Raw genomic sequence first — 46,537 nt, 5'->3', positions numbered from 1 at the left:
AATTGTCTGCTGATTTCGCTGAATTGATCTTTTACTCATGCCTCGCTTTAGCCAATCATAAAAGCGAGAAACGGATACACGAAGTAATCGAGCCATTAAAATAATCGGAAATAAGTGGCTTTGCGATTTCATATAGGCGTACCTCACTGACTTTCTTTGGCAAAGTACGCTGCTGCCTTTTTTAAAAATTCACGTTCCATTTCAGCTGTTTTGAGCTGTTGTTTAAGCTTCTTATTTTCTTCGAGTAAGGCGTTTAGATCGGGCGAATACTGTTTTGTGCCTGCTAAAGTTCCAGCCTTTGCTTTGTTATTCCAGTTCGAAAGGGTTTGCATTGAAATGCCAAGTTGTCTAGCGGATTCCGATACATTACCTTGGTTCTCTTCAATGGCTTTTATGGCTTCAGCTTTAAATTCTGCGGTGTAAGTCTTCTGTTTCTTGCTCATGGTAAACTCCTAATGAGTATGTATAGTTTACCAAGTTAAACCCTCCTGTTTTTTAAGCACACATCAGAATGCTATTTGGGATCAGACTTATTATATAAAAAATGGATGCGTAATGGTGAGGCTCAAAAAGACGATATTGCTTTCACAATGGAAGCACCTTTAGGAAATGTTGCGTTAATACCAGATCATTCTAAATATATATTGAGCCAACGTACGATTTTATTACAAGTTAATAAGCAAGAATTTGATCCTCATTTTATTTTTCATGTACTCATGTCAAATGAGTTTGAAAAGTATATTTCAGATCAAGCAACAGGTTCTACTGCTCAAGGAATCAAAAGAAGTTTATTTGAAAAACTTAAATTAGTTTTACCTATAGAACTTTCAGAGCAAAAAAGTATTTCACAGATTTTAGATGATTTTGATTTTGAAATAGAAAAGCTAAATCAAAAATTGAAAAAATTGCAACTTATTAAACAAGGCATGATGCAAGAGCTTTTAACGGGTAAAACGCGTTTAGTTTAAGTACGGTTAAAAAATATTTGGGGGTAAATATGAAAATTGATGCACAAGTAAAATCGATTGAAAAATTAAAGGACTATTTTTTTCTCGTACCTGACTATCAACGTGAATACGTATGGAAAGCAGATGATCAGGTCGAGCAGTTTTTAACAGATATAGATAATGAATACGATGAAAATGCTGAGCAACAAGAAAGCTATTTCATTGGTTCAATTATCATTGTTAAAAACAAGAATAAATACGATGTGATTGATGGTCAGCAACGTCTGACCACTATTACACTGACCTTGTGCGCAATTCGAGATTTACTCTCAACTCAAGAAGCAAGCTTAAATGAAATACAAAAAGAGCATTTAAGTACCGTTAAGAAGTTATTGTATAGTTTTGATTTGGATACTGAAAAGCATTTATTGCGTCTTGAACTTCAATATGAAGAAAGTCGAAATTTTCTAGATAAGCTCATTTTAAAAGAAGCATACGAGGGTGAAAACACGGCATCTATTCAGAAAATGCGTGCTGCTTATAATCAAATTTATAACTATCTTGAAAATATTTTACAAAAAGGTGTGCCTGCTTTAACCAAATTTGCACGCTATTTCATGAGCAAAATTGATTTGGTGCTCATTGAATCAGAAGATATCGGTAGTGCACTCAAAATCTTTGAAACCATTAACCAACGTGGTGCAAGTTTAAATGCCATGGACTTGGTCAAAAACCTATTGTTTAGACAAGCCAACGAAAGTCAATTTAATACAATTAAGGAAAAATGGAAAAATATTAATGAGGCTTTACTACGTTGTGGAGAACATGAAAATCCACTACGTTTTTTACGTTATTTCATGATGGCACGTTATCACAACGGCATTTTGCGTGAAGATGATATCTACAATTGGATTATTACCAAAGCGGGTAAAGCCATTCTGAAATATGAGACCCATCCAATTGAATTGGTCAAAGAAATTGAGTCTATGGCACTGCGCTATGCGGATTTAGTCAATGCAACCAAAAAATTAAGCGATGGCAGCGATTACCCACATGTGACGCATATTGGCTTTATTAACAAATATAAAGCTCGACAACATTTAATTATGCTGTTGGCATTATCTGAACATGCGGATAAATCAGCGATTGATTATTTGGCTCAGCAAATCGAAAGTTTCTACTTTGTGACCAATACAGTAGGTATTTTAGGTAAAAGTAATGAACACTCATTTGCCAACTGGGTGGTCTCCTTCCGTGGTAAGAAAACCATCGAAGAAATTCAACAAGCTGTTGAAAAAACCATTGTGCCGTATGTACTAGAGCGCTTAGAAACACTGAAATTTAAGTTTTTAAATATCCGTCACGACGGTTATAACCCACAATATCGTCAGCGTTTTATTTTGGGCTTGTTAGAAAATCAGGCACGTAAACAAGCTGGGTTATCTGAACTCAACTTTAAACAAATTGGTGAGTTGCAAATAGAACATATTTTCCCACAAACACCAAAAGATGATGTATTGCCAGCAGAGTTTGTAGATAAAGCCGAATATAACAATACTATCTATAAGTTAGGTAACGTGACTTTACTCGAAGGTGTGATTAATCAAGCGATGAATAAGATGAATGATCTTACAATCAACTGGTTTAAACAGAAGCAAGATGAGTATAAAAAATCAATATTGCTGACGGTGAATCTGCTTGATCATGAATATAACATCGGTAAAAACACAGCAATCAACAGATTTAAAGATGATAAAAACTATATATTTGACAACTGGTCAAAACAAGCAATTACGGATCGTCAGCACATCCTGCTAGATCTTGCTTTGGATGTATGGCGTTTTAATGATCAACGATTAGATCAATACCAAGTTACAGTAAATGATACAGCTAGCGCTTAACTATACAACATTAGGGGCAGGGAATGAGTAAAGTTGGGCAATTAGAAAGAGTCACACAAAACCGTGTTATCCAACTGTTTAAAAATGAATTGGATTATCGCTACCTTGGTGATCTACATGAAGAAAATAATAAAAATATTCGTGAGCACGATTTAAAGGCGTGGCTGAAAAAGCGTGGTATTAGTGATGTTCTGATTCAAAAAGCTTTTCGACAATTAGATACAGCATCAGCTTTAGGTGAAGGGCGAAAGCTCTACTACTCCAATAAAGATGTCTATCAGTTATTGCGTTACGGTGTAAAAGACAAAGAAGGGGCAGGCGAACAAAACCAAACCATTTGGCTCATTGATTGGGAAAATCCTGAAACCAATGATTTTGCCATTGCTGAAGAAGTCTCTGTACAGGGTGAAAATAAGAAGCGTCCTGATGTTGTACTTTATGTCAACGGTATTGCCTTGGGTGTGATTGAACTTAAACGCTCTACAGTTGGCTTAACTGAAGGAATTCGACAAAATCTGGATAACCAAAAGAAAGATTTTATTCGTGATTTCTTTACCACTATGCAATTGGTTATGGCTGGTAATGATTCACAAGGTCTACGTTATGGAACGATTGAAACTCCAGAAAAACACTATCTGGAATGGAAAGAAGAGCTAGAAAATCCCTACACAAACAAGTTAGATTTTCATCTAAGCCTGATGTGCAATAAAAGAAGGTTTTTACAGCTTATTCATGATCTTATTGTTTTTGATGCAGGCGTTAAAAAGACCTGTCGTCATAATCAGTTCTTTGGTATTGAAGCTGCAAAAGTACGAATTGCTCAACGAGAAGGCGGTATTATTTGGCATACCCAGGGTTCGGGTAAAAGTCTGACCATGGTTTGGTTAGCCAAGTGGATTCGTGAAAATGTGACAAATAGCCGTGTTCTTATCGTGACAGACAGGACTGAGTTGGATGAACAAATCGAAAAAGTCTTTAGCGGCGTTGAGGAAAAAATTTATCGCACTAAAAGTGGTGCAGATCTAATTCATACGCTCAATATAGTCAATCCATCCTTGATTTGTTCATTGGTACATAAATTTGGTCGTCATGTGGAAGATGAAGAAGACGATGAAGAGTCATCGGCTGATTTTATTGCTGAAATGAAAAGAGCGTTGCCTCACAACTTTAATGCGAAAGGCGATCTTTTTGTTTTTGTTGATGAATGTCATCGAACGCAGTCTGGTAAGCTTCATGAAGCCATGAAGCAGATATTACCTGAAGCCTTATTTATTGGTTTTACAGGTACGCCATTGATGAAAAAGGATAAGAAAAAATCCATTGAGGTGTTTGGGTCTTATATTCATACCTATAAGTTTAATGAAGCGGTCGAAGATGGCGTTGTACTCGATATACGCTATGAAGCAAGAGATATCGATCAGCGTGTAAAATCCCCTAAAAAAGTAGATGAATGGTTTGAAGCAAAAACACGGAAGCTTTCTGATTTAGGTAAAACTTTACTTAAGCAAAAGTGGGGCACCATGCAAAAGGTGCTTTCAAGCCGTTCAAGACAGGAACAAATCGTTGCCGATATTTTAATGGATATGGACACACGTCCACGCCTGATGGATGGACGAGGCAATGCGATGCTTGTTTGTTCGAGTGTCTACCAAGCCTGTACTGCTTATAAGCTATTTAACGAAACAGACTTAAAAGGCAAAGTAGCGATTGTCACAAGTTATCAGCCGACTGCTGCAAGTATTAAAGGTGAAGAGTCAGGTGCTGGTTTAACCGAAAAACTTGCGAAATATGATATTTATCGACAAATGCTCGCAGACTATTTTGAGAAACCCGCAGATCAAGTAGGTGGGTTGGTTGAAGAGTTTGAAATACAAGTCAAAAAAAAATTTGTTGATGAACCTGGTCAAATGCGTCTATTGATTGTAGTCGATAAATTGCTTACAGGTTTTGATGCGCCTTCAGCGACTTATTTGTATATTGATAAAACGATGGCAGATCATAACTTGTTCCAAGCGATTTGTCGGGTCAATCGATTAGATTCTGATGATAAGGAATATGGTTATATTATTGATTATAAAGATCTCTTTAAATCTATTGATAAGACCATTAAAGACTATACCTCAGAAGCTTTAGATGGCTATGATAAAGAAGATGTAGATGGACTTTTAAAAGATCGTATTAAAGCAGCACGTTTAGATTTAGATACGGCTTTAGAGATGGTAAAAGCACTTTGTGAACCTGTGCCTGCACCAAGATTGAGCCAAGACTTTCAGCATTATTTCTGTGGAGAATCAGGTTTAAATTCTGATGAAATTAAAGAGAAAGAAGCTCTGCGTTTAAGCTTTTATAAGGCGATTAATAAACTTTTACGTAGTTATGCCAATGTTGCAAGTGAGATGGTTGAAGCGGGTTATACAGATGCTGAGATAGCCTCGATAGAGCAAGATGTTAAGTTTTATGAAAATCTGAGTAAGGAAATTAAAGCTTATAGTGGTGATGCTGTAGACATGAAAGTGTACGAGCCAGCGATGCGTCAACTACTGGATATGTATATTGAAGCTGAAAGCAGTGAGGAAGTCGTTAAATTTGAAGAGTTAGGTTTAATTGATTTGATTTTACGAGAAGATAGTGACTTTAAGGGTATCCCCGAAAGTATTCGTAGAAATCCTGAATCGATGGCGGAAGCAATAGAAAACAACGTCAGGAAAAAAATTGTAGAGGAGAATCCCGTAAATCCTGCGTATTATGATCAGATGTCGGTATTGCTTGATGAACTTATTGAAATGAGACGTCAAAAAGCAATTGAGTATAAAGAGTATTTAGAAAAGATTCGTGAAGTCGCTCAAAAAGTGACTCAACCTACAGGTAGAAGCAATTATCCAAAAGAAATGAATACTGTTGGTAAACAAGCGCTATATGACAACTTTGGTAAGGATGTGGAGCTTACCTTAAAAATTGATCAAACAATTCAGTCTAATAAGTTGGCGGCATGGGTTGGTGATCATGCAAAAGAAAAGATTTTGCTTAGAGAACTTAGTCAAGCCTTGGGAACCCGAGACAGGGATGTTTTAATAGCGTACATAGAGTTGGCTAAACAACATCAGGAATACCATTGAGCGAAACGCTAAAAATAGGTTCTATTGATATAGAAATTCATCGTAAAGATGTGAAAAATTTAAATATTACCGTACATCCTCCATTGGGGGATGTACGTGTTTCTGCACCTTTAAGTATGTCTGAAAAATCAGTGCGAATGGCAATTATTGGGCGTTTAGCATGGATAAAAAAACAACAGGCTGATTTTAAGGAGCAGAGAAGGCAATCTAAGCGTGAAATGATAAGTGGTGAAAGTCACTATTTATGGGGTAAGCACTACCGCTTGAATGTGATAGAGCGTAATGGAAAGCATGTTATTCAAAAGCATGGAAAATGGCTAGACCTTTATGTAAGCCCTAATGCCACAGAGGATAATCGTCGTAAAGTTATAGAAGCATTTTACCGTATCGAGTTAAAGACAGCATTAGATGATTTGCTGGTTGAATGGCAAAAAAGGCTACACGTTAAATTGAATGCTTATGGTATCCGCAAGATGAAAACGAAATGGGGAAGTTGTAATACAGGTGCTGCTAGAACCTTATTTAATCTTGAGTTGGCAAAGAAACCTTATGAGTGCTTAGAATATATTGTGGTACATGAGTTAGTCCACTTATTGGTTCGTACCCATAATGACGAGTTTAAAGCTTTAATGGATGTGCATGTACCAGATTGGAAGCAACGTAAAGCACTATTGAAAGATCAATTGCTTACTGATTTTTAAATTAAATTTCGAATAAGAAAAAATGACCTATTTAAGCTGTAAAGAAATTTATCAGATTATGAGTGATTTGGGCTGTGAACAAACAACTACTCGTAAATATGCATACGAATTTAAGTTGAAAAATGGGCATTATCTATATGTTAAGCGGTTAATGGATACGAAAAAAATTACCCCAGAGCCATCTAGATTGATGATCCATCCAGCACTTGTTGAACTCAAAGAAGATCTGCAAAAAGTGGAAAATGTAGTATTCAATTTTGAGGAAAAAGGGAATATGAATTCTGCATTTGTCCAATTTCCTAAATGTAGGCAATCTGAGTGCGAAGATAATCAGACAGAATATGGGATAGGTGTGAACTTCAGTAATAAGAATGGGTTAATAGGTTTTTTAAAATTTATTGAAAGTTTGTAATTTGGATGTGCTTTTAATTCCCATTTTATTTTGTGGGTAATGCATGGGTAAAATTAAATAAAAAACTCTATGTATTTCAGAATGTAAAAGCTCCAGTTCAACTGCCACCACCACTTTCACACTAAAATTAAGATCATTTAGACTAAATTGCAAATGCGACAATTGGATAAGGAGTAAATCTCATTTGTTTAAAAATTGTTAAAAAATATTTAATTATTGTTAAGTTTAACTTAAGTATTTAATTTTATTAAAAAAAAATCAAATAAATGGTTTGAAAGTGAAAAAAAATGTCTAGAATGTTGCAAAAGAAATTCAAAATATGGGGTGTGTCTTGGTTCATGATCACGATAAGACAGTGTGGAACTTAGCATCTGGTACTTGGATGCGAGATGAGACAGTGGGTTATATTTTAAAAAGTACGCCAAATTCAAATGTTGAAAATCATGTGAATCCTCACTTTGTTCAGCAGATGCTGAACTTGCCAACTTTGGCTGGAAAAGTGTATCCACCTGAGTTTTTATACGATCCCGAAACAGGTACCCCTTTAGAAAAAAAGCAGGTTGATTCAGAAGCATATTGGCTTCCGCCTTATGGACAGGGACGACATTATGATGATAATCGTCAATACATGGATAGCCATGGCTTACAGTTAAGTCATCAACTTAAAAAATTAAAGAATGAGCCACAGATTGATGCTGATACAGAACAGAAAATAAAAATGCCACCAAGAGGTATTTTTGAATTTGTGTCGATCAAAGCCAGTACAGATATTCCTCAACTCGTGGCATACAATAAAGTTAATGGCAATCTCTTGATTTGGAGTCAAGACAATCAGGAATGGTTGGAATTAAAAGCAGTTGAACGTCGTTTAGAGCGTTGTCCAGAAAAATTGGAAGAATATTTGCAACTTTTAGGCGTTGTAAATGATGCTGGTATTCAGTGCTTATATATTCCAACCAAAGCAGGTTTAGCACGAGTCACCATTGAAGGTTTGTCATTGACCTATCGTGCTGAGTATATCACCCCACTTAATAGTCCATGTTTAGGTACACCGGTTTATTGGAATAAAAAGATTTTAATACCAATTTTAATTGATGATCAGGTTAAAATTTTTGATGTCACGAATCAGATAGAGATTTTGTTGAATGAACAAACCTCTGAAATTTATTTTGAAAAAGTTGTTTATGACACTAGACGTATTATTTGGGTCGGTACGTCAGGGCAATTGATTTTAAAATATAAAATCTCTGATGATGAAGCACTCAATATCGTCTATAAAATGTGGCTACCAAGCTACACGCCTGATTTCCGTTTTGGTGCACCGTATGATGATCAAAAAGGGAGTTTTTATCAATTTGGTAAAACTCAAAGTAATGAAAAAGGTCCTTTATGTTATATCGAATTAGATTCTGAAGACCAACTCGAAAAAACGCCATCATTCCGTTTTACCACAGGTATATCAAAGTTCGGCCTAGATGGTAAATTGGAAATCAAACAAGATATTTGGAAAGAAGCAAGTGTAGTCGAATCAACTCATCGTTTTACAGTTCCAATGATTGAAGATGAGAAAAAAGAGTTAATTTTAGGATTCAGCTTCGATACAGATACCAATATCGGTATTGAACAAAAACTTGCAGATGACACAAAGCAAGACATTAAATTATTTATAGATACACATGATGGGCTAATTGATTTTCATCGTGTTCAAGTAGAAAAGCCATTACATTCAAAATTTTTTATTCATCAGAATGTTTTGTATTTCTATAACCCGAGCTTAAATGACATCTTAGGTTGGGAGTTGGTTGCATGAAACACATTGGTTTAATGGTTGCTGTGAGTTTAGCTTCAACGCTCACTTGTGCGGGTCAGCATGCATTTTTAGTCCAAAACTCTGGTTGGATGGAGCCATTTTACCAGGATCAAAACTCTCAATTAAAACCGCTGGTTAATGCAGTGGTTCAAACGGTAACGCAGCCCAATGATACGGTTGCGGTTTCCATGTTTAACCAAAGTAACACAACTGCCCAATCACCTGTGTTGATTTATCAAGGGGCAGGTAAACAAAATGTCAGTCAGCAACTCAGCCAACAGGGGATTGCCAAAAAATCTGATAAAGCCTATGCAGACACAGATTTTAAAGAAGCTGTCGTTGCCACGATTACAGGTCCATTTGCGAAAAAGTCAGGCATTATCTGGATTTTTACTAACAATAAAAATAGTCCTAATAATGATGAGGCAACGGCTGAACGCAATAAAGAGTTTTATGAGTTAGTTCACTTAGATCCAGCTATAAATAAAGTAATGGCTTATCCATTAAGAATGCCTGTACAAGGGACACATTTTAATGCATCAGGACTAATGGTTTATGTATTGGCTTATGGTGAGCAGGCAGAAGCTGAGTTAAACCATTTGGTAAAATCAGGTCAGATGGAAAAAGTGTTTACCCAACAGCCTGCATTATTAAAGCCTTTAGATAAAGAACCTGTTCAGCTCATTCCGACAGGTGTAAAAAACTCATCAACGATTCAGGCCTCTTTGGCAGCAGATCAGAAAACTTTGGTCTTTAATTTAGAGCCTAAAGATGTCATTCCTGAGTTAAAACTCACAGCAGATCTGAAAAACAAATTTTATCCTTACAATATTGCAGCAACTCGTGTTGAAGCAAAATTAAGATTAGCAAATGGAATGCAAGCACCGATTCAGATTTCTGAAACGGATATCCGTTTGATGACTAAGGATAATACCAAGCTCGAGTTTCAGGTGCCAATTCCTTCGCATTTAATTGTGTCCCCATGGTCTTGGGAAGTGTTTAAGGCAATGGGTAAGGCAGTTACGATTCCTGCAAATATTGACGTGACGCTGTATGAGCAAAAATTAAGTTTATCGGAAGAGTTTAAACAGAATCTTCAGTCTTTATTTCCTGGGGATCCTTTGTCTGATGTTTTTGTTGCACCACAAAGCATTCAATCTTCTACGGCAACTATTCCTGTTCAATTCCGCTTGCAATATCCATTATGGCCTGTCGTGGTCATGATCACTGGACTCTTATTGGCTATTGTGCTGAGTCTTTTGGCTTTGGCACTTGGTTCTAAACGTAAAAAATATGATGTTTGGGTGAATGGGTTAAAGAAACAGACAATCCAATTAAAACCATTTTCAAAAATGAGCGTGTATGGAGAAGCAGGTAAAGAAATTGCCATTGTGAAACGTGGTATTTCGGATGCATCCGTACATGTAATCGATAAAGAATTTAGTGTAACACTTCGTTAAATATCAAAGATTAATCTAAAAAAACATCCAGGGGGATATATGTCAGAGTCAAATGCAAATAACGGTTTTGTATTACCAACAGCAGATGAGCAAACACAAAATGAAGCAAGTGGTGTTGCGCAGACTGTACAAGAAGTCAGTGTACCGACAATACAAGAAGAAACAGGTTCACGTGATTTGATGATTGCAGGTGCAATTATCGCAGTACTTTTAATTGCCTTCTTTTTTGCAAAACGTGGTTTCAGCAATAGTTTGGTGAAAAAACGTATTTCTCCGAGCAAAGCAAGTATGGCGGGATGGTGGTTATTTATCTTCCTTGCAGCTGTGGCTATTGGGGCAGTGTTGGCTGCAGTGAATCCAGTTAAATTTTTATCTTTACTGATCTTAGGTCCATTGGGTGTGGTTGCTTTGGTGAGTGGTGTACTGACCTTTACAACAAGCCGTGCTTAATTAATAACATTAAAAAGAATTAGAGAGATCAATATGACAGACGCACAAAGTGTCAATACAAACACGGCTACCAAATCTGCAGAGCAGACGGTAAAACTCCGACCAACCCTTTACATTGGTGTGGGTGGTACAGGTATGGAAGTGATGATGCGTGTGCGTCGTCGTATTCTCAATGCAAGTTGGGGCAGTGATAATGTTCGCTTAGAAAACTTATCACAATTCCCCATCGCGCAATTCATGCACTTTGACTTAGATCAAGGTGCAATTATTGATAGTGGTCGTGCACAAACTGAAGATTTGCAATACAACTTGGTGAAATTTACCGATGATGAAAAGATTGTTGAATCTTTTGATATCGAAAAATATAGCCGTGATGATGCATCATTAAGTCGTTATCCGCATATTCAAAATTGGTTGCCGTTAACTCCTAAAAAAATTCGTGAATTAGGGATTGATCCTGCCAAAGGTGCAGGTCAGATTCGTTCTGTTTCACGTCTATATTTCTTTGATAAATATCCAAAAACACGTGATAAAATTCGATCAAAGTTAAATACTTTAAAAGCAGGCCTGTCTCGTGATGACATGCTGCGTAAGCTCAATCTTCAACTCGATACCAGTAAATTCCGTATCGTGGTATTAGGTTCTGTTGCTGGTGGTACAGGCTCAGGTTCATTCTTGGATATGGGCTGGTTATCTAAGTGGGTGGCAAGTAATGAAGTTGAAGCAGCTGATGTTGAATTGATGCTATTTTTGCCTACAGGCTATTCAAGTGCAAACAAGGCACGTACTGAAGCCAATGCTTATGCGGCATTGATGGAAGTTGAATCTGCGATGGTGGGTCATTCGAAGTATGTGGAAAAATGGGATGATTATGATCGTCCTCAGCTTGCCTCTAAGCCTTATGATGAAGTGCATCTGATTGATTCCGGTAACTTAGCTCGTCAACATACAGACAATATGAATGATGTGTATTCGATGATTGCGGACACATTATTTGAGGACTACCGTTCTGCTGACTTCGCCAATCGTAAACGTTCAGTTGCAGTCAACCAACGGCAGCATAAAATTCATATGTTTGCGCCACCTGTACCGACAGGTCGTTTCGGTGACATGAAACTAAACTATTCATGTGCTTATTCAGCATTTGGGCAAGCAACTTTAGATACGCTTGGTCGAGCGCGCTATGATGAGTATGCCTATAGTTTGGCTTCCGATATGCTGAAAGCATTCTTCGGTGTCGCAAGTGCCAATCCTGCTACAAACCGTGCGAGTGAAAAAAAGCGTGATACATTCATGGCTGAGAACATGAATCTTAGTCTAGTGCCATTCAACAATCTTCCTGAATTTTCTGCTACAACACTGAAAAATCCAGAAATTCGTGAACTCAATACAGAATTCATGGATTTAGAAGTTGTAGATACTTTACTTCGTTCAGGACAGAACGGCGTGGAAGTGGATATTGCTGAAGAAACCCGTCAGCGTGTCAGTCAACGCATTAGTGAAATCAGTAATATTGATCGTGATCAGTGGGCAAATGAAGTCCGGAAAGCGATGCAAGGTTTAATGCGTGATGTGATTCGTAATCCAGATGCGATGGCAGATACTGCTGAAGATCGTGTCATGCGCCGTCGTAAAGCACTCTTTGAAAGTCTCAAGAAAGATATCGAAAGTCGTTTATATCTGTATTTAGATAATCATGAGCAAGGCGGTTTTGAATATGTGATTTCTTTAGTTGAGCAAATTAAAGATCGTATTGAAAATGCGAACTCTGGGATTGCATTACAACTGAAAAATTCAGCAAATCGTTATACTGCAATTAAAGACGCTTTGTTGACCTATGAGTATGAAAAGCAACTAAAAGATTTGGAAGAGACCAAAGGTAGAGGTCTACTGAGTATCTTTAGTGGTGGCAATAAAGAAGAACAAGCGCGTTCAGTATTAGATAATTTACGTAAAGATATTGCTAATGTACTTTCCTTCCATCTACGTGCCAAAGCTGCTTTAGAAGCGATTGAGCTGATGCAAGATATCTCAAGCTGGTTAGGTAACAGTTTAGGGGTAGATGAAAGCGGTCGCACTATTTGGAATGGGGTGATGGGTGATCTACAAAATGGTCAAGAGTCAGTTATCGATATGATGAACCGTCTTGATCATGATCGTGAAGTAATTCATCAACAAATTCGTACCAAGCACGCCACTTTGCAAATTATCGAAACTGAAGATGTAAAAGAACGGAATATTGATCCTCGTTTACTCTGTGAATGGGCAGCAGAAGCATTTAAAGACTTCGGCGGTTCAAAAGAGCTCTTTAAAGTTCTTGTTGATCCAGATCAGCAAACACCATTATTGATCAAAATCATTCGTATGGCAGAACGCCGTTTGGTTGCTTTTGAACAGAATGATCAAGAGGAAGATCCACTTTACAAAGCACTTGAAAATATGAGTGTAGTGGAGCGTCAAAATGTCTTTACCGAGTGGCTACAGCGTGCCATGCCTTGGGTCGACGCTAAAATGGGAGGTGATTTCACACCACCACCAGACCGTTTCAAATGTTTTATTGGTGTAAATGGTGCAGATCAATTCAGTAAAAAATATAAACATGAATTGACGGGAGCTATTCCGAGCGGTCTAGGCTTAAATGCACAAGCATTGTCGATTGTGGAAACAGGTGAACCTGGTCGTGCAGTGTGTTATGTAGAGCTTTCAGGTATTCCACTGACCATTTTACGTGGTATTGAGACGTGGCGTACGAGCTATCGTAAAGAGAGTGAAAGAACACCATTACATACACATATCGATTCAACACGCTTTAAACATCCATATGCGCCTACACCTGATGAATTAAATAATTTAGCGGATGACTTTAAGTGTTACTTGAAAGCAGTGATGTTGGGCGTCTTAAAACGTTGTGATGTTCCAGGCTTGATACCAAGTGGTCAATATGAATTTGCGGTTGCACGTGGTGATGTACGTCGTTTAGGAAATGAGCGTGGCTTCCGTTTAAATGGTTTGCCTCAGACCTATCGCGATAATATTTATGATCAAGTTCAACACAAATTTAAGTCACTCAGTGATGCGAATTTAACCATGTTAATTGCATTGGTTGATCATTATGAGCGTGAAGTCTATACCCCACGTCTTGTTCAAAATGAAACGGGTGCACAAGTTGAACATGTCGGTTTTGCATGTGCAATTGCAAAAGAATTGAAGCGAGAGCTACTTGAACTTGCTCAACGTAAGGAAATTCCTCAGGACCTTATTGATCGTGCATACGAGTTAACTGAATATCGCGAAGAAATGGAAAAATGGGCTGAAGTGCTCAAAGATTCGGACGAGGATGCATATCAGGATGAAATTCGTGAGCCAAATAAAGGTCGACGTCTGAAATGGGTGATGAATATGTCACCAAGTATCTTACAAACACATGAACAACTTCTTGTGAAAAAAAGTGTGGCAGAAGTAGTTTCGCCAATAGAGACTTTTGCAATGCCTGGCATGACTCCACCGCCACCTCCAGGCGCGATGCCACCACCCATTCTGCAGCAACCTCAGTATCAATATCATATAGCGATTAATGGGCAAAACTTTGGACCATACTCACATTCTAAAGTGGTTGAAATGTTGCAGCAGCAACAAATTAACACTGCAACGATGGTATGGCGTGAAGGTTTAGCTAATTGGATCGCAATTGCCCAATGCCCTGAGCTTGCAATGCCTGTGCCACCACCAATTCCAGGCATGCCGCCAATTTTACAATAATGCCCATCGCAGTATTGTTCTCGAAGGAGGGCAATACTGCTCATGCTCAACACAAAAAGAAGTAATAGGTTAAATGAAATGGTTAAGCAGCAAGAATATACAGCTTGTATTGGATGTAAGCAGGAGCTACAGCTCAAAGTAAAGTTTTGTCCTTTTTGTAGTGTTGCACAAAGCGTTCAAGCTCAAACTCTGCCTGTAGAGCCAGAAGAAACATCGACTATTCCACAAGAAATAGTCAGTGACTTACCAGAATCGACGGTTAGTGAAACACTAAGTGAAGCTCAAAATAATGAGGCTGCTGATACATCGGTTGTGGTCAAACATATTACGAAAAAGGGTAAAGAATTAGTCGGGATCATTGTCGTAGGTGCATCTCTTGAGTTAATGCGGACTTATGATCGATATGCTTTTAAAAAGGAAGAAGGTGTTTTTGTCCGTTTAAAACATTTAGCAAGAATCCCAAATGAATTTTTAAGCTCAGAACAATATAAACTAAAGTCTCAAAAAGATTTATTAATTCAAGACAATGAACCAGATGAGTATTTTGAACAGACGTCATCTGTGGCAAGTGTTGAAAGTCCTTTACCATCAAAAAGCATGAATCAGCAAACACCTTTAGATTCACCACAGCCCAAAAACTCTATTTTTAAATATATCGCGATTTCTTTTGCCGTATTTTTTATTGGTATTGTCATTATGTTTAGTGGTAATAAGGATACAGATCAAGCGATTTCTGTAGATGAAGAGCCTTTGGTAGATTCATGTGAAAATGTAAATGCAGAAGTTAGTAGTTTATTGAGCGAAAAGATGCCAATGCGTGCGTTGAGTATTATTAAACTTAATCAAGAAGAATGTAAAACCAATGCAAGTTTTGTTCAATTGGTTGTATCTGCTGAAGCACAAGCAACTTCTGCAAAAGAAAAGCTCACTTTAGCGAAAGAATATTTACAAGCTGGGAACTTGGAGCTAGCACATCAGACATTGCTTGCTGCATTAGAGCTTGATTCAGAACTTGTGGGGGGCGTAGAGTTGCTGCCACAAATTGAATCGATGATTGAAGAATATAATCTTCAGCAAGAACAAGAAGTAGAGGAAGTTCCATTAGAAAGTGAGGCTGTACAAGATGCTATTCAAAACATACCTCAACAAAATACCAATCATCAGGTTGAGCAAGCACAGCGTTTAGCACAAGCAGAACGTGAACGAGTAGAACTACAACGTCAAGCAGAACAGGCTCAACGACAAGTTGAACAAGCACAAAGAGAACGTCAACAAGCTTTAGAAAAAGAGCGTCAAAAAGCTGAAGAAGCGGCACGGCGTCAAAATGAAGCACGTTTTGATTCTCAGCTCAGTCGTGCAGAGCGTGCATTAAATGCGAATAACTACGGTTTGGCTAAATCTTTGGCTCGAGAAGTATTGTCTGCTTCCCCGAGTAATGGTCAAGCAAAACGTATTTTACGTCAGGCTGAAGCAGGTGAGTCAGCGGCCTTTGACGATATGGTAATTCAATAATCATTTGAAATGTGAAGAGGGGTAATAAAATGAAAAAATCTATGTCTATTGCTATGCTGAGTTCAGCCTTAGCCGTTTCAGGTTGTGCAAGTACTGGTGGATTGGCAACGTCAGCCAATGGTGGATGTAATACTGGAATGTCTACAGCAGTAGGTGCATTACTTGGTGCGGCAATCGGGGCATCTGTGGGTGATAGTACTTATGCTGCAACAGGTGCTGCCATTGGTGGTGCAGTTTTTGCAGCAGGGTGCGTAATGATTAATGCACACACTATTCAAAAAAAGTCCGCTGCTGAAGTTGAAATGGCATATAAACAAGCCAATAAAGGACAATTGCCACAACAAACACGGATACAACAATACTCAACAGTTGTTCTTCCTAATCAGACTATTCAAGCAAATCAAAGTATTACAGTGAAATCCGATTTAACTGTAGTTGAAGGGGTCGCAGAGCCATTACAGCGTGTACAAGAAAAGCTGGTGCTTAAAGATGCAAATGGTAAAGTGATTCGTGAATTAGTTAAGGATGTACAAATGACCAATAAGCAAGATTTTGGCTCAGGGGCATTTGAAAACTCATTTAGCTGGAAATTCCCTATGAGTGTATCAAAAGGAAGATATGTCTTAGATACAGAAGTTCTTGTGAATGGCGTGAAAGTTGCAAACAACACACGTGTGATTACATTAACTTAAATCAAAATAGACCTTCAATGGGTTATGGGGAGTTGAAGGTCTTTGAATAAAAAACAAAACATTTGAGGGTGAAATGAAGTTACAAATGGTGTGGTTGGCAAGTGTTGTCATGTTAAATGGCTGTGCTATTATGTCTAAAAATGAATGTCTTTCAGCAAACTGGTCGTTGATTGGGCAGAATGATGGTTATAATGGTAATGGTTCATTCATGCAAAAGCGTGCTCAAGCATGTATGAAGCACAACGCGATTTTAGATACAGAAGCCTATACTACTGGTTATAAGAAAGGTCTAAAAAATTATTGTAATCCACAAACGATTTTTGATTATGCGTTGCAAGGTAGAGGAACATATCAAAGTTGTCCAATGGAAATGCAAAATAATTTAAGACCCTATTACAATGTGGCAAATAAGTTTTATCACGCGAATAAAAATTTAAAATCGATTGAAGATACAATTGCTACAGCAAAATCTAATATGTATAGCTCTGATCTTAAAGAAGAGTCGCGCAAGTATTATCGCGAAAGATATAACGAAGCTAGTAATAAACTGGGACAAGTTCAGCGAGAATATAATCTAGCAGAGCGAGAAATACAGCAATTTAAGCGAACAGCGAGTTTTGAATACTAAGTGTGAGTTATAACTTTGAAAAATGCAGTTTCTGATTCAAAAACAGAGACTGCATTTTTTATTTTAGATCATAAAGAATCTTCAAATTATTGGTTTATTTATATGAAATATTTAAAGGCAAAATTACTTTTCTCATCACTCGTATTAACTTTCCCTTCTTATGTGACAGCTAATACAAAAAGCGAAGAAATTCATTCCAGAGTTGTAGGTGGTATTGATAAGGCTGGTGAAATGGCTACCCTTGGAATTGAAAAAATGTTTTCACCATTACATAAAGGGGTTGAAAAAGTTGTCAAGCCGCGTGTTGATAAAATTAATGGTGAGTATTATTTTAATCTCGGTAATGCTTACTATAAGGGAAATGTCTCGTTTAATAATCAATATATCCAAAAAGATGATGTTAAAGCATTGGAAGCATGGACGAGTGCTGCATATCACAACCATAAGTTTGCGCCATTTAATTTAGGAATCATGTATTACAAAGGTGAAGGAACGCCTGTTAACAAACAAAAAGCCTGTGAATGGTTTCTGCGCGGAGCTTTATTAGGTGATACTGGGGCACAAGCAAATGTGGGTACTTGTTATTATACTGGTCAGGGAATGCAACAAGATTTACCTGAAGCATTAAAATGGTTCTCATTAGCTGCAACAGATGGAAACAGAGTAGCTCAATTCTTACTTGGTGAAATGTATTATGACGGTCAAGGTACAGAATTAAATTTAACTTTAGCTAAAGAATGGTATGAAAAAAGTGCAGCACAAGGTCATGAAGGTGCTCAAAAAAAACTAGATAAACTTAAAAGTTCATGGGATATGCCATATAAGCAACTGACAGTGGCAAATACAGCAGGAAAAGTTATCGATGGTGATGCATTTTTTATATCTGCTGCAAATCATGCAAAAAATGGTGATGCAAAAGCACAATTTGATCTTGGCATCATGTACTTTAGAGGAATCGGTGTACCTCAAGATTATATAAAAGCTTTAGAGTTTTTTGAAAAAGCTTCTGTTCAAGGTCATGAAAGAGCAAAAGACTATATTTCACGGACCTATTTTGCCTTGGGATCAGATTATTTCAGCGAAGATGCCGGGGAGCGTCAAGATGATCAAGAAGCATTTAAATGGTTTTCAAAAGCTGCTGAACTTGGTCATGCTCAAGCACAATATATAATAGGTATCATGTATTATTTTGGTGAAGGTATTCCAAAAAATGAATCTAAAGGGGTTCAGTTGATAAAGCAGTCTGCTCAAAACGGTTTTAAAGAAGCCCAAAAGGTGATTGATGAATATAAGCTTTAAACTAAACATTTAAAAATGGTATTTTGTTTTGAATTGAGGAGGATGAATTAGCATAAAATGCTGTTTCATCTTCTAGATAATTCTCCAATAAATAATCGAAGTAAAAGTAAAAGTAAACGTTAAGTGGCCATTAACGGTCGTTTGTTACCATTGGCTTTGTATGATTTTTCATGTTTATAGAATAACAATCAATTTGTTGTATGGTCTTGTACTTATTCAAATGTATCGAACAAATATTTGCATACCAAACTGTAAGGGATCTTGCGATCTTAACCTGTGATATACACATTTTGTTATGGCCTCCCAGGCTGAAGTACGATACGTTTGTCATGCAACTTTGCCCAGTTAACCAATCAAACACTAATAAATTCAGATCCAATGTCATAGTGAATTGCAAGTGGTTTATCTCGCCATTCAAGCAACTAATTCAGTGTACGAATGACTCGTAGTACAGGCATTGATAGCCCTATTTAAATCACCAATCCTATATGCCGATAATCATCAATCATGTTCAACAAGCGTTTACTTCGTCCATCACTCAGCTGGTCAGGCATGTAATCTAATGATCATACTTACTCAGGCCGAATAGGTTCTTTCAGTCGTGTAATTAATGAGGCATACATACCACTATATTTAGCACGCCATTTCTAAAAACTCGCCTTACACATGCTATGTTCTCGGCAAAAAATGGTAACAAGGGGGTACTAGATTCAGCTTGCTTCAAGATGGACGTGATATGACTGTCAGGATATTAAGATGTTTTCATGAAGAATCTCCAGCTTGTATCTTAAGAGAAAATTCTACTTTTAGATCCTATTATTTTTAGGGGGATTACCGTAGCACCTGAAATTAAAATGTTTTGCTGACGATAACCTCCTACATTGCCATCATCAATATTTTTAGGATGCTGAATTTTAGCGGTATTTTTCGCGGTACAATGACATTGGTTGGTTATAAATGTTTATTATAAACAATTATTTAAATTGTAAAGATGGTGCGCGCTGAGTGCACTATCCCATCCAAATAAATTAAAATGTAAGTTAGATAGCTCTAAATACCTAAAACAACCTGATACGGCTTAAACCCTTCCAATACAGCCTCAGAAAACAACTGAATAAAAGCTTCAGTCTTTCCATAAGCCAACCATTGATCTAAAGCTTCATAGTAAGCCAAACGATTTTCTACTGTAATCACACAAGGCAGATATCCAGCTTTAAGTAATTCGAGATTCATCAATAAGCGTGATGTACGACCATTCCCATCAATAAATGGATGAATGCCTACAAAGTCTGCATGTACTTTAGCTGCACGTTCAATAGGATGTAGCTTATGTGCCTCAGTATTGTACCAATCGACAAGCTGAGCCATTTTATCATTCAACAATGTATAGTCGGGTGGGTTAGTCGTAGCACCTGAAATCAACACGTTTTGTTGGCGATAACGTCCTGCATTGTCATCATCGATATTTTTTAGAATGAGTTGATGGATATTACGAATCTGCCATTCAGAAAAAGGTTCTTCTTTACGAATAATATCTTCAACATAATAGATCGCATTTCTATGGTTAATTGCCTCGAAATGTTCTCGTAATGCTTTTCCACCAACGGTAATGCCTTCCAAAACCACTTTTGTTTCTAGCAATGTCAGTGTATTGCCTTCAATTGCATTTGAATGATATGTCCAGCGAACAATAAGATCTTCTTGTAGATTTTTTACAATTGCAGGAGAAAGAGGACGATGCTGATCTAATATTGTTTTTAAAGCATCTATATTGTCAAACATAACTTTCACCCTGAAGTTGTACTCTTGAATGATACATGAAAAAAACAAATATAAAAAAGGAAGGTTATAACATATCTTTTAATGTTAAATGCATACGTGTTAAAATCAGTAACCATTTCAAATCCTGTTCATGAATTTGAACAAAATAAATTTTGTGATTCAATGCGCTAAATCTAATTTGGGTAAAAAATGGGTACAGGTAAAACGCTATTGACTTTATGGTTCACTAAATCAATAGCTTAGGAGTTGAGTTCAATTGACGCCATCTCCACCAAAATTCAAAAAAGTCGAACCTTCGGGTTCGGCTTTTTTTATGATTAATTAAAAACATTTTTTGGTACAACAATGACTCAAGTCCAGCTTCAAGAACTGCAAAAACAACTCTGGAATATTGCCAATACTTTGCGTGGTAAAATGGGGGCAGATGAATTCCGTGATTACATTTTGGGCTTGATCTTCTACAAATATTTGTCTGAAAAAATTCAAAATAATGCCAACGAAATTTTATCACCTGATCAAATTAAGTTTGCAGAATTGGTTGAAGATACTGAAATTAATCAAGCATATTTGAGTGCTGTTCGTGAAGAATGTCTTGCCAGTATGGGCTATTTCTTAGCGCCACAAGAATTGTTCCATAGTATGGCAACATTGGCTCGAGCAAAAAAATACATTTTGGATGATGTAATTAAAACCCTTAAGGCAATTGAGCAAAGTACGCTGCGTACAGATGCGGCAGATGATTTTTCGCATTTGTTTGAAGACATGGATTTAAGTTCGACCAAGTTAGGAAATACGCCTGATGACCGCAATGAGCTGATTAGCCGTGTGATCGTACATTTGGACGATATTAATTTTGATCTATCGAATACTGAGTCTGATATTTTAGGCGATGCTTATGAGTTTCTCATTGGTGAATTTGCTTCAGGTGCTGGTAAAAAAGCAGGTGAGTTTTATACACCGCAAATGGTTTCGACTTTGCTTGCAAAACTTGTCACCTTAGGTAAAGAACGTCTACGCAGTGTATATGACCCGACTTGTGGTTCAGGATCTTTATTGCTACGTGTAAAGCGTGAAGTCGGCGACGTGGACGCGATTTACGGTCAAGAAATGAATCGTACGACATATAACTTGGCACGTATGAACATGATTTTGCATGATGTGCATTATTCAAAGTTTGAAATTAAGCAGGAGGATACTTTAAAACGTCCACAGCATATGGAACTGAAATTTGATGCGATTGTAGCGAATCCACCATTTTCGGCTAAATGGTCTGCGAGTGAGTCATACCTAAGCGATCCGCGTTTCCGTGATTTTGGCAAGTTAGCTCCAAGTTCTAAGGCAGATATGGCGTTTTTACAGCACATGCTTTATCAGTTAGATGAAAATGGGACTTTGGCGATTGTACTGCCGCATGGGGTTTTGTTCCGTGGCTCGAGTGAAGGGCATATTCGTAAGCATTTAATCGAAAAGTTAAATGTGATTGATACGATTATTGGTTTGCCTGCCAATATTTTCTATGGCACGACTATTCCAACTTGTGTGTTGGTGTTGAAGAAAAACCGTGAGCATAGCGACAATATTTTATTTATTGATGCGAGTAACGAGTTTGATAAGCAAAAGAATCAAAACAAGCTTTTGCCAGAGCATTTAGATAATATCGTTGGTGCATTTGAAAACCGTCAAAATATTGAAAAATATGCATACGTAGCGAGTCTGCAAGACGTTGCTGACAATGATTACAATTTGAATATTCCTCGTTATGTCGATACTTTTGAAGCAGAAGAAGAAATTGATTTAGATGCAATAGCGAAACAGCTTCAAGCCTTAGAAGTGGAAAGTCTAAAAACTGATGCAGAAATTTCTAAGTTTTGTGCAGAACTCTGCATTGATTCACCTTTTGCGGAGGTGAAGTAATGACTTCACCTAAATTACGGTTTAAAGAGTTTGATGGGGATTGGAGTAAGGTTAGTTTAGATAAAATTTCTAAGGTTTTTGATGGGACGCATCAAACTCCCAACTATGTAGAGTCAGGCATCAAATTCGTTAGTGTTGAAAATATTCAGTCACCTTATGACAGTGATAAATTTATTACTGCAGAAGCATTTAAAAAAGACTTCAAAAATAAGCCTCAACTAAACGACATTTTAATGACGCGCATTACGGCTGGTGAAATTGGTGCAACGGCTATCGTTAATGACAGTGAACCATTAGCATATTACGTTAGTTTAGCTTTAATTAGACCTAAAGCTAATGTAAGTACACCATTTCTGAATCAATACATAGGAACACCTTTTTTTAAAAATGAGTTACACAAACGAATTATCCATGTAGCTTTCCCTAAAAAAATTAATCTAGGTGACATTAATGAGTGTTTAATATCATTGCCTAACAAGCAAGAGGAACAAATCAAAATCGCTTCTTTCCTTTCCGTTGTGGATGAAAAGATTAACCAACTGACTGAAAAACATGAACTACTGAGCCAATATAAACAAGGCATGATGCAAAAGCTGTTTAGTCAGCAGATACGTTTTAAAGCGGATGATGGGAAGGAGTTTGGGGAGTGGGAAGAGAAATTTTTGAAAGAGTTTTTTCCTAAAATTAGAAATGGTTTTGTCGGTGTGGCAACTCCTTATTATGTGGAATCTGGAGTTAAATATCTTCAAGGTAAGAACATCAAAAATGGAAAAATTGATGCCACAGGACTTATCTATATCAACAATGAATTTCATCAAAAAAAGACAAATTCAATATTGCATACTAATGACATTTTGATGGTTCAAAGTGGCCATGTTGGAGAGTGTGCTGTTGTTACCGATGAGTATAAAAATGGAAATTGTCATGCACTTTTGGTTCTAACACCTAAATCCTCTCAAATAGTGAATTCTGAATTTGTTGTATATTACTTTTACTCAGAGTTTGGAAAGAAAAAAATTACCCTAATCAAAACAGGTAATACAATTGAACATATTTTAGCTTCAGATATTAAAGAAGTTTCTATGTTATTTCCATGTATTGAGGAACAAACCCAAATCGCTAATTTCCTATCAGCCATTGATCAAAAAATTGAAGTCGTTGCACTGCAAATTGAACAAGCTAAACAGTGGAAAAAAGGCTTGTTACAGCAAATGTTTGTGTGATTGTTATATGGTTTTATAAAATTCCTGCATTTATTCAAATGCGGGAATTTTTTTATTTAAGAAAGTACTGAAAGATTCCTAAAAGAAAAAACAGTGATCTGTATCATCAGTTTAGATGTTTGTTTGATGAATTTAAAAGATTGAAAAATATAATAAATCTATTAGAATCAATAGATATGCATACCAATAGTTAAAAACTGAGCAGTATTATAAATGTCGACCCAAAAAGAACTCGAACTCGAAAACCAATTTATAGCGCACTTAACAACTTTAGGGTACGAACGTGTTCAGTACAGAAACGAGGCAGCCTTACTCGCAAATTTAAAAAATCAAATAGAAAAATTTAATGCACTGACTGCACCACTCACACATGAGCAATGGGAACAGGTGTGGAATTACCTGAGCAGTGAACATACGATTTTCGGCAAAGCCAAACTATTGCGTGGTTCATACCAGCTTAAACATGATGACGGTACGACCCAAACACTGCGATTTTTAAGTGATGATGCAGAAAAAAATATTTTTCAAGTGACCAACCAAGTGACGGTTCAATACGGTGAGAGCGGCACAGAAACCAGCCGTTTTGATGTCACGCTATTGATCAACGGTTTTCCATTAGTACAAGTTGAACTTAAACGCAGTGGCGTAGAAATCGCACAGGCGTTTCACCAAGTGCATAACTACAGTAAAAATGCCTATACATCTGGACAAGGTCTGTTTGGATACATCCAGCTCTTTGTCATTAGCAACAGCGTAAATTGCTTATATTATTCACATGGTACGCCACTGTTTGATTTTACATTTCCGTGGGCAGATGAAAAAAACAAAGCTATCAATGACTTGAGTAAATTTACCGAAGCATTTTTAAACGCCGTACATATTACGAAAATGATCAGTAAATACATCGTTCAGCATCAAACAAATGAATGCTTAATGGTGCTACGACCTTATCAAGTCTATGCAGTTGAAAACATGATTCAGCATGTAAAAACCTCAACCGATCATGCTTATATTTGGCATACAACGGGTTCGGGTAAAACACTCACGGCATTTAAAGCCAGTGAAATCATGCGTCAGTTGCCAGAAATAGAAAAAGTAATTTTTGTTGTGGACCGCAAAGACCTAGATAATCAAACCACTAAAGAGTTCAATGCCTTTGTTCCCGACTGCGTAGACCAAACGACCAACACCAAAACATTGGTCGAACAGCTCATCGGTAAACGGCTGAACTCACGAAAAAATGAAAGCAATATACTCACAGATAAATTGGTCGTGACGACCATTCAAAAGCTGAATAACGCAATTACACTCCCTAAATTCAGAGAATTGATCGCCGATTTGGCAGATAAAAAAGTCGTATTTATTTTTGATGAATGCCACCGCAGTCAATTTGGTGATACTCACCAAAATATCAAACGCTTCTTTAAGCAGGCGCAAATGTTCGGTTTTACAGGCACGCCTATTTTTCCTGTGAACTGTCAAAGCATTGGTGGGGTGAAATACACCACAGAATTTCTATTTCCTAAACGGCTGCATAAATATGTGATTGTCGATGCGATAGCAGATAAAAATGTTTTACCTTTTCAAATTGATTATGTGGGGCAATTTACCGCTAATCAGGTGAATGCTGGTGATGAAAAAATACAAGGCATCGATACTAAAGAGCTGTATGACAACCCTGAGCGCTTAGAAAAAATTGTACGTTATATTTTAAAAAATCATGACAAAAAAACGGCAAAACGCGAATTTTGTTCAATGTTTTGTGTCAGCTCAGTAGATGTCCTACTTCAATATTATGAAATATTTACCAGAGTCCAAGCAGAGTTGGTTGCAGAAGCTAACGAGAAGAAAGAGGTTTATAGCCCTTTAGTGATTGGTACGATCTTTTCTTTTGGCGCGCAGGACACGACAAACGACGTTAATGACTCCACAACAGGTACGATTTCTGAAGAAGAACTTGAACAGCCGAGTCAAGTTGATATGGGGCGTAAAGCGCAACTTGAACGGATCATTGCAGAATTTAATACGCGCCATCTGACTAGCTATAACTGTGACGAAGGATTTTACGAATATTATAAAAATCTAGGTGATCGAGTTAAGTACTTCAAAGTCCCTAAACCACCTAAAGAAGTTGGGGAGCTGAAAGGGCCACCAATTGATTTATTACTTGTGGTCAATATGTTCCTGACTGGGTTTGACTCATTGCCGCTCAATACGATTTATGTCGACAAGAACTTAAAATATCACGGATTAATTCAGGCTTTTTCGCGTACAAACCGTATTTACAAACCAACTAAAGCTTTTGGTAATGTCGTGTGTTTTAGAAATTTAAAGCAGGCAACAGATAAAGCTCTTTCTACTTTTGCAGACGACCAAAATTTTGAGCAAGTGATTGTGCCACCGTTGGATCAACAATTAGCAGAATTTAATAAGTGTGTTAGTGAATTAAGAAAAATAACACCTGAGTGTCAGTCAGTAGATGATCTAAAACTCGAAAGTCAGCAGTTGCAGTTTATTCAAGCTTTTCGTGATGTGATTCGTCTACATTCACAACTGAAAATGTATACAGACTTTGATGTTGATAACGCAGTTATAGTGCCGCAAGAACTTGAAGACTATAAATCTAAATATAAAGATTTATATGACAGAATAAATAAAGGTACAGCAGTTGAAAAAGATTCAGTGCTACGTGACGTGAATTTTGCTTTAGATTTTATTATTAGTGATTATGTAAATCAGGATTATATTTATACATTATTAAATATGATTGCTGCTGCGCCACCATCCTCGATTCAAAGGGCTAAACAGCAGCAACGACTCCAATCTTTAATCAGTAATGACCGAAAAATGTATAAAAAAATGGATTTGATTCAGAAGTTTATTGATGAACAAATGCCACGAATGCTGAATGGTCAAAGTGTTCAAGATGCATTTAAGCAGTTTTGGGATGCAGAAAAACAGCAAGCCTACGATGTTTTTTGTAAAGATGAAAATCTTGTGATGGATGAGTTTAAAAAAGTGGTTAAACGATTTGATTTTACTGAACGTTTTCCGCACGCACATGAAATTCGTCCATTGCCAAAAAACAAGCCTTCAGCACTGGTGAGTAAAGTCTATTTTGAGGGATTGCATCAGAAAACCAATGCGATTTTAGAAAAATATGATTTACGGATTTAAACGTTAAGCTAAGTTATGAAAAATATTTGCTTAAAAGGAGGATTCTTTTTTTATGGAATTTAAGAACCTTATCCTGTTTATTCAATAATTGTATGATTAAATTTCTTAGAATAAATATGATTTAAAAACAAATCACAAAGTGAGGCGAAAATTAAATTTCGCGCCAAACTTCATTCTTATCTTTCAATGAAATCACAAAGTTAAATTTGTCATCATTACTTACCAAAAGGCCTTCTGGCGTTTGCATAATCACTTTTAGAACGGTACCAGTTTCAAAAACCAAAGGACTGCAATTTTCTTTATTTAATGTAATTGGTTTGAGTAATTCAACAATTGCACTTTCCATTTTACTTCCCCAAGCATAGGTTGTTAATTGAACTTAGCATATTATTGGCGAAGAAACATGTTTTGTAAATGACGTGAGCTACATCGCAGAAAATATTTTAGAGAATTCCATAACTTAAGTTTAAATAATGGTTAAATAATTTATGGATTTTAATTTATTGATATCAAAGAAAATTTATAAAATTACAAATTTTTTAACTGGAACTGTATGTCCTAAGATGTGTCTTTTGTTCCACAAACAATGACCAGATCATCAAAAGGGCATGATTAATAATGAATTTAAGGTGAACTTCAGTTTTCATACTTAAGCTAACCGAAGGATGTGTCATCGTGTATTTGATTGTTAAATTTCAGATTAAACAGCGTTAAATATTCAATCTGAACAAGAAAAATTATGAAATAAAACTTATCATCAGCAACTCAAACTAAAAACAAAGATTCAGGGAAATGTAGGACTAATGTTTAAATCTTTTTTTCCAAATCCAAAATGGTTTTTTGGATCATTCCTTATATGGTTCGTCATCAATATTGTCTTGTGGTATAGCGGTGGCAATAGTTGGGGTACGATGTTTGGTTTACCTGCAAATTATCATCAAGCAGAATTGCCTATTGGTATTAGCCGATTTTGGAGTCCCAAATTTTTATGGTTCTATGTTTGGTTTTTTGTAGCAACGGCGCTTTTTGCAGCCTTTTGGAAGATTAAATCAGATAATCCTTGGCAACGATGGTCTGTGTGGGGAACCGCATTTATCCTGTTTAATGTTTGGTTTAGTGTGGAATGTAATGTCGTAATCAATGCTTGGTATAACCCATTCTATGACCTGATCCAGAAAATGCTTTCAGGTGGTGGGGGCGAAGTGACGATGCTATATTCTGAGATACTGACTTTTCTCTATGTGGCCATGGTGTATGTCACACTGGCTGTATTGAACCTGTTTTTCGTCAGTCATTATGTTTTTCGTTGGCGTACTGCAATGAATGACTTTTATACTGCGCATTGGGAAAAACTGAGAACCATCGAAGGTGCCTCACAGCGTATTCAAGAAGACACGATGCGCTTTGCAAAAACCACAGAAGGACTTGGGGTTAGCTTAGTTGAATCGGTGATGACCTTAATTGCATTTCTACCTGTGCTGCTAACTTTATCAACACATGTAAAGAAATTACCTGTCGTGGGGGAAATCGCCTATGCATTGGTTTGGGCGGCAGTCCTTTGGGCGGTTTTAGGGACGGTTATTTTAATGCTGGTGGGTTATAAACTACCGGGTTTGGAGTTTAATAATCAAAAAGTCGAAGCGGCATATCGTAAAGAGTTAGTTTATGGTGAAGATCATGCAGATCGAGCAGACCCTTTCACATTACAAGAATTATTTACTAAAGTTCGTTTTAATTATTTTAGACTGTATTTTCACTATGCTTATTTCAACCTGGTTCGTATTTGGTATATGCAACTGGATAATATTTATGGATATTTTATTTTGTTTCCAAGTATTGCAGCGGGAACAATCACGCTCGGTATATTAATGCAAATTTTAAATGTCTTTGGGCGTGTACGTGATTCCTTCCAATACCTGATTTCCTCATGGACAACCATTATCGAATTAATGTCTATTTATAAGCGTTTAAGAGCATTTGAAGAAAAAATTAACAATTGAGTTTATAAATTTAAAAAAAACCTGCAATAAAATGCAGGTTTTTTTATGACATTAATTTTAAGTTAATATATTCAAATAAAATCAATAGATTAACATTTTTAGATGAGCTGTTTTTTTTACTCGATTCCATATTGTCGCTCGAATCCTAGATAAGCCTAGTTTTATATCATGATTAATAATAGAGGCTTGTTCTGATGGCAGATTTGATAAGCACATAGCGATACATAAATGCTTGCGAAATAACCTAAAAGGGAACGATGATGACCGTTCACCAAGGATAAACAAATACACTTAAATAAAATGTGAAATTCATCAAATTAAAATTAACAACATATGCACACATCTCAAACGTGTACGATTTTAGTGATTAAATTTATAAAAATAATAAATAAAATCAAGATTATAAAATTGTGAAAGGCACTAAATTACGCTATTTTTTAAGGGTGAATTTTTTGAGATTTTTGCTGTGAATTTAAAGGCAATTTTATGGGTGGGGAGTATTGGATTTGCATTACATGGTTGTACCACCATGCAGAGTTTAAACCCAAATTCATTTAATCATTATGCATCACCACAAGAAGTGATTAATCAAAAAGGGCTAAATAGCTCAAATGGGAAGGCGAAAGAATACGTCTATGATTGGGGGCCACAAAAGAAAAATATGGAAGCAGAATCAGTTATACCCAAGCAAAATATGAGCAGTTACTGCCAAGCCAAAAATGGCAAATTTATTCAACTGAATAAAAGCAATTTGAACCAAGTCAAAAATGCATGGAGTCGTAAATTATTAGCGACCTATAGCAGTATAAAACAGAGCACAGGTGTGTTTCAGTGTAGTCAGGCAGATGGACAACGTTGGATGGTTGCTATTGAACCCGTTTCAGAGCGTAAATTAAATGACCGTTCTGAAACCCGCTTAGTGAGTTTGTATACAGCAATTATTGGACCCGAAGAACGTCGCAAAAACTATAATAAACAAGAAGAAACTGTAGTTAAAAAAGCCACACCAAGCAAAGCAAAAGCAAAAGCAACGACAACAAAAAGCAATGCGAAAGATGAAGCAAAAAAAGAAGTAGAGACTAAAAAAGAAACCAAAGCCAAAGAGCCTGAAAACAAACCTATAGTGAAACCAGTTGCTGAAACATCTCAGCAGATACAAATGCGCTTATATGTGAATGCACGACGCGATCTGAATGCCGGAAAAAACCAAGTCACCGCTTGTAATAATGCACAGCGCGCTTATAGCTATGGCAAATTAAATGGTGCAAATGCCAATAGAGCCTATGCTGAATCAGGTATGCTCGTTGCAAAATGCTTAACCTCAGTGCCTGCATATAGCAAAAGTTATCCAAACGCCAATGCAAGAGCCAAAGGCATCCTACAAAACTTGGCGACCAACTATAACCACGCAGGGGCAAAAAATATGTTGAATCGTATGAAATAAACTTCAACAGGATAAAAGCCATTTGGGGAAATAAGCTTTTATCCTGATCCAATGATGTACTCAGATAAAATTTTAAAAAATAATAAGGAAAAACCATGAGTTCAGTAAATGAAACTTATTTTAATGCACCATTATTTGACCGAGAATTAACAGAGATTACAGTCAATATCGAGCAAACACCCTTCTTTTTGAATGATCGTGGGCATCCAACATATTTAGCATCACTTGGGGCAGGAATTCATTTAATTACAGAGTCAACTACCAATGCGAAAATGACGATGGGAAATCCCTACGATGTACCTTCCGAAATTTCGACTAAAATTACCAATTGGGGGGAGCAAACGGAGCTTGAATTTGAAGGGCAACACTTCGAGTTTATGCCATTGGTGGCAAGCAAAGAAACCGCGGCAGCTTTTGGTATCACCTTAGTTCAGGCAGGTGAAGCGATTCAGATTCATTCAAATCAAAAACGACTGTCAGAGATTCAATATGAATACGGCATGATGGCAGGGCATTATTTGCCTTATGAAAATGCAACATCAAATTTAAATGGCTGTAAAACTTTAACGCCATTTGTCATTACTGATTTAGAACATCATGACTTTCCGCATATTTTTAGCGCGACAGATCGGGATCATTTGCCTCTGGTCATCTCAGTAGGACGCTATTTTCCAAATCTAGGCAAGATTTACTTGGCAGATTTATGGGTCAATCCGGGGGATGCTTTATACATTCCTGCGAAACCCAAATATTCGAATCCCGAGTTTATTGACCTACATAACAACCGTAATGCAGCACTTGCCTGTTGGCGAGGTGACAGCAATAAATCGACATTGACCACCCATAGTTTGCTCGATATCCATGGGCATTTTTACTGGTATTGGAATAGAAGGCCAACGATTCATCCTCTCATCTATGCAGCTACTAGCAAAAATGAATAGTTGAGTTACATAGACCAAACAGCAAATACAGCACTTCATGATACAAAGGTGACTCAAGTTTTGGGAGTTTGGTCTATGGCTTACGGTTTATCTAAAAAATTACATCTACGTTTTTCACGACCAGCAGGTTTGGCTGTATTGACGCTCATGATGCTCGGGACGACTCAGGTGAGTTTGGCGAGTCCGACGGTCGATCAGCTCAGTCAATGTTTAGTGAAATCGACCACTGCTGCAGATAAAACGGCAGTTCTACAATGGACCTTTTCTGCATTGGCAGCGCATCCAGATTTAAAACAATACAGTAATGTCAGTGATGCGCAAAAAACGCAACTCGATAAAAATCTGGCTCAAGTGATGCAGCGAATCTTGGTTGAGCAATGTTCTACGCAAACGCAGGCCGTAATTAAAGCCGACGGTCTACAGGCTGTAGGCGAAAGTTTTCAAGAGCTTGGTAGTATCACAGGGGATGAAATATTAAAGACGCCTGAAATTAAACAACAATTACAAGGCGTACTGCGTTATGTCGATTTGAATAAATTGGTGACTAAATTTTTAACCCCAGAAATTTGGAATAAGTTAGGTGTGGTTCGTTAATTTTATTTTGAGTAAATAAAAAATGCTCCTTTTATACAAGGAGCATTTTTTATGGATTCACCCTAAATGGATGATGATCCAATGCGTTTTAGTTTCGTGACTCAAGCATTAAATGGTAATCGTCGCGCCTAATGCTTTAACAAATTGCGCCATCCACGCAGGGTGAGCAGGCCAAGCAGGAGCAGTAACTAAATGACCGTCGGTCACTGCATCCGTGACTGCAATATCGGCATACTGTCCGCCTGCCAATTTGACTTCAGCGGCACAAGCCGGGTAAGCGGAACAGGTGCGGCCTTTTAGCACATCGGCTGCCGCTAGAATTTGCGCCCCATGACAAACCGCTGCAATAGGTTTTTTCGCCGCGTCAAATTCGCGTACGATTTCAATCACACGTGTATTCATACGTAAATATTCAGGCGCACGACCGCCCGGGATCACTAAGCCGACATAGTTTTCTGAGTTAACTGCATCAAAGTCATAGTTAATGGCAAAGTTATGACCGCGTTTTTCGCTATAAGTTTGTTCACCTTCAAAATCATGAATGGCTGTGGCAATGCTGTCGCCAGCTTTTTTGTCAGGGCAAACGGCATGAACGGTATAACCAAGACCAACTAAAAATTGAAAAGGTACCATTGTTTCGTAGTCTTCAGCATAGTCGCCCACGAGCATAAGAATTTGTTTTGACATGATGTAACCCTCTGTTGAAATATGATTTATATCAATTTTTCATTTACCTTAGCATATTGGAATGACAGTTTTAAGCAGGCTGTAAATTCTTTAGTTGTATATTTTTATTTAGATTTATAAAAAGTTATGGATGGTTATAGTTCAAATTATGATGAGTCTAGTAGGCTAGCTGTTATCAATTATTAATGACTTTAGTGTTTTTCACAAAGTTTTAAAAAGTTAAATATTTACCTCTCCCTTGCGCAGCACTGCTGCTTATCTCCTAAAAGGAGAGGGGGATATCCAAAAAATCGTTTAAGTATTTATTCACTTTGAAAGCTCCCTCTCCATTGGGAGAGGGATAAATCACAGCAAATCAGGATAAAATTTTTCATAGTCTAGATTTGGTTCATGCGTTACTTTCAGCTTGCCTTTAGATCCTGTGACATAGCTATTGATCTCTTTAAGTGGTTTCTCATGCCAACCGATATTGAATGCACAAAACGTATTTTCTTTTTTAAAAAATTCTAGATGACTGTATGGCAAGTGATTGTGAATCCAATATGCAATCTGTTTCCAATTATTTGGGTCTTTTTCAATTAAATCGATGAGTGAGGGAATGATAATACACGCCGTTGCACCGTAGCCTTTTGCGTCAGGATAGTCCCAAATATGGCTTGCAAAGTTTTTCTCATTGCTCGCGCAGTTGTGTCCTTTTTCATTGCCGATTTAGTTCACGCTTGGTGAGCGGTAAGCGGAGCGAATGGCAATACGTCCAAACTTTTCTTGCAGTGGTTCAAGTAGTTCTTCGCAGAGTTTCGAGCCCGTACGAATGGCAATATCAGGATGGTCAGGGACGTTGGGTACACCGTACCAATTGGCGATTTCACTATAGAGAAAGTCGCGCATAAAGAAGGACTTGGAAAGTTGAATGCGTCCTAAGTCTTCGAGTTTTGCGATAGAAGATACTTTTTTGATGGTCATGTTGTTTTAATTTGCTAGAGGTAATGAAAATTATATAGAAATATCATATAGTAATTTATATGAAAAATTATATAGAAATATCAAGGTAATATGATTTCAAGAATATATTTTCAATGTTTAACTTGTGATGGATTTATAACTACTAGAACGCAAATTTCTCATGGATTGAAGCAAGAGTTACACTTTACATGCCCACATTGTGAGGCTAATTCTAAATTAGTTTTGTTATTAGATAATCCACCACAGGTGAAAATTTCATTTAATGAGTTAGAAAATCTAATTTATATTGAAAGTGGAGATGTCGATGAAGAAAAATCTTTAGTAGTTAATCTCAGTACAGATTTCACAGTGCCAGATGAGGTTAGGAATAAAGAATTATATTCACCATTTTTATATCAAATGAATGAAATTCTTAAAGAAGCTTTTGGGGAAAATTATAATCCTGAAAAAATAGAGGGGGTAATGGGAGTTTCAAACATTGAAGAAATTTGGAAAGATTTATATAAGGCATACAAATTTAATATTAGAGGAAATTTACTTCAGAGAGATAAAATTATTCAAGGACAAGAGTTAACCGAGTTAATATTTCGTTTTATTGAGATGTTTATTGGTAGTGAACGGCTAACTAGGGATATGGATATATTAGGAGATTTTTCTAGAAGTATTTTACAAAAAAATAAGTCAGAATTTCATAGGTTTGCCAATGATGATTTATTTCCTAATCTAGAAGAAAAAATTAATGACTATATGGAGATTTTTGATACTTTCTTTTCAAATTATCAAGAATTTAAGCAAATGAATTTGCAAGCACGTTTAGAGGTTGAAACATTTAAGAATTCGAAGGTTTCTTCAACTAATTTTAAGCGCACAAAAATGATATATGGTGAAGTGTTTGAGATTCTAGGTTCAAATATAAACACGATAGCTTTTTTAAATAATATTGAAAACCAAAGAAAATATGATGAATTTCAAAGTGAAAAATTAACATATCAAAGATACTTAACTATTGATAAGGCAACAAAGATGAAATGTTTTGAGGGGAATACAAGTATCTTTAACATTTTTAGTCTTGAATATGATAGTAAATTAAGAAATGCATCTCATCATAAATGGTTGAAATATAATGAATCTACACAGCTTATAACCTACCCGATATCAGGTTCTAGCTCTGAAAAAATCACGTTATCCTATACAGAATACTTATTGAAGACAAATAATATAGTGATGGCACTCATGATTTTACTTTCATTTGAATTAGGAATAGCTTTTAACCTAGGATTTCGCTTAAATAAAAACCCGCTCTAAAGCGGGTTTCCTTTTTCAAAGCTGATCAGATCAACCAATCAATTTCTTCATCAATTCATTTACTTGAGCAGGGTTAGCTTTACCTTTCGCTGCTTTCATCACTTGACCAACAAGACCGTTAAAGGCTTTCTCTTTACCAGATTTATACTCTTCAACCATCTTCTCGTTAGCAGCAAGTACGTCTTTAATAATCGCTTCAATCGCGCCTGTATCAGTTTCCTGTTTCAAGCCTTTTTCCGCAATAATTTCGTCCGCAGTTTTGCCTTCTTCCCACATAAAGCCAAATACTTGTTTCGCAATTTTGCCGTTAATGGTGTTATCCACAATACGTGCAATCATACCGCCAAGTTTTTCCGCAGATACAGGAGAATCATGAAGCTCTAGGCTCGCTTTGTTTAAAGCACCTGAGAATTCACCCATCACCCAGTTCGCAGCAACTTTACCTTGTGCAGCACCGCCCGCAGCTTTTACCACGTCTTCATAAAACTCTGACATTTCACGAGTCAGTGTTAAAACGTGAGCATCGTATTCAGTTACACCAAAGTCAGCCACAAAACGAGCACGACGTGCAGCAGGAAGCTCAGGAAGGGCAGCACGTGCCGCTTCAATTTGCGCATCTGCAATGATCACAGGCAACAAGTCAGGGTCAGGGAAGTAGCGGTAATCGTTCGCTTCTTCTTTTGAACGCATTGAACGCGTTTCCATCTTCACAGGGTCGAACAAACGTGTTTCTTGGTCGATGGTACCATCCCATTCCAAGATTTCCATTTGACGTTCAATTTCAACATTGATCGCTTGTTCAATGAAACGGAATGAGTTGAGGTTTTTCAATTCACAACGTGTACCGAAAGGTTGACCCGGACGGCGCAGTGACACGTTACAGTCGGCACGGAACGAACCTTCTGCCATGTTACCGTCAGAAATACCTAACCAGCGAACTAGCGTGTGAATCGCTTTAATGTAGGCAACCGCTTCTTCAACCGAACGCATATCGGGTTCAGAGACAATCTCAAGTAAAGGTGTGCCTGCACGGTTTAAATCGATACCAGATTGACCTTCAAATTGGTCATGGATCGATTTACCAGCATCTTCCTCAAGGTGCGCACGTGTTACGCCAATGCGTTTTACAGTGCCATCTTCAAGTTGGATGTCGATATGACCCAAGCCCACAATGGGATTGTCCATTTGGCTGATTTGGTAGCCTTTAGGAGAGTCAGGGTAGAAATAGTTTTTACGTGCAAATACAGAAGCTTGGTCGATGTAAGCATCGATACCCAAACCAAAGCGAATCGCAAGATCAACTACTTCTTTGTTGAGTACTGGCAATACGCCAGGCATTGCCAAATCAACAAGGCTCGCTTGTGTATTTGGGTCTTGACCAAATGTGGTAGATGAACCTGAGAAAATTTTGGTATTGGTTGCAAGCTGAGTGTGAATCTCAATACCAATCACCACTTCCCAACCATCAATCAGGTTAGATTTTGGTTTAGCAGCGTTTTTAGCCATTATGCATTCTCCTCAGCAATTGCAGCGCGTTGTGTATGCCAATCGGTTGCTTGTTGGTACTGATGCACCACAGACAACAATTGAGATTCTGACCAGTAATTACCAATCAGCTGTAAGCCAACAGGCAAGTTGTCTTTGTCAAAACCAACAGGCGCGTTAATCGCAGGCAGACCTGCCAAGTTCACTGCGATGGTGTAGATGTCGCCTAAGTACATTTCTACAGGAGACAGGTTTGCACCAATCTTATATGCAGTTGTCGGTGCAGCAGGGGCAGCAATCACGTCTACAGATTCAAATGCTTTTAAGAAATCTTGTTGGATTAAACGGCGTACTTTTTGTGCTTTCACATAATAAGCATCGTAGTAACCCGCAGAAAGCGCGTATGTACCAATCAAGATACGTTGCTGAACTTCTTTACCAAAACCTTCAGAACGTGAACGTTTGTACAAGTCCATTAAGTCCACAGGATTTTCACAGCGGTAACCATAACGTACACCATCAAAACGCTGTAAGTTTGAAGATGCTTCAGCAGGGGCAATCAAGTAGTAAGTCGGCACGTAGCTTTCAGTCATGTTTAGGTCAATCTCAACCAAGATTGCGCCCATTTCTTCAAGCTTTTTCAGTGACTCTTCAACGCGTGCTTTCACGTCAGCATCTAAGCCGGCAACGTTAAAGTATTGTTTAGGAATACCAATGCGTAATCCTTTTACAGACGTGCCGTTTAGGTTAGCAACATAGTTGTCTACGTCTTTTTCAACCGAAGTTGAATCTTTCGCATCATGACCTGCCATCACGTTCATGAGGTAAGCACAGTCTTCAGCCGAACGCGCCATCGGGCCGCCTTGGTCTAAAGATGATGCATACGCAATCATACCGAAACGTGAAACACGACCATAAGTCGGTTTAAGACCAGTCAAACCACAGAAAGACGCAGGCTGACGGATTGAACCGCCTGTATCTGTACCTGTTGTGAAAGGCGCAAGATCAGCCGCTACCGCCGCCGCAGAACCGCCTGAAGAACCACCCGGTACGTGTGCCAAGTTCCAAGGGTTAGCCGTTGCGCCATAAAATGAATTTTCAGAGGTCGAACCCATGGCAAATTCATCCATGTTCACTTTACCTAAAGTGACAAGGCCCGCAGCTTTACCTTTCGCTACAACGGTCGCGTCGTAAGGAGAGATAAAATTGTCCAGCATTTTAGAACCAGCAGTGGTTTTAATGCCTTGGGTACAGAAAATATCTTTATGTGCAATTGGTACACCAGTCAACGCACTTGCATTGCCTGATTTAATTGCAGCATCAGCCGCATCTGCTTGCGCAAGTGCTTGTTCAGCTGTCACGGTCACGTATGACTTGACTTGAGCATCGATTTTTTCAATGCGTTTTAAATAGTGTTCAGTCAATTCGCGTGAAGAAAATTTAGCGCCAGCCAAACCTTCAGACAATTCACGAATTGATAAGCGATGTAAATCTGTCATGAGAAATATTTCTTTACGTTTAATTTGAAAAAATGTTGATCTGAATAAAAATTATTCAATCACACGCGGAACAAGGTACAAGCCATCCTGTACGGCAGGAGCAACTGCTTGATATGCTTCGCGATGATTGGTCTCAGATACCACGTCTTCACGTAAGGGCTGTGGATTGTCGAATGGACTTTTTAGTGGTTCAACACCGTCAGTATCGATGCCTTTCAGGGTTTCCATCATGCCTAAAATTTTATTTAAACTTTGAGCATAGTCAGCAGATTGCGCTTCATCTAGCGACAATCGAGCCAGATGGGCAATCGCTGAAACTGTTTGTGCATTTAGATCTGCAGAATGCTGTGCATCCGATGTAGACATAACATTACCTAATCAGTATTAAAAAAATTCAAAATATCGTGGCTTATAATAAGCGATTGACTTGTTCAAATCATCACATTTAGTTAAAGTTGCCACCTTGCGTCCATATAAAAGTTTAACTGAGAACGTCCCCGTGATTCTAAAACGACTAATTGGCTTGTTTTCGCCGGATCTTGCCATTGATTTAGGCACTGCAAATACACTTATCTATGCGCCAGGACGAGGCATTATATTAAATGAACCGACGGTGGTGGCAATTCGCCACAGTGGTTCACAAAAAATCGTTGCCGCAGTAGGTCTTGACGCGAAGCAAATGCTAGGTCGTACACCTGCAAATATTTCTGCGATTCGCCCAATGAAAGATGGTGTGATTGCAGATTTTGAAGTCACTGAAACGATGTTGAATCAATTCATTGGCAAAGTGCACGAAAAACGTTTGTTCCCACCTGCACCGCGTGTCGTGGTGTGTGTGCCATGTAAATCGACGTTGGTGGAACGCCGTGCAATCCGTGAAGCTGTATACAATGCAGGTGCACGTGAAGTTCGCTTAATTGAAGAGCCAATGGCTGCTGCAATTGGTGCAGGTATGCCTGTTGAGCAAGCTTGTGGTTCGATGGTTGTCGATGTTGGTGGTGGTACAACTGAAATCGCGATCATTTCACTTCAAGGTTGTGTCTATGCAGACTCACTACGTATCGGTGGTGATGTATTTGATGAACAAATCATTAATTACGTGCGTAAAGCACATGGTTGTGTGATTGGTGAAACCACTGCAGAAAACATCAAAAAAGAAGTTGGTATGGCGCTTCCAGAAGAAGGTGCAAAACCTTTGGAAATCGAAGTCCGTGGTCGTAACTTGGCTGAAGGTGTACCTCGTGCGATTACCGTAACTTCTGACGAAGTTACTCAAGCGATTTCTGATCCACTACAAAACATTGTGTCTGCGGTTAAATCTGCACTAGAGCAAACGCCACCTGAGTTGTCTTCAGACATCGCAGAACGCGGTATTGTGTTGACTGGTGGCGGTGCATTACTTCGCAATCTTGATAAGCTTCTTGCAAAAGAAACGGGTCTTCCTGTCGTGGTTGCAGAAGATCCACTATCATGTGTTACACGTGGTGGCGGTAAGGTTCTCGAATTCTTCGATAACCCTAATCATGACATGTTATTTGTAGGCTAAGAAAAGGACTCGGCGGGTGCAAACGCAACTGTTTTCAAGACAACCGCCATCTTTTCGCTCATTTATCATTGCGGTGATTACATGCTTGGTGGTGCTTTTCTTTGATTGGCGCATGCCGCATGTAATTCAACCGGCCAGAGACGTCTTGTATGCGGCATATAATCCAATTTATGCCCTTGCAAGCTATCCAGTGTTATCGCGAGAATGGCTGAATCAACAAACCAAGTCTGAAGCTCAATTACGTCGTGAAAATACCGCGATGCAAGCAGAGTTAATTCAGGCTCAAGTCCGTTTACAGAAACTTTCTGAACTTTCTGCTGAAAATACTCGACTGCGTGGACTGCTCGATACACCACTCATTATTGATGGTCGTATGGAGATTGCCGAAGTCATTGGTACCGATGCTGATCCCTTACGTCATATTATTGTGATTAACCGTGGAGCCAGCAGTCAGCTTAAAGTGGGACAAACTGTACTCGATGACAAGGGTATTATGGGGCAAATTATCAATGTTTACCCGCATAGTAGCCGTGTCATGTTGCTCTCAGACAAAGAGCACTCTTTATCCGTGCGGATGGAGCATACCGGTATGCGCGCAATCGTTACGGGTACAGGTGACTTAGGTCGACTTAAGATGGAATATGTTCCAACCAGTGCCAATATCAAAGTCGGTGAAAAAGTCTATAGCTCAGGTCTAGGGGCACATTTCCCAGCAGGATATTTGGTGGGTACCGTGTCGAAAGTCAGTCGTCACAATAGTGGTGAATTTGCCCAAATTGATATCAATCCTGCTGCCCAATTGGCAGGTGGTCATCATGTGGTTGTGCTATTTTCCGATTCTTTAGCGATGGAGCAACCGCATGTCACTCGCTAAGCTTAGTCGTCATACAGAGCGCGACCCATTATTTCCGATTATTATTTCCATCATTTTGGCATCCGTGCTGATGGTGTATCCGCTTTCTTATGACCTATCGGGTTGGCGCCCATTATTCATGATGATGATCATGCTATTTTGGGTACTCTGTCAGCCGACATGGTGCGGTGTTTGGTTTGCATTTGCCACAGGTCTATTTACCGACTTATTGACTGATGCGCCATTTGGCATGAACGCACTGAGTTTTGTGGTCATTGCATTTGTGACACGCTTTTTGACCCGTGAACGTCGTATTCTCACATTTGGTAATTTATGGATTATTGCTGCAATGGCAATTTTCGCGCATTTACTGTTTGTGTGGATTGTTCAAGTGATGGGTGGGGCACAATTTTCGTTTGCTCGCCATTGGCAGCCAATTGTAACTAGCTTACTCATTTGGCCAATCATGTATTACTTCCTGAGAAAATGGCGCATATAATTTTAGCTTCGAGTTCTCCTCGACGACGCGAACTATTGCAACAATTAGGTCTGGAATTTGAAATTTTCAGTCCAGATATTGATGAGTCCGTGTTGGAAGGAGAACCTGTAGCGGATTATGTAGAGCGTTTAGCACGTGCCAAAGCTTGCGCAGTACAACAACAATTCCCTGATGCTATTGTTATTGCCGCCGATACCAGTTTAGGCGTTGATGAGCACATTTTAGGAAAACCAGCGTCGAAAGCACATGCTTTTTCTATGTGGGAAATGATCTCTGGACGAAAACATGATGTGTTTTCAGGTGTTTGTGTCAGTACAAAAGATCAAATATACAGTATAGTAGTGCGCACACAGGTTGAATTTCAAACGCTGAGTCTAGCTGACATGGAAAGCTATTGGGCAACAGGTGAACCAATCGGCAAGGCGGGAGCCTACGCCATTCAAGGAATTGCTGCGCGCTATATTCCTTGTATTGAAGGGAGCTACAGCAATGTCGTTGGGCTGCCTTTGCATGAAACCGTACAGTTATTACAGACAGTTAAGGCATTAAATTAACTGCTGCAACACAAGAATTTTTATAATGTTTTGAGTTTTGATATGTCTGACGAGTTGTTGATTAACGTCACACCGATGGAATGTCGTGTGGCGTTGATTCAAAACGGTACGGTCAATGAATTATTTGTTGAGCGCACCGTGAAGCGTGGGTTAGTGGGCAATATTTATAAAGGGAAAGTTGTTCGCGTGCTTCCGGGTATGCAGGCTGCTTTTATTGATATTGGATTGTCGAGAACGGCTTTTTTACATATCAATGATATGGTCTGGCAGCGCAATCAACCAACCCCGAATGTTTTTGAGCTGTTACAACCAGGGCAAGTACTCACCGTACAAGTCATGAAAGATATGTTGGGTACCAAAGGTGCACGACTATCAACTGATCTTTCTATTCCTTCTCGTTACCTTGTTTTAATGCCATATGGCAGTCATACCGGTGTTTCTCAGCGCATTGAGTCTGAAGAAGAACGAGATCGCTTGCGTAGTATGATTGAACGCATTCAAAAGGAACACAACTTACCGGGTTCAGTCATCGTTCGTACTGCTGCCGAAGGTATTCCTGAATGTGAAATTGCGCAGGACATGGCCTATTTAGCAAAACTGTGGGAATACATACAACGTAAACAACGCAGTATTGTCGTACCATCTTTGATTTTTGAAGAGCTACCTTTACCGCAACGCGTCATCCGTGATTTAGCCAACGAAGAAACGTCTAAAATTCAGGTCGACTCACGCGAAGTACATGGCAAATTGCAAGAGTTTGTCCAAGAATTTGTACCGAGTATGCAAAATCGCTTACTGCATTATCCAGGTGAGCGTCCAATTTTTGACTTGTACAATGTCGAAGAGGATATTCAGAAAGCCTTACAGACACGTGTAGCACTTAAGTCTGGCGGCTACCTGATGATCGATCAAACTGAAGCGATGACCACGATTGATGTCAATACTGGCTCCTACGTTGGTGGTCGTTCGCTTGAAGACACTGTGTTTAAAACCAATATGGAAGCCACACAGGTCATTGCACGTCAGCTCCGACTACGTAACTTGGGCGGGATTATCATTATTGACTTCATTGATATGCAAGAAGCACATCATCGTGAAGAAGTGATGAGCCAGTTTGAGAAAATGCTTGAGCGCGATCATGCTAAAACCAAGATCACTCAAGTGTCTGAGCTGGGTTTGGTGGAAATGACTCGGAAACGCACCCGTGAATCTTTAGAGCATCTCCTTTGTGATTCTTGCCCGACCTGTCAGGGGCGTGGTTATGTGAAAACGGCTGAAACAGTTTGCTATGAAATTTTCCGTGAAATCTTGAGATATGCACGTGCTTATGAGTCACAAAGTGGTTTTACCGTGGTGGCACATCCGTCGGTGATTGACCGATTGTTAACTGCTGAAGCACCTGCGGTAGCTGATTTAGAGCACTTTATTAGCCGTGTGATCAAGTTCCAAGTGGAAAATTTATATACGCAAGAGCAATACGATATCATTCTGAGCTGAAATTGTAACAGAATATCGTTAAACACTTGTTACAACTGAGATTTTACTTTTGAACTGTTATTTTGAATACTAGACACATCAAATAGCCAAAGCCATTTTCCTGCATTGGACTTGAAAATGGCTTAGCAAAAAGAGGTGTACTATGGGTGTTAGTAAAACAGTAATGAAAAGTGGTCTTAAAACTGTTGTTGAAGCAAAAGCGATCCATTCAGGTTATATCGTGGATGAGCGTGGTAATGAGGTTCAAATTACAGCGTCTATGATTCGTTCTGCTTGTCATCAGTTACTTAAACAGTGCCGAGCAATTAAAGCTTAAATATTGAAATATAAATAATGTAATCCAGAGGGTTAAAGTGCTAACGCGCAATTCTAAAATATTTAATGCGCTAAAATTTTATAAATAATGGAAAATAAACTTAATTATCAGTTCGTATCTACAAGTCATAATTAAACAATAGCAACGGATTTGTTCACCTAAATTTTAGCTTATACACATAAATTGCTCCAAAAAATCAATCAAAGTTCAAATACTAAAAACCCGTCTAGATTGTTCAATTTAGACGGGTTTTTATCATTATGTATGGTTCAAGATGCTGATGAATTGATACCAAATCTAGAAACAGGCGGTTAGCTAACCGCCTGTAACTTTGGGGAATCTTGGTTCACAATAGTTTCAAATCGTTGAATTTCTTCTTCCAAATGCGTCAGTAAATTTTGCATTTTTGGCAGCGCATTACGACATGCGGTTAAACCAACTTCAAGCTTATCTAAATAGCTGGTCATGGTGATATTAAGCGCTTGACCATCCAAAACAATGGACGCAGGGTAGAGCGCTTCTAAACGTGCACCATTCCAATATAACGGCTCTTGTGGGCCGGGAACATTTGAAATCACCAAGTTAAAGGCCTGACGTTTTGGCATAAATCCTGATGCAATATTTAAACCTGCTGCGCTGTAAACGAAAGCACTGTAGTTTAAAATTTGATTCGAGTTCATCCGCTTAAAGCGTTCTTTGGCATTGAGCACACTACGACGCACAATCTTCAACCGTTCTAGCGGATCTTCTTTATGGGTTCCAAGATTGGCCAAAATCATGGTAATACGGTTTGACATATCTGAATCATCGGTACGAACTGATGCAGGCACCATGGCAATCAATGGCTTTTTAGGTAAAGCATTTTGTGTAATTAAATATTCACGTAATGCGCCTGAACAAATTGCGAGCACAATATCGTTAATTGTTACGCCGAGTGACTTGGCAATATGTGACAAACGTGAAAATTCAAAAGATTGAGCAGCGAAACGACGTGAAGAACTAACCCGTTGGTTTAATATTGAACTCGGCGCTTGGAAGCTAGACACATAATCTGGGTTACGCCCCATATCTTTCATTACTGTTTGTGACAGTTCGTACAAAACTCGTGGAGTTGAGTCAAGTTGTCCCTTAATGGTCGATAACAGACCTTTCATACGACTGGATTTAGGCTGTTTTAGGCGTTTTGCACGAGGGCCTTCTACACACCATGGTGGCACAATTCTTTTAGCATCTGGGTCATGCGAAAGTGATTTTTCAACTAAACGCATACCTGCAATGCCATCGACCATCGCGTGGTGGATTTTGAAGTACATCGCAAAACGATTGCCTTCAATGCCTTCAATAATATGGCAAGTCCAAAGCGGTTTTGCACGGTCAATCAGCGCACTGTGTTCTTGAGAAATATAAGTCAAAAGTTCACGAATACGACCGGGATGCGGCAGTGCGATATGGCGGAAGTGATGATCTAAATCAAACTCTTCGTCTTCATCCCAAAAGAAGCCGTTGAGTTTATTGTTAAAAGGAGGAATAGGAATGGATTTTGAATTACGAATATCTGCGACTAAATCTTGAATAAAAGTATCTGGTGCATTGTCAGGGATCTGAAATAAAAATAGACCACCTACGTGCATCGGTTGTTGCCGTTTCTCTAAATTTAAGAATATGAAATCAATAGGATGTAATGGACGCATAGCGTTGATTGCCTCACTGCAATTTCTACAGCTGCTCATGTATGAGTAGCATTGTTAGAATTATTAAATTGTCATTTGCAGTATAGCGTTTTTACGTTGAAATGATACGGAATTATGTGTATCGATGCGTTGAAAAAAACCACTGCTATGCAGTGGTTTTGTGATCTTTATTTTTTCATGTTGCCTGCGTGTAAGCCGCATTCTTTATGGGTTGCATCTTCCCACCACCAGCGACCTTCTCGTTCGTGTTGATTCGGTAAAACAGGACGAGTACATGGTTCACAGCCAATCGAGATAAAGCCTCGTTCGTGTAGTGGATTATATGGAATTTCCATTAGACGGATATAGTTCCAGACATCAGCGCTAGACCAGTTTGCCAAAGGATTATATTTAATCAATTGCTTGCCCGGACCTGAAAAACCAGCGTCAGCTTGTACCACAGGAATTTCATTACGTGTGCCTGGGCTTTGGTCCTTACGTTGACCTGTGATCCAGCCATCTAAAGTGGCTAGTTTTTTACGCAAAGGTTGTACTTTACGGATACCACAGCATTCTTTATGTTCATCTTGATAGAAGCTAAAAAAGCCCTTTTCTGTTACCAGTTTTTGTACGGCATCACTTTCTGGGAAACAGATTTCAATATCAATTTTATAATGTTTACGGACAGTATCTAAAAATTGGTAAGTTTCAGGGTGTAAGCGACCGGTATCTAAACTAAATACACGAAAAGGAATCCCTAAGTTTGATGCAAGATCAATCAGTACAACATCTTCTGCACCAGAAAAGGAAATCGCAACTTCACCTTGCTGGCTAAGCGCAAGTTTCATAATCTCAGAAGGTGATTTATCTGCATATTCAGATGCAAGTGCATCGACAAGGTCAATAGTAGGGATGGTAGTCATGAATGTCCTGGCTATAGGCTTGGAACGTTAAAACCTATATTAATTTATTTCAGAACTATTTTAATGGAAATGCTAAAACACACTTATCACTAAAAAATAGATACTTATGAAAAAAATAGATTTAAAAAAGAACAATGCATTTTTTTATTCTTCCGCTATGATAATGAAAAATTTTTTTCACATAACAGAGGGTAGAGTGCATGGAAGTCGTTTGTTTAGATCTAGAAGGGGTTTTAGTACCTGAAATTTGGATTAATTTTGCGAAAAAAACAGGCATTAAAGAACTTGAAGCAACGACTCGTGACATTCCAGATTACGATGTGTTGATGACTCAGCGTTTAAATATCCTAAAACAACACGGTTTGGGTTTAAACGATATTCAAGACGTAATCGCAGATATGGGGCCATTTGAAGGTGCAAAAGAGTTTGTAGAGTGGGTGCGTACTCATTTTCAATTGATTATTCTTTCAGATACTTTCTATGAGTTTGCACATCCATTAATGCAGCAACTTGGTTGGCCAACGATTTTCTGCCACAAATTAGAAACTGATGAAAATGGTATGATCTCAGCTTATAAGCTTCGTCAACCTGATCAAAAGCGTAAAGCCGTTCAAGCATTGCATGGGTTAAACTTCCGTGTGATTGCAGCAGGAGATTCTTATAATGATACCACGATGCTAGGTGAAGCAGATGCGGGTTTCTTATTTGATGCGCCTGACAATGTGATTGCTGAATTCCCGCAATTCCCTCCAATTCGTGGTTATGATGCGTTAAAAGAAGCGATTCGTAATGCTTCAGTACGTGATATTCCAGCCTAATTTTTAAGTTTGAAATTAAAAAAAGGCACCAAAGGGTCACTGCTGTCCCATAGTTTGCTTTAAATAAAAAAACCTGAGTCCTAACAGTTAAAATATGAGTGCAAACAAACACTTTAACGACCAGGATTCAGGTTTTGTCACATCAGAATACCGTATTTCA

At 38.2% G+C, this 46,537-nt stretch carries 37 protein-coding genes and 1 pseudogene; 28 read left to right on the top strand and 10 right to left on the bottom strand.

The window, feature by feature from the left end:
• Positions 1 to 443 (bottom strand): annotated as a pseudogene (locus FTT72_RS13200) (transposase); the annotation flags it as partial.
• 75 nt (positions 444 to 518) lie between these two features.
• Here FTT72_RS13200 and FTT72_RS13195 point away from each other — a divergent pair.
• The 13 genes from FTT72_RS13195 to FTT72_RS13135 all read left to right on the top strand — a co-directional run bounded on the left by FTT72_RS13195 (position 519) and on the right by FTT72_RS13135 (position 18,687).
• A complete protein-coding gene (locus FTT72_RS13195) occupies positions 519 to 968 on the top strand; it encodes a restriction endonuclease subunit S (RefSeq protein ID WP_180178531.1) in 450 nt (149 codons plus the stop codon).
• 29 nt (positions 969 to 997) lie between these two features.
• The gene (locus tag FTT72_RS13190; protein ID WP_180178530.1) at positions 998 to 2,848 is read left to right on the top strand and encodes a DUF262 domain-containing protein; all 1,851 of its coding nucleotides are present in this window, start codon (positions 998 to 1,000) and stop codon (positions 2,846 to 2,848) included.
• 23 nt (positions 2,849 to 2,871) lie between these two features.
• Positions 2,872 to 5,964 (top strand): type I restriction endonuclease subunit R, encoded by a 3,093-nt coding sequence (locus tag FTT72_RS13185; RefSeq protein ID WP_180178529.1) that lies wholly within the window; start codon positions 2,872 to 2,874, stop codon positions 5,962 to 5,964.
• Positions 5,961 to 6,665, top strand: coding sequence for a M48 family metallopeptidase (locus tag FTT72_RS13180; protein WP_180178528.1), 705 nt, complete (start codon positions 5,961 to 5,963; stop codon positions 6,663 to 6,665). The genes FTT72_RS13185 and FTT72_RS13180 overlap by 4 nt, the downstream gene beginning before the upstream one ends.
• Before the next feature lie 22 nt (positions 6,666 to 6,687).
• Positions 6,688 to 7,077, top strand: coding sequence for a DUF2002 family protein (locus tag FTT72_RS13175; protein ID WP_180178527.1), 390 nt, complete (start codon positions 6,688 to 6,690; stop codon positions 7,075 to 7,077).
• Positions 7,078 to 7,408: 331 nt separating this feature from the next.
• On the top strand, positions 7,409 to 8,887 hold the full coding sequence (locus FTT72_RS13170) for a hypothetical protein (protein ID WP_257221069.1): 1,479 nt from the start codon (positions 7,409 to 7,411) through the stop codon (positions 8,885 to 8,887).
• Positions 8,884 to 10,347, top strand: a complete 1,464-nt coding sequence (locus FTT72_RS13165; RefSeq protein WP_180178526.1) for a hypothetical protein — start codon at positions 8,884 to 8,886, stop codon at positions 10,345 to 10,347. The genes FTT72_RS13170 and FTT72_RS13165 overlap by 4 nt, the downstream gene beginning before the upstream one ends.
• A 39-nt stretch (positions 10,348 to 10,386) precedes the next feature.
• Positions 10,387 to 10,797: a hypothetical protein gene (locus tag FTT72_RS13160; RefSeq protein WP_180090156.1), complete on the top strand. Its 411-nt coding sequence runs from the start codon at positions 10,387 to 10,389 to the stop codon at positions 10,795 to 10,797.
• 33 nt (positions 10,798 to 10,830) lie between these two features.
• A complete protein-coding gene (locus FTT72_RS13155) occupies positions 10,831 to 14,556 on the top strand; it encodes a tubulin-like doman-containing protein (protein ID WP_180178525.1) in 3,726 nt (1,241 codons plus the stop codon).
• Between the two features lie 78 nt (positions 14,557 to 14,634).
• Entirely contained in the window at positions 14,635 to 16,068 is a 1,434-nt protein-coding gene (locus tag FTT72_RS13150; protein WP_180178524.1) for a hypothetical protein, read from the top strand.
• 29 nt (positions 16,069 to 16,097) lie between these two features.
• Entirely contained in the window at positions 16,098 to 16,760 is a 663-nt protein-coding gene (locus FTT72_RS13145; RefSeq protein ID WP_180026589.1) for a hypothetical protein, read from the top strand.
• Positions 16,761 to 16,833: 73 nt separating this feature from the next.
• A complete protein-coding gene (locus FTT72_RS13140; RefSeq protein ID WP_180026590.1) occupies positions 16,834 to 17,388 on the top strand; it encodes a DUF2799 domain-containing protein in 555 nt (184 codons plus the stop codon).
• Between the two features lie 15 nt (positions 17,389 to 17,403).
• Positions 17,404 to 18,687, top strand: coding sequence for a tetratricopeptide repeat protein (locus tag FTT72_RS13135; protein WP_180026591.1), 1,284 nt, complete (start codon positions 17,404 to 17,406; stop codon positions 18,685 to 18,687).
• Between the two features lie 1,050 nt (positions 18,688 to 19,737).
• Here FTT72_RS13135 and FTT72_RS13125 read toward each other — a convergent pair.
• Positions 19,738 to 20,469, bottom strand: coding sequence for a Fic family protein (locus tag FTT72_RS13125; protein WP_180178523.1), 732 nt, complete (start codon positions 20,467 to 20,469; stop codon positions 19,738 to 19,740).
• A 345-nt stretch (positions 20,470 to 20,814) separates the two neighbouring features.
• On the opposite strand from FTT72_RS13125, the gene FTT72_RS13120 reads away from it, so the two are divergent.
• The 3 genes from FTT72_RS13120 (at position 20,815) to FTT72_RS13110 (ending at position 26,783) form a co-directional block, all read left to right on the top strand.
• Positions 20,815 to 22,383, top strand: coding sequence for a type I restriction-modification system subunit M (locus tag FTT72_RS13120; RefSeq protein WP_180178522.1), 1,569 nt, complete (start codon positions 20,815 to 20,817; stop codon positions 22,381 to 22,383).
• On the top strand, positions 22,383 to 23,606 hold the full coding sequence (locus FTT72_RS13115; protein WP_180090369.1) for a restriction endonuclease subunit S: 1,224 nt from the start codon (positions 22,383 to 22,385) through the stop codon (positions 23,604 to 23,606). Before FTT72_RS13120 ends, FTT72_RS13115 begins: the two co-directional genes overlap by 1 nt.
• A gap of 213 nt (positions 23,607 to 23,819) precedes the next feature.
• On the top strand, positions 23,820 to 26,783 hold the full coding sequence (locus FTT72_RS13110) for a type I restriction endonuclease subunit R (protein ID WP_180178521.1): 2,964 nt from the start codon (positions 23,820 to 23,822) through the stop codon (positions 26,781 to 26,783).
• A gap of 151 nt (positions 26,784 to 26,934) precedes the next feature.
• Here the strand turns inward: FTT72_RS13110 and FTT72_RS13105 are convergent, their stop codons facing one another.
• Positions 26,935 to 27,129, bottom strand: coding sequence for a hypothetical protein (locus tag FTT72_RS13105; protein ID WP_180004283.1), 195 nt, complete (start codon positions 27,127 to 27,129; stop codon positions 26,935 to 26,937).
• A 457-nt stretch (positions 27,130 to 27,586) separates the two neighbouring features.
• Here FTT72_RS13105 and sbmA point away from each other — a divergent pair, with 457 nt between their 5' ends.
• The 4 genes from sbmA (at position 27,587) to FTT72_RS13085 (ending at position 31,762) form a co-directional block, all read left to right on the top strand.
• Positions 27,587 to 28,783: a peptide antibiotic transporter SbmA gene (gene sbmA / locus FTT72_RS13100; RefSeq protein WP_180178520.1), complete on the top strand. Its 1,197-nt coding sequence runs from the start codon at positions 27,587 to 27,589 to the stop codon at positions 28,781 to 28,783.
• Between the two features lie 466 nt (positions 28,784 to 29,249).
• On the top strand, positions 29,250 to 30,227 hold the full coding sequence (locus tag FTT72_RS13095) for a hypothetical protein (RefSeq protein ID WP_180178519.1): 978 nt from the start codon (positions 29,250 to 29,252) through the stop codon (positions 30,225 to 30,227).
• 95 nt (positions 30,228 to 30,322) lie between these two features.
• Positions 30,323 to 31,168: a hypothetical protein gene (locus FTT72_RS13090; RefSeq protein ID WP_180178518.1), complete on the top strand. Its 846-nt coding sequence runs from the start codon at positions 30,323 to 30,325 to the stop codon at positions 31,166 to 31,168.
• Between the two features lie 147 nt (positions 31,169 to 31,315).
• Positions 31,316 to 31,762, top strand: a complete 447-nt coding sequence (locus FTT72_RS13085) for a hypothetical protein (protein ID WP_227591924.1) — start codon at positions 31,316 to 31,318, stop codon at positions 31,760 to 31,762.
• Positions 31,763 to 31,870: 108 nt separating this feature from the next.
• On the opposite strand, the gene FTT72_RS13080 is transcribed toward FTT72_RS13085, so the two are convergent.
• Together FTT72_RS13080 and FTT72_RS16330 are read right to left on the bottom strand one after the other, a co-directional pair.
• Positions 31,871 to 32,449, bottom strand: coding sequence for a DJ-1/PfpI family protein (locus FTT72_RS13080; RefSeq protein ID WP_168379042.1), 579 nt, complete (start codon positions 32,447 to 32,449; stop codon positions 31,871 to 31,873).
• Positions 32,450 to 33,157: 708 nt separating this feature from the next.
• Positions 33,158 to 33,337, bottom strand: a complete 180-nt coding sequence (locus FTT72_RS16330; RefSeq protein WP_257223106.1) for a hypothetical protein — start codon at positions 33,335 to 33,337, stop codon at positions 33,158 to 33,160.
• Between the two features lie 165 nt (positions 33,338 to 33,502).
• Between FTT72_RS16330 and FTT72_RS13070 the strand changes: the two genes are divergently transcribed.
• Positions 33,503 to 34,717, top strand: coding sequence for a hypothetical protein (locus tag FTT72_RS13070; protein WP_180073208.1), 1,215 nt, complete (start codon positions 33,503 to 33,505; stop codon positions 34,715 to 34,717).
• Positions 34,718 to 34,747: 30 nt separating this feature from the next.
• Here FTT72_RS13070 and gatB read toward each other — a convergent pair whose 3' ends face one another.
• The 3 genes from gatB to gatC are packed head-to-tail and all read right to left on the bottom strand — an operon-like array spanning position 34,748 to position 38,067.
• Positions 34,748 to 36,223, bottom strand: coding sequence for an Asp-tRNA(Asn)/Glu-tRNA(Gln) amidotransferase subunit GatB (gene gatB / locus FTT72_RS13065; protein ID WP_180108928.1), 1,476 nt, complete (start codon positions 36,221 to 36,223; stop codon positions 34,748 to 34,750).
• Complete coding sequence (gene gatA, locus FTT72_RS13060; protein ID WP_180178517.1) at positions 36,223 to 37,701, bottom strand: Asp-tRNA(Asn)/Glu-tRNA(Gln) amidotransferase subunit GatA; 1,479 nt, start codon at positions 37,699 to 37,701, stop codon at positions 36,223 to 36,225. Before gatA ends, gatB begins: the two co-directional genes overlap by 1 nt.
• A 51-nt stretch (positions 37,702 to 37,752) precedes the next feature.
• Positions 37,753 to 38,067, bottom strand: coding sequence for an Asp-tRNA(Asn)/Glu-tRNA(Gln) amidotransferase subunit GatC (gene gatC, locus FTT72_RS13055; protein ID WP_078189985.1), 315 nt, complete (start codon positions 38,065 to 38,067; stop codon positions 37,753 to 37,755).
• Between the two features lie 133 nt (positions 38,068 to 38,200).
• Here gatC and FTT72_RS13050 point away from each other — a divergent pair, with 133 nt between their 5' ends.
• From FTT72_RS13050 to FTT72_RS13025, 6 genes are all read left to right on the top strand, one after another.
• Positions 38,201 to 39,247: a rod shape-determining protein gene (locus FTT72_RS13050; protein ID WP_078193300.1), complete on the top strand. Its 1,047-nt coding sequence runs from the start codon at positions 38,201 to 38,203 to the stop codon at positions 39,245 to 39,247.
• A 16-nt stretch (positions 39,248 to 39,263) separates the two neighbouring features.
• Entirely contained in the window at positions 39,264 to 40,121 is an 858-nt protein-coding gene (gene mreC, locus FTT72_RS13045; RefSeq protein ID WP_078189984.1) for a rod shape-determining protein MreC, read from the top strand.
• On the top strand, positions 40,108 to 40,599 hold the full coding sequence (gene mreD / locus FTT72_RS13040) for a rod shape-determining protein MreD (RefSeq protein WP_078193057.1): 492 nt from the start codon (positions 40,108 to 40,110) through the stop codon (positions 40,597 to 40,599). The genes mreC and mreD overlap by 14 nt, the downstream gene beginning before the upstream one ends.
• A complete protein-coding gene (locus FTT72_RS13035) occupies positions 40,587 to 41,153 on the top strand; it encodes a Maf-like protein (RefSeq protein ID WP_168379037.1) in 567 nt (188 codons plus the stop codon). The genes mreD and FTT72_RS13035 overlap by 13 nt, the downstream gene beginning before the upstream one ends.
• A gap of 42 nt (positions 41,154 to 41,195) precedes the next feature.
• Positions 41,196 to 42,650, top strand: a complete 1,455-nt coding sequence (gene rng / locus FTT72_RS13030) for a ribonuclease G (protein ID WP_111885603.1) — start codon at positions 41,196 to 41,198, stop codon at positions 42,648 to 42,650.
• Positions 42,651 to 42,792: 142 nt separating this feature from the next.
• On the top strand, positions 42,793 to 42,966 hold the full coding sequence (locus tag FTT72_RS13025; RefSeq protein WP_168379036.1) for a PA1571 family protein: 174 nt from the start codon (positions 42,793 to 42,795) through the stop codon (positions 42,964 to 42,966).
• A 311-nt stretch (positions 42,967 to 43,277) separates the two neighbouring features.
• Here FTT72_RS13025 and FTT72_RS13020 read toward each other — a convergent pair whose 3' ends face one another.
• Both FTT72_RS13020 and FTT72_RS13015 read right to left on the bottom strand, forming a co-directional pair.
• Positions 43,278 to 44,657 carry a wax ester/triacylglycerol synthase family O-acyltransferase gene (locus tag FTT72_RS13020; RefSeq protein WP_168379035.1) on the bottom strand — a complete coding sequence of 460 codons (1,380 nt, stop codon included), beginning with the start codon at positions 44,655 to 44,657 and terminating at the stop codon, positions 43,278 to 43,280.
• 167 nt (positions 44,658 to 44,824) lie between these two features.
• Complete coding sequence (locus FTT72_RS13015; RefSeq protein WP_180178516.1) at positions 44,825 to 45,559, bottom strand: phosphoadenylyl-sulfate reductase; 735 nt, start codon at positions 45,557 to 45,559, stop codon at positions 44,825 to 44,827.
• A 200-nt stretch (positions 45,560 to 45,759) separates the two neighbouring features.
• Here FTT72_RS13015 and thrH point away from each other — a divergent pair, with 200 nt between their 5' ends.
• Entirely contained in the window at positions 45,760 to 46,377 is a 618-nt protein-coding gene (gene thrH, locus FTT72_RS13010) for a bifunctional phosphoserine phosphatase/homoserine phosphotransferase ThrH (RefSeq protein ID WP_180178515.1), read from the top strand.
• Positions 46,378 to 46,537 lie beyond the last annotated feature (160 nt).

Source organism: Acinetobacter sp. YH01005 (assembly GCF_013420465.1).
Lineage (GTDB): Bacteria > Pseudomonadota > Gammaproteobacteria > Pseudomonadales > Moraxellaceae > Acinetobacter > Acinetobacter amyesii.
This window is presented reverse-complemented; position numbering and strand designations above follow the sequence as displayed.

Bases quoted from the DNA above. Each gene is read 5' to 3' on its own strand.
- FTT72_RS13190 (WP_180178530.1), top strand. From the start codon at position 998: ATGAAAATTGATGCACAAGTAAAATCGATTGAAAAATTAAAGGACTAT.
- FTT72_RS13185 (WP_180178529.1), top strand. From the start codon at position 2,872: ATGAGTAAAGTTGGGCAATTAGAAAGAGTCACACAAAACCGTGTTATC.
- FTT72_RS13175 (WP_180178527.1), top strand. From the start codon at position 6,688: ATGACCTATTTAAGCTGTAAAGAAATTTATCAGATTATGAGTGATTTG.
- FTT72_RS13165 (WP_180178526.1), top strand. From the start codon at position 8,884: ATGAAACACATTGGTTTAATGGTTGCTGTGAGTTTAGCTTCAACGCTC.
- FTT72_RS13160 (WP_180090156.1), top strand. From the start codon at position 10,387: ATGTCAGAGTCAAATGCAAATAACGGTTTTGTATTACCAACAGCAGAT.
- FTT72_RS13155 (WP_180178525.1), top strand. From the start codon at position 10,831: ATGACAGACGCACAAAGTGTCAATACAAACACGGCTACCAAATCTGCA.
- FTT72_RS13150 (WP_180178524.1), top strand. From the start codon at position 14,635: ATGGTTAAGCAGCAAGAATATACAGCTTGTATTGGATGTAAGCAGGAG.
- FTT72_RS13145 (WP_180026589.1), top strand. From the start codon at position 16,098: ATGAAAAAATCTATGTCTATTGCTATGCTGAGTTCAGCCTTAGCCGTT.
- FTT72_RS13140 (WP_180026590.1), top strand. From the start codon at position 16,834: ATGAAGTTACAAATGGTGTGGTTGGCAAGTGTTGTCATGTTAAATGGC.
- FTT72_RS13125 (WP_180178523.1), bottom strand. From the start codon at position 20,469: ATGTTTGACAATATAGATGCTTTAAAAACAATATTAGATCAGCATCGT.
- FTT72_RS13120 (WP_180178522.1), top strand. From the start codon at position 20,815: ATGACTCAAGTCCAGCTTCAAGAACTGCAAAAACAACTCTGGAATATT.
- FTT72_RS13115 (WP_180090369.1), top strand. From the start codon at position 22,383: ATGACTTCACCTAAATTACGGTTTAAAGAGTTTGATGGGGATTGGAGT.
- FTT72_RS13110 (WP_180178521.1), top strand. From the start codon at position 23,820: ATGTCGACCCAAAAAGAACTCGAACTCGAAAACCAATTTATAGCGCAC.
- FTT72_RS13105 (WP_180004283.1), bottom strand. From the start codon at position 27,129: ATGGAAAGTGCAATTGTTGAATTACTCAAACCAATTACATTAAATAAA.
- sbmA (WP_180178520.1), top strand. From the start codon at position 27,587: ATGTTTAAATCTTTTTTTCCAAATCCAAAATGGTTTTTTGGATCATTC.
- FTT72_RS13090 (WP_180178518.1), top strand. From the start codon at position 30,323: ATGAGTTCAGTAAATGAAACTTATTTTAATGCACCATTATTTGACCGA.
- FTT72_RS13085 (WP_227591924.1), top strand. From the start codon at position 31,316: ATGATGCTCGGGACGACTCAGGTGAGTTTGGCGAGTCCGACGGTCGAT.
- FTT72_RS13080 (WP_168379042.1), bottom strand. From the start codon at position 32,449: ATGTCAAAACAAATTCTTATGCTCGTGGGCGACTATGCTGAAGACTAC.
- FTT72_RS16330 (WP_257223106.1), bottom strand. From the start codon at position 33,337: ATGCGCGACTTTCTCTATAGTGAAATCGCCAATTGGTACGGTGTACCC.
- FTT72_RS13070 (WP_180073208.1), top strand. From the start codon at position 33,503: ATGATTTCAAGAATATATTTTCAATGTTTAACTTGTGATGGATTTATA.
- gatB (WP_180108928.1), bottom strand. From the start codon at position 36,223: ATGGCTAAAAACGCTGCTAAACCAAAATCTAACCTGATTGATGGTTGG.
- gatA (WP_180178517.1), bottom strand. From the start codon at position 37,701: ATGACAGATTTACATCGCTTATCAATTCGTGAATTGTCTGAAGGTTTG.
- gatC (WP_078189985.1), bottom strand. From the start codon at position 38,067: ATGTCTACATCGGATGCACAGCATTCTGCAGATCTAAATGCACAAACA.
- mreD (WP_078193057.1), top strand. From the start codon at position 40,108: ATGTCACTCGCTAAGCTTAGTCGTCATACAGAGCGCGACCCATTATTT.
- FTT72_RS13035 (WP_168379037.1), top strand. From the start codon at position 40,587: ATGGCGCATATAATTTTAGCTTCGAGTTCTCCTCGACGACGCGAACTA.
- rng (WP_111885603.1), top strand. From the start codon at position 41,196: ATGTCTGACGAGTTGTTGATTAACGTCACACCGATGGAATGTCGTGTG.
- FTT72_RS13025 (WP_168379036.1), top strand. From the start codon at position 42,793: ATGGGTGTTAGTAAAACAGTAATGAAAAGTGGTCTTAAAACTGTTGTT.
- FTT72_RS13020 (WP_168379035.1), bottom strand. From the start codon at position 44,657: ATGCGTCCATTACATCCTATTGATTTCATATTCTTAAATTTAGAGAAA.
- FTT72_RS13015 (WP_180178516.1), bottom strand. From the start codon at position 45,559: ATGACTACCATCCCTACTATTGACCTTGTCGATGCACTTGCATCTGAA.
- thrH (WP_180178515.1), top strand. From the start codon at position 45,760: ATGGAAGTCGTTTGTTTAGATCTAGAAGGGGTTTTAGTACCTGAAATT.